The following is a 55,972-nucleotide window of genomic DNA, read 5'->3' as shown; positions in this document are numbered from 1 at the left end:
GGCCCCGGCGAATTGCTCGGCACGCGCCAGACCGGCCTCGCCGCGTTCCGCATCGCCGATCTCGCCCGCGATGCCCGCCTGCTGCCGCAGGTGGCCGCGCTCGCCGATGCGCTGCTGGCCGAGTCGCCGGCCATCGCCGAGGCCGTCATCGCCCGCTGGGTGGGCAGCGCCGCGCGCTACGCCTCGGCCTGATGCGCCTTGCCGCCGGTCGCGGCACACTGCCGGCCCGTTGTCCGCCCCGAGCGCTTTGCCGATGTCCGTCACCGACCGCATTCCGCTGCTGATCGACACCGACCCGGGCGTGGACGATGCCTGGGCGCTGTTGATGGCTTTCGCCAGCCCCGCCCACGAGGTGCTCGGCTTGACGATCACCGCCGGCAACGTGGGCCTCGAACACACCGTTCGCAACGCGCTGAAGCTGTGCGAAGTGGCCGGCGTCGAGGTGCCGGTGTATCCGGGCTGCGCGGTGCCGCTGGTGTTCCCCGCCGAGGACGCCGCCTACGTGCACGGCCGCGACGGCTTCGGCGACACCAGTTACCTCGCTCCGACGCGCGCGGCCGAAACCGAGCACGCCGCGCTGGCGATGATCCGCTTAAGCCACTCGCACCCGGGCCTGCTGCTCGTCTGCCTCGGGCCGCTGACCAATCTTGCGCTGGGACTGCGCCTCGACCCGACCTTGCCTTCGCGCATCGGCCGTCTCGTGGTGATGGGTGGCGCCGTGACGGGGCAGGGCAACACGTCGGTGAGCGCCGAGTTCAACATCGCTTTCGATCCGGAAGCGGCGCACGTCGTCTTCGAGGCCTTCCCGGCCTTCGATCTGGTCGATTGGGAGGCGGTGCTGCGCCATGGCCTGCCGCACGTCGACGTCGAGCAGTGGCTGGATGCCCCGGCGCCGAAGGCCGCCTTCTACAAGGCCATCTCCCAGCGCACGCGGGAATGGTCGGAAGGACGGCGCGGCACGCACTGGCATTCGGCCGACGGGCTCGCCATGGCCGCTGCCCTCGAACCCGAGGCCGCGACCGGCTGGCATCGCCACGCCATCGAAGTCGAGACCGGCGGGCGCCTGGCGCGCGGCGCGACCATCGTCGATTGGGCCGGCCGCTCCGGGCGTCCGGCGAAGGCGCGCATCCTCGCCGGCCTGCAGCCCGAGCGGTTCCGCCATTGGCTGCGCCTCGCTCTGGCCTGATCCCTCCGCCTGAACGGGTCTGGGCCTAGGGCTTGCTCCGGGCTGGTGGGCGCCGCTACAATCCCCCTCTTTCCTCGTTTCGACGCTTCTGGGACCCGCTATGAAAGATGGCATTCACCCGAACTACCAGCCGGTCGTGTTCCAGGACGTGACCTCGAACTTCTCGTTCCTCACCCGCTCGACGCTCGCCTCCAAGGAGACGGTCAAGTGGGAAGACGGCGAGACCTACCCGCTGATCAAGATCGAAATCTCCTCGGCTTCGCATCCGTTCTACACGGGCAAGAGCAAGCAGATCCTCGATACGGCAGGCCGCGTCGACCGCTTCCGCAAGCGTTACGGCAAGTAAGCCGCCGTCCGCGCCCTGCGCGCGGTCGCGTCACCCCGAAGGCCGGCTCTGCCGGCCTTCGTCGTTTCCGGGCTACGACTTTGGTCGCAGGCCTTCGCGTGCCCCGCACACCGTCTCCGGGCCCTATGCGATACTTGTGAAGACCGGGACGCGCCGCGTCCAACCCGTCTTCATGCGGCGCGCCGCCGTCCCGGCACGCGCCCTGTCCCAAGGAGTGCGAACGTGACCGAACCCACCAGCGTGACCCTGACCGCCGGCGACAAGACCGTGTCCCTGCCGGTGCACCGCGGCAGCCTCGGCGCCCCCTGCGTCGACATCGGCAAGCTGGCCAAGGACACCGGCCACTTCACCTACGACCCCGGCTTCATGGCCACGGCCAGCTGCCGCAGTTCGGTGACCTACATCGATGGCGACGAGGGCGTGCTGCTTTATCGCGGCTACCCGATCGAGCAGCTCGCCAAGCATTCGAGCTTCCTCGAAGTTGCCTACCTGCTGATGCACGGCAACTTGCCGACCCGCCAGCAGTTCGATGGCTTCGAGCACGAAGTCACGCACCACACGATGATGCACGAGGCGATGAAGACCTTCCTCGGGGGCTTCCGCCACGACGCGCACCCGATGGCCATGCTCTGCGCCATGGTCGGTTCGCTCTCGGCCTTCTACCACGACACGCTCGACCTCGAAGACCCGGAGCAGCGTCGTCTTGCCGCCGTGCGCCTGATCGCCAAGGTGCCGACGATCGCCGCCGCCTGCTACCGCCAGTCGATCGGCTGGCCGATCCGCTACCCGCGCAACAACCTCGAATACACCACGCGCTTCCTGCACATGATGTTCGAGGTGCCGAGCGAGCCGCTGCAGCTCAAGCCGGTGGCCGCCAAGGCGCTCGACCTGCTGTTCATCCTGCACGCCGACCACGAGCAGAACGCCTCGACCTCGACCGTCCGTCTGGTCGGTTCGACCGGTGCCAATCCCTACGCCTGCGTCGCCGCCGGCATCGCCGCCCTGTGGGGTCCGGCGCACGGTGGTGCGAACGAGGCCGTCCTCAAGATGCTCGAGGAAATCGGCCGTCCGGAAGACGTCGCCAAGGCCGTCGAGAAGGCGAAGGACAAGAACTCGGGCTTCCGCCTGATGGGCTTCGGCCATCGCGTTTACAAGAACTTTGACCCGCGCGCCACGATCATCCGCGAAATGTGCCACAAGGTGCTCGCCGAGCTCGGTGTCGACGACCCGATGCTCGAGGTCGCGATGCGCCTCGAAGAGGCCGCGCTGAAGGACGAGTACTTCGTGCAGCGCAAGCTCTACCCGAACGTCGATTTCTACTCGGGCCTGATCTACAAGGCCTTGGGCATCCCGACCGAGATGTTCACGGTGATGTTCGCCTTGGCTCGCACCTCGGGCTGGGTGAGCCACTGGCTGGAGCAGCAGGTCGATCCGGAAGCGAAGATCGGTCGTCCGCGCCAGATCTACACCGGCGCCACGCCGCGCGACTACGTCGCCTTCGACAAGCGCTGAATCCCGTCGCGCGGCCCCGCGCCGCGCACTGGCGGAAACGACGAAGCCCCGCGATCGCGGGGCTTCGTCGTTCCAGCCTTCGGCGCACCTTGCTCAGAACACGTCGAACGCTTCCTCCTGCACCTCGCCGGTTTCGACGCCGAAGCCGCTGGCCATCATCCGGTCGTAGTCTTCGGTCTTGACGTAGTCGGTGCGCCCGCCGGGCGTGCCATCCGGCAGCAGGCCGCCGGTCGCGGGATTGATCGTCACCGTCAGCAGGCCGGCCGGCGGCGCCGGGTCGGACAGCGGGACGTCCTTGAGCGCCGCGCCCATGTAGCCGATCCAGATCGGCAGCGCGGCGCGGCCGCCGTACTCGCCGCGGCCCAGTGGGGTGAAATCGTCCTTGCCCACCCACACGGTCGTCGCCAGATCACCACCGAGGCCGGAGAACCAGGCGTCGCGGTGGTCGTTGGTGGAGCCGGTCTTGCCGCCGATGTCCGCGCGGCCGAGCACCTTCGCGGCGGTGCCGGTGCCCCGGTTCACCACGTCAAGCAGCAGCGAGCGCACCAGGAAGGCCGTGCGCGGGTCGATGGCCCGTGCGGCCGTGGCCTGCTCCGGCGGACCGGGCACGTCGTGGCGGGCATCGGCACCGGGCGTCGCGGCCGTGGCGTCCGCGGCGGGCGTCGCCGGCGCAGCGGGCGCGGCCACGGCGCCGAAGTTGAAGCCGTCGACCACGGCGGGCTGCGCGGCGGTGCCGCCCGCCGGCCCGGCACAGGTCGGGCAGGCGCGTGCCGGGTGGTGCTCCATCACGACCACGCCGTTGCGGTCCTCGACACGGGCGATGAACCAGGGGTCGATGCGGTAGCCGCCGTTGCCGAACGTCGCGTAGCCGCGCGCCACCGACAGAACCGTCAGCGACGACGTGCCCAATGACATCGACAGGTTCGGCGGCAGGCTTTCCGGCGCGAAGCCGAACTGCGTGATGTAGCGCTGGGCGAACTGCACGCCGATGGCGTCGAGCAGCCGCACCGACACGAGGTTGCGCGATTGCACCATGGCTTCGCGCAGGCGCATCGGGCCGGCGAAGTCCTCCTTGTCGTTCTGCGGGCGCCACACGTTGCCGGCGCGGTCGCGGAACACCACGGGCGCGTCCATCACGATCGTCGCCGGCGTGTACCCCCGCTCGAACGCCGCCGAGTAAACGAAGGGCTTGAAGCTCGATCCGGGCTGGCGCTGGGCCTGCGTGGCGCGGTTGAACTTGTTCTGCGAGAAGCTGAAGCCACCCACCAGGGCGCGCAGCGCACCGGTCTCGGCTTCCAGCGACACCAGGGCCGCCTGCGCCTGCGGCAGTTGCACCAGCTGCGGCTGGCCGTCCTTGTCGAGGCGGAAGCGCACGACATCGCCGGGCTTCAGCACCTGGGCCGGCGTGCGGCCGGTCCAGCGCAGGCCGGTGGCCGGGAGCTCCAGTGCGGCTTCATCGGCGGTGCGCAGCACCGCGCGGGCGGCGTCGACCTCCTGCACCACCGCGCGCTGCAGGTCAGGGATCGTCGGGAAGCGCGCCAGGGCGCCGCGCAGTCCTGCCGCGTCGAGGGTGGCGAAGTCCTCGATGCGGCCTTCGGCACCCCGCCAGCCATGGCGCTGGTCGTACTCGATCAGGCCGTTGCGCACCGAGGCGACAGCGGCGTTCTGGTCGGCCGACTTCAGGGTGGTCACCACCTTGTAGCCACCCGTCAGCGCATCGGCGCCGAAGCGCTCCTCCATGGCCTGCCGGACCATCTCGGCCACGTAGGGCGCGTCGACCTCCACCGGCGGCTCATGCGGCTTGGCGTTGTTGGGCTCCGCCAGCGCGGCCTCGTACTCGGCGCGGTCGATGATCCCCAGCTCGAGCATCCGCGGCAGCACGTAGTAGTTCCGGCGCTCCATCGCCCGGGCCGGGTTGCTGATCGGGTTGGCGCTGGACGGGAACTTCGGAATGCCGGCGAGGGTGGCGGCCTCGGCGATGGTCAGTTCGTCCAGGGATTTGCCGTAGTAGTACTCGGCCGCGGCGGCCACGCCGTAGGCACGGTTGCCGAAGAAAATCTTGTTCAGGTAGAGCTCGAGGATCTCGTCCTTGCTCAGCTCCTGCTCCATCTTGATGGCCAGCAGCATCTCCCTGAACTTGCGGACGTAGCTGTACTCGTTGCTCAGGTAGAAGTCGCGCGCCACCTGCTGGGTGATCGTGCTGCCGCCCGGTACGCGCGTCCGGTCGGTCGAGAGGATCAGCCAGACGGCGCGGAAAATGCCATTGAAATCAAGGCCTTGGTGTTCATAAAAGCGGGCGTCCTCGGCAGCGAGGAAGGCGCGCTTGACCCGCTCCGGGATGGTGTCGATGGGCGCCGGGTAGCGACGCGTCTCGCCATACAGTGCGATGAGCTTGCCGTCGGCGGAATGGATCGACAGCGGCAGCTGCAGCTCGATCTGGCGCAGCTCACGTACGTCCGGAAGCTGCGGCCAGGCGGTCCAGATGACCGCGCCGACGGCGAGGAGGCCGAGGAGGCCGAAGGCCAGACCGGCCAGCAGGAGGCGTCGCAACCAGCGCAACCAAGGGCGCATCAGGGGGTGTCTCAAGGCGGGGAGGGCGGAGTATACCGGGGGGGCGGGACCACGCTGGGGCGGGGTCCGGCCGGCCCCGGGCAGGGTGGGGCGTTAAGGAGGCGTTGCGGTTGACACAGTTTTCTGCTTTTAATGTTCCGGCGCATTAATCTCACGTAAGCGCCCGTGGGAAGGGGAGAAACCGATGGGTTTGTTCAGTCCATCCAGGGTTCCGCTGGTCGGGATCGACATCAGTTCGACAGCCGTGAAGCTGCTCCAGCTCAGTCAGGTCGGCAACCGTTACCGGGTCGACCACTACGGCGTGGAGGCGCTGCCGCCCAATGCCGTTGTCGAAAAGAACATCGTCGAAGTCGAGGCGGTGGGTGAAGCCATCAAGCGCGCGCTCAACCGTTCCGGCAGCAAGGTCAAGCACGCTTCCGTCGCCGTGTCGGGCGCCGCGGTGATCACCAAGGTGATCAGCATGTCGGCGGACCTCGACGACGATGCGATGGAAGACCAGGTGCAGCTCGAGGCGGCCAACTACATTCCCTTCCCGATCGACGAAGTCAGCCTCGATTTCGAAGTTCTGGGTCCGGTGCCATCCAGCCCGGAGAACGTGCACGTCATCCTCGCCGCCTCGCGCACCGAGAACGTCGAGCTGCGCCAGCAGGCGCTGGAGCTCGGTGGCCTGACGGCGAAAGTCGTCGACGTCGAGGTCTTCGCGCTGGAGAACGCCTTCAAGCTCGTCGCCGACCAGCTCGGCGTCGGCAAGGACGCGATCGTCGCGCTCGTCGACATCGGCTCGACGATGACCACGCTGAACGTCATCCGCAACGGCCGCAGCATCTACGCCCGCGAGCAGGTCTTCGGCGGCAAGCAGCTCACCGACGAGATCATGCGCCGCTACGGCATGAGCTACGAAGAAGCCGGTGCCGCCAAGCGCCAGGGCGGCTTGCCGGAGAGCTACGAGCCGGAAGTGCTCGAGCCCTTCAAGGAAGCGATGGTCCAGCAGGTCAGCCGCCTGCTGCAGTTCTTCTATGCCGGCTCCGAGTTCAACCGCGTCGACCAGGTCGTGCTGGCCGGCGGCTGCGCCTCGATCGCCGGCGTCGACCGCATGGTGGAGGAGCACCTCGGCATCCCGACGGTCGTCGCCAACCCGCTGGCCAACATGGGCCTCGGCCCGCGCGTGCAGGCGCACGCGCTGCAGCAGGACGCGCCCTCCTTGATGATCGCCTGCGGCCTGGCCCTGAGGAGCTTCGACTGATGGCACGCATCAATCTTTTGCCGTGGCGCGCCGAGCGCCGCAAGCAGCGCCAGAAGGACTTTGCGACGATGCTCGGCGGCGCGCTGATCGCCGGCGTCGCGCTGGTGTTCGCCGGGTCCTCCTACTACGACGGGCAGATCGAAGGGCAAACGGCGCGCAACGACCTGCTCAAGCAGCGCATTGCGGAAGCCGTGGCGCAGAACGTAGAGATCGAGACCGTCGAGGCGCGCAAGGCCAGCCTGCTGCAGCGCAAGGACGTCATCGAGGAGTTGCAGGCCGATCGCTCGCAGAACGTCCGGCTCTTCGAAGAGCTGGTCCGCACCATCCCCGACGGCGTGCGCCTGGTCACCATCAAGCAGGTGGGCCAGGAGCTGACCTTGGCCGGCCGTTCGCAATCCGAGTCGCGCGTGAGTGCCTACATGCGCAACCTCGAGGCCAGTGGCCTGATCAACAACCCCCGGCTGAGCATCATCAAGGCCGGCGATGCCACGCAGGCGGCGAGCGCCGCTCGGCCGACGACTCCGACGGATCGCTCCCTGCCCTTCGGTTTCGAGATGACCGTGACCCTCCGCTCGACAAGCGAAGAGGCTGAAGCGGAAGAGGGTGCAACGCCGAGTGGCAGCGTGCCGTCCAACGCGCCCGCGGCCGCTCCCGGCAGCGCGCCCACGGCCGCGCCCGAGGCCTCCTGAGGACCCGACCATGGCCAAAAGCAAGTTCAAACTCAGCGACATCAACAACCTCGACTTCAATAACTCAGGGGCTTGGCCGCAAGAAGCGAAGGTCGGTGCCGGCGTCCTTGCCGCGCTGCTCGTCGCCTTCCTCGGCTGGTACCTCGTGATCCGTGACAAGCAGACCACCTTGGAAGGTCTGGAGGCTGAAGAAGTGACGCTGCGCGGGGATTACGAGAAAGAGGCGGCGAAAGCGGCCAATCTCGAGCCCCTCAAGGCGCAGCTCGAGCAGATGGAGCAGATGCTCAAGCAGATGCTGCGCCAGTTGCCCTCGAGGACGGAGATGCCCGACCTGATCGTCGATATCTCGCAGACGGCGCGCGCCACCGGCATCAACAACGAGCTGTTCCAGCCCGGCGCTGAGGTCTTGAAGGATTTCTATGCCGAACAGCCCATCACGCTCGAGATGAACGGCACGTACCATCAGTTCGGCCAGTTCGTCAGCGGTGTCGCGTCGCTTCCCCGCGTGGTCATCATGACCTTCCACGACATCTCCCTCGCGCCGAAGGAGCCCGCTGCCGGGGAGCCCGCTTTGCCGCCAGGTACGCTTGGTCTCAAGGGCACCATCAAGACCTACCGCTACCTCGACGAATCCGAGATCGCCGCGAAAGCCGCATCCGCGGCGGCGACCCCGCAGGGGGGCTCCGTGCCGCAGGGTGGTGCCGTGCCGCAGGGAGGTCAGCAATGAACAAGATGCTCGTCCGCATGAGCCTCGTTACCTTCGTGGCCTTCGCGTTGGCCGGCTGCGGCCGCAGTACGGCCGATCTCGAGGCCTGGGTGGCCGAAGTGAAGGCCCGCCCGGCGCCGCCGCTTGACCCGCTGCCGCCGCTTCGCACGTTCCCGCCGGTGGAGTACACCGCGGATACGCTTCGCGATCCGTTCTCCGCGCCGGTCGGCAATCGGGATGCTGCGGGTCCGCGGCCGGACCCGAACCGTCGCAAGGAGGCTCTGGAAGCCTTCCCGCTCGACGCGCTGCAGATGGTCGGCACGATCGGCACCGGTGCGGACACGATCGCGCTGGTCCTCGCGCCCGACAAGGTCACGTACCGCGTGCGGGTGAACAACTACCTGGGGCAGAGCGATGGCCGCGTGGCCTCGGTTGCTCCCGAGCGCATCGAGATCGTCGAGCTGGTGTCCGACGGTGCCGGTGGATGGCTCGAACGACAGGCCAGTCTGGCCTTGGATGACAAGTGATGGGGACGCGCATGACTACCTCGACGACTGAAGGCGCACAGATGAGCACGAAGAAAATCGCGGCCCGTGCCGCTCTGGCGGCCTGCCTGCTTTGGACGGCGGCGTTCCCGGCCCTAGCGGCCAACACCTTGAAGGATGTCCGCTATGCGGCCGGCAGCGGCGGCAAGGTGGACATCACGTTCGAATTCGAGCAGCCGGTCGGCGCGGTGAACGCGTTCACCACCGACGTGCCGCCACGCATCGCCATTGACTTCCCGGAGACCGGCAACGGTTTCGACGCGCGTCGACTCGCCGTCGGGTCCGGCGCCGCTTCCGCCGTCTCGATCGTCGAGGCCGGTGGCCGCACGCGCGCTGTCGTCGACCTGTTCCGCAACGCGGGCTACACGACCCGCAGCAATGGCAACCTGCTGGTCCTGTCCCTCGAACCGGGTAACGCTGCCTCGTCAGCCACGGTGGTGGCGGCCTCGCCGGATCCGGCCAAGCGCCTCGATTCTGGCATCCGCGTCTCGGCGGTCGATTTCCGCCGCGGCGAGGACGGCTCGGGCCGCGTGATCCTCCGCTTCAACCAGGAAGGCGCTCAGGCCAGCTTGCGTCGCGACGGCGATCGTCTCTACGTCGATGTCGAGAACGCCCAGCTGCCGGTCGACCAGGCGCGTCGTCTCGACGTCACCGACTTCGCCACGCCCGTCACCCGCCTCGACCCCGCGTCGAAGGACGGTGGCACCCAGATCGTGATCGCGACGGAAGGCCTGTTCGAGACCAGCGCTTACCAGACCGGCAACGAATACGTGCTGGAAGTGATGCCGAAGGGCGCGGCCACCGCGGCGGTGGGCCAGGCCGGCGCGGCAGCAGAGCCACAGCGCTACGCCGGCAAGCCGGTGACCTTCAATTTCCAGGACGTGCCGGTGCGCACCATCCTGCAGCTGGTCGCCGAAGAATCGGGCCTCAACATCGTGGCGGCCGACACCGTGCAGGGGAACCTGACGCTGCGCCTGATCAACGTGCCGTGGGACCAGGCCCTCGACGTGGTGCTGCGCGCCAAGTCGCTGGACAAGCGTCGCGACGGCAACGTGGTGTGGGTGGCGCCGCAGGCCGAGATCGCAGCGTTCGAGCAGGCGCGCGAGGCTGCCCGAATGTCGTTGGAAAGCAAGGCGGAGCTGGTAAACGAGATTATTGTCATCAACTATGCCAATGCCGAGGAAATCGCCACGCTCTTGACTGAGGGTAGTAAGACCGCACAGGGAGGCGGTCAGTCCAGTCAAGGAGGACAGGGTGGTGGTGAGGCCGATCGCGGCTTCCTGTCGCCGCGCGGCAGCGTCAGCTTCGACACCCGTTCGAACACCTTGCTGGTGGCGGACACCGCCAAGAAGGTGCAGGGCATCAAGGATCTGGTGGCCGTTCTGGATCGGCCGGTCGACCAGGTGCTGATCGAGGCCCGAATCGTCATTGCGCAGGAGAGCTTCGCCCGCGAAATCGGTGCGCGCTTTGGCGTCAGCGGAACGGAGGGCGACGTCATCGCTTCCGGGAATACCGCGAGCAATCGCAATTACCTCAACCAGGTTGCGGAGAACAATGCGGCATTGGCGCTGTATCAGGCTGAGCTCGCGGATTTCAACAACGGACTCACCAGTGAGCGCCCCACGCGGCCCGAGCTGACCGTTCCTGCCTTTACGCAGATCCTAAACACGCGTTTCGCGAACAACACCGCTTCTACGATGGCCTTTACCATTCTGGGCAACAGCCTGGATCTCGATATCGAGTTGCAGGCCATTCAAGAGGAGGGGCGAGGTGAAGTTGTCGCCAATCCGCGCGTCATCACCGCCAACCAGCGCGAAGCCATCATCAAGCAGGGCGATGAGATTGGCTACGTTACCGTCCAAGGCGCCGGTGGGCAGCAAACCGCGACGGTGCAGTTCAAGGAGGCGCTGCTGGAGCTCAAGGTCACGCCGACCATTACGCAGGACAATCGCGTGTTCCTCGCACTTGGCGTGAAGAAGGACGAAGTGGCGGGCTTCATCGAGGTGCCGGGCGGTGGCAGCGTCCCGCAGATCACCAAGCGAGAGGTCAACACGGCGGTCCTGATCAACAACGGCCAGACGGTCGTGGTGGGTGGCATCTACGAGTTCGAGAGGCGCGAGGATCTGTCGAAGGTGCCCTTCCTCGGTGACATCCCGGGCCTCGGCAACCTCTTCCGCAACAACGATCGGAGGAGCGAGAAGGCGGAGCTGCTGATCTTCGTCACCCCGCGCATCCTGCAGGTGGCGGGCTCGACCCGCTGATCGAGCGGTCCAGCCCCCCGCACGGGGCGGGAAGGAAAACGGGGCTTCGGCCCCGTTTTTCGTTGTAGGGTGCGGTCGTGGCGCCAAGCGATGACGGAGGCAAGGGATGAGCGCGGAAATCCGACTGCAGCCCGGAGAGGTGCTCTTCCGCGAGGGGGATCCGCCCACCACGGCCTTCATCCTCGACGAGGGCCAGGTGGAGATCCGTGCGACGCAGCGCGGCCACGAGGTGGTGCTGGCCTTGCTGGGGCCGGGGGCGATCATCGGGGAGATGGCGGTGATCGATGCCGCTCCGCGCACGGCGACGGCCGTCGCCTTGTCGGCCTGTCGCCTGATCGCGCTGGACCGCGCCCAGATCGCCGAGCGCATCGAGGGCGCCGATCCGGTGATCCGTGCCCTGCTGCAGGGCACCTTGCAACGTTACCGCAGTGCTTTGGCCGCCTTGCAGGGCGGAACAGCGAAGGCGTCTTCCGTGGAAGTGCCGGACGAGGCAGCGGGCGTCGGCAAGATGCGCCTCGAGTCGCAATTGCGCGCGGCACTGAACGTCGGCGGCCTAGATGTCCGATACCAGCCCCTGCTGCACGTGGCCGAGGGACGGATCGCCGGTTTCGAAGCCTTGGTGCGCTGGACGAATCCGGAGCGCGGCCCGATCTCCCCCGCCGAGTTCGTCGCGCTTGCCGAGGAGACCTCGCTGATCGTCCCGGTCGGCGAATACGTGTTCGACACCGCCTGCGCCGCCGCGCGTGAGTTCATCGATGCGGCCGGACGCCCGCTGTTCGTCGCCGTGAACGTGAGCGCGCGGCAGTTGCGCGAGTCGGGCTTGCTGGAGCGCGTCATCGCGCGCGTCGATGCAGCCGGCCTGCCGCGGGGCAGCATCAAGATCGAGATCACCGAGAGCCAGGCGATGAATCCGGTGCTGATGCAGGGGTTCATCGCGCTCTGCCATGGCCACGGGGTGAAGGTGGCGCTGGACGACTTCGGCACCGGCTACTCGCACCTCACCCAGATGCACCTGCTGCCCTTCGACACCCTCAAGATCGACCAGGGCTTCGTCCAGAACATGCTGACCGACGCGCGGTCGATGGCGATCGTCGAGACCATCGTGGCGATGGCCAAATCCTTGGACGCTTCGATCGTGGTCGAAGGCATCGAGAGCGAGGCCCAGTTGGCCGTGCTCAAGCGCTTGGGCTGTGACTACGCGCAGGGTTGGCTCGTGGGCAAGCCGCAGACCCGTGACGAATTGCTCACACGTGCTGAGGATTTGTTCACATAGCCGGCTGTTAGCCTCGGCCTTTCGTGTTGGAAGCGGACCGAGGACGGGATGACGACGATGGACGCGGCCTTCGGGCCGGTGGTGGGGCAGGATGCGACGGCGCTGGGCGGGATCGCCGCCGCAGGCCTCGATGAAACGATCAATCGCGCGGTGGAACCGATCGCGAACGCGGTGGGGGGTGCGATCTTCTCGCGGGCCTGCGTTGGCGACGGCCTCTCCTACTCGATGAGCGGGGCTTGCGGTGCCGGCGAAACGGCCATCCCGCTGATCGTCGCCTGGCTGCTGCTGGGCGGCGTGGTGTGCACCCTGTACTTCCGGTTCATCAACTTCCGCGGCTTCATGCAGGGCTTCCGCCTGATGCGTGGCCACTACGCGGAGCCCGGGAGCCCCGGCGAGGTCTCGCACTTCCAGGCGCTGACGTCGGCGGTCTCGGGCACGGTCGGCCTCGGCAACATCGCCGGCGTTGCGTTGGCGATCACGATCGGCGGTCCGGGTGCCGCCTTCTGGATGATCGTGGCCGGCCTGCTCGGCATGAGCACGAAGTTCGCCGAGTGCACCCTCGGCGTGAAGTACCGCCAGCAGAACCCGGACGGCACGGTCTCCGGCGGTCCGATGTACTACCTGTCGCGGGGAATCGCCGAGCGCTACCGGTCGCTGGGGGGCTTCGGCAAGGCGCTGGCCGCGCTGTTCGCGGTCTGCGCGATGCTCGGCGGTATCGGCGCGGGCTCCATGTTCCAGGCCAACCAGGCCTTCGCACAGTTCCACAAAGTCACCGGCGGCGCGGACGGCCCGCTGGAAGGCATGGGCTGGGCCTTCGGCATCGGCATCGCCTCGCTAGCGGGCCTCGTCGTGCTGGGCGGCATCACCCGCATCGGCCGGGTTACCGAGAAGCTGATCCCCGCCATGATCCTCGTGTACCTCGTCGGCTGCGGCGCGGTGCTTGTCGTCCACATCGATGCGCTGCCGGGTGCGATCGGGTTGATCGTTTCCTCCGCCTTCAGCGGTGAAGCCGCGGCGGGCGGCGTGATTGGTGCCTTGCTCGCCGGTTTCCAGCGTGCGGCGTTCTCGAACGAGGCCGGTTTGGGTTCCGCGCCCATCGCCCATTCCGCGGTGAAGACCAAGCACCCCGCCACCGAGGGCCTCGTCGCGCTGTGGGAGCCCTTCATCGACACGGTGATCGTCTGCACCGCGACGGCGCTGATGGTCGTGGTGACCGGTGCGTGGAAGATCGAGGGCATGGAAGGCGTGGCCATCACCTCGACCGCCTTCGCGACGGTGTTCGACTGGTTCCCCTACGTGCTCACCGTGGCGGTGTTCCTGTTCGCGTTCTCGACGATGCTGACCTGGGCCTACTACGGCGCCAAGGCCGCGACTTACCTCACCGGTGAGCGTCGCTGGGTGACGAACAGCTACATCCTCCTGTACCTCGCCGCGGCCGTCGTCGCCTGCACGATGGACCTCGCGCAGCTGATCAATCTTTCCGATGGCCTGATCTTCCTGATGGCCATTCCGAACCTGATCGGCGTGTACCTCCTGCTGCCGGTGGTGCGCGAGGAAGTGGATGGCTACTTCGCGAAGCTGAAGTCGGGCGAGATCCGCCCGACGTCGGGCTGAGGCGATCACGATGGGTGTCGGTAGCGCAACGGAGGGGCCGGGCTTGGCCCTGCACACGAAGATGCTGCTCGGCTTCGCAGCGGGCGCGGTCGCTGGAGGGCTGGCGTTCTCGTTCGGGCAGGTCGTCGATGCCGAGGGCGTGCAGCAGACCTTGCCCTGGCTCGCCGCGACGCTGAAGTGGGTGACGCAGCCGGTCGGCTCGATCTTCCTCAACCTGCTGTTCATGCTGGTGCTGCCGCTGGTGTTCTCGGCGCTGGTGCTGGGCGTCGTCGAGATCGGTGATCCGAAGTCGCTCGGGCGCATCGGGCTGAAGACGCTGGCATTCATCCTGCTCGTGACCGGCATTGCCGTGACGATCGGTCTCGTCGCCGTGAACGTGTTCCAGCCGGGCGTGGGCATTGATCCGGCGGTCGGGCAGAAACTGATCGCCGAGTCTTCGACGCAGGCGGCGGGCATCGTCGAACGTGGCGAGGCGGCCTCGGCGATGCAGGTGCTGCTGTCGATCGTGCCGCGCAATCCGCTGCAGGCGGGCGTCGAGGGCAATCTGATCGGCGTGATGTTCTTCGCGCTGCTGTTCGGCATCGGCGCCGCCACGGTGAAGACCGAGGGCGTGCGCACCTTCGTGGGCACGCTGCAGGGCGTCTACGACATCACGCTGAAGCTGATCAACGCGGTGATCCGGCTGGCGCCGTATGCGGTGGCCGCGCTGATATTCAACCTCATCGCGTTGAAGGGTTTCGCGGCCCTGCTGCCGCTGGCCAAGTTCGTGGCGGTGGCCGTCGGCGCGCTCGCCGTTCACATGTTCGTGGTGTTCCCGCTGCTGCTGTGGTTCATCGGCCGGATGAATCCGATCGAGTTCTTCAAGAAGGCGGAGCCGGTGATCCTGACGGCGTTCTCCACCTCGTCGAGTTCGGCCACGCTGCCAACGACACTGCGCGTGGCGGAGGAGGTGCTGGGCACGCCCAAGCGCATCGGCCGCTTTGTCTGCACGCTGGGGGCCACCGCCAACATGAACGGCACGGCGCTGTTCGAGGGCGTGGTGGTGCTGTTCCTCGCGCAGTTCTTCGGCATCGAGCTGGGCTTGGGCCAGCAGGTGTTGGTGCTGCTGATGTGCATCCTTGGCGGCATCGGCGCGGCCGGCGTGCCGGGCGGCTCGCTGCCTGTGATCGCGTCGATCCTCGTGATGTTTGGCATCCCGCCGGAGGGCATCGCCCTGATCCTCGGCGTGGACCGCTTCATCGACATGTGCCGCACGGCGGTGAACGTGACCGGCGACCTCGTGGGCACGGTCGTGGTCTCACGCGGCGAATCGGAGGACCCTGCGGAGGACGTGGCCGCCAAGGCGGCCTGAGGCCGCTACCAGCCCCGTCCCGAGCCTTCAAGGGCGACGTGCGCGCCCTCGGGGTGGGACAATAGGGGGCCGCGCCTCGCCACCCGGGGTCGTCGGCCTCCCTTTCCGCCTCCTGCCCAGGCCTGCCGATGACCCGTCCCGCCCGCCGCGACCTCGCGAACGCTGTCCGTTTCCTTGCCATCGACGCGGTCGAGGCCGCCAAGTCGGGCCACCCCGGCATGCCCATGGGCATGGCCGATATCGCGGAAGTGCTGTGGAACGACCATCACACGCACAATCCGGCGAATCCGAAGTGGCCGGACCGCGACCGCTTCGTCCTGTCGAACGGCCATGGCTCGATGCTGCACTACGCGCTGCTGCACCTCGCCGGCTACGACCTGCCGCTCGATGAGCTGAAGCGCTTCCGCCAGCTGCATTCGAAGACCGCTGGCCATCCGGAGCGCCACATCACCCCGGGCATCGAGACCACCACGGGCCCGCTGGGGCAGGGCATCGCCAACGCCGTGGGCATGGCGCTGGCCGAGCGCCTGCTGGCGCAGCGCTTCAACCGCGGCGATCACGCCGTCGTCGACCACTTCACCTGGTGCTTCCTCGGCGACGGCTGCCTGATGGAAGGCATCTCGCACGAGGTTTGTTCGCTGGCCGGCACCTGGGGCCTGGGCAAGCTGATCGCCTTCTGGGACGACAACGGCATCTCCATCGACGGCGAGGTGCAGGGCTGGTTCACCGACGACACCGCCAAGCGCTTCGAAGCCTATGGCTGGCAGGTGATCAAGAACGTCGATGGCCATGATCCGGAGGAGATCCAGCAGGCCATCGCCACGGCCAAGGCTGAAACCGACCGCCCGACCCTGATCTGCTGCCGCACACACATCGGCTTCGGCTCGCCGAACAAGCAGGGCAAGGAAAGCAGCCACGGCGCGCCGCTGGGCAAGGACGAGGTCGCCCTGACCCGCGAGGCCCTGAAGTGGCCGCACGCGTCGTTCGAGATCCCCGCCGAGATCCGCAGCGCCTGGGACGCCCGCGAGCGCGGCGCCAAGGCTGAGGCGGCGTGGAACGCCCGCTTCGCCGCGTACAAGTCTGCGCATCCGGAACTGGCCGCCGAGTTCGAGCGCCGCATGGCCGGCGAACTGCCCGCCGATTTCGCGCAGGCCGCCAAGGACTACATCGCCAAGCTGCAGGCCGAGGGCCCGGTCGTGGCCTCGCGCAAGGCTTCGCAGATGGCCATCGAGGCTTTCGCCCCGCGCCTGCCGGAGCTCGTGGGTGGCTCGGCCGACCTCGCGCATTCCAACCTCACCACGTGGAAGGGCCAGAAGGCCGTCACCACCACGGACGCCGACGCCCGTTACGTCCACTACGGCGTGCGCGAGTTCGGCATGACCGCGATCGGTTCGGGCCTCGCGCTGCACGGCGGCTTCATTCCGTTCGACGCCACCTTCCTCGTGTTCTCCGACTACGCCCGCAACGCGGTGCGCATGAGCGCCCTGCTGCCGGTGCGCTCGATCCACGTCTACACGCACGATTCGATCGGTCTCGGCGAAGACGGCCCGACGCACCAGCCGATCGAGCACCTCGCCTCGCTCCGGCTGATCCCGAACCACGACGTCTGGCGTCCGGGTGACGCGGTGGAGTCGGCGATGTCGTGGGCCTGCGCGCTGCAGCGTGTGGACGGTCCGTCGAGCCTCGTGTTCTCGCGCCAGAACCTCGCCCACCAGCAGCGCACGGCCGAGCAGGTGGCCGACATCGCGCGCGGCGGCTATGTGCTCAGCGATCCGGCGTCCGCCAAATTCGATGTGATTCTCGTCGGCACCGGTTCGGAGCTGGAGCTGGCCCGCCTCGCCGCGGTGAAGCTGGCCGAGGAGGGCATCGCCGCGCGCGTGGTCTCGATGCCTTGCTTCGAAGCCTTCAAGCGCCAGCCGCTGGAGTACCGCGAGGGCGTGCTGCCGGCGTGGTGCCGCAAGCGCGTGGTCGTCGAAGCCGGCAGCACCGAGCACTGGCGCGCGATCGCCGGCCTCGATGGCGCCGTGATCGGTATCGACCGCTTCGGCGAGTCGGCCCCGGGCGACGTGCTGATGAAGCACTTCGGCTTCACCGTCGAGCACGTGGTGGCGGCGGCGAAAGCCTTGCGCTAATCAGTCCGGGCGCGTCGCCCTCAGGGCGGCGCGCAGCAGTTTCCGCTCCAGCGCTTCGCGCCACGCCTCGCGGCCGTCGTAGCCCATGCGGGCGACGGCGGCGTCTTCGCGGGGCTCTGCCCGGGACTCGTCAAGCCAAACTGCGCCCCACAGTGCGCGGGCCTTTCCGCGTCGCGTCGCGGTGTCGCGCTTCAGCCGGCCTAGGGCGCGGACGAGATCCTGCTCCACCGGCGTGAAGTCGCTGCCGATCGGGTACTCGGGCAGCAGGCCTTCGCGGCGAAACGGTGCCAGCGCGGCATCGATCGCCTCGGGGGTGTTGCGGGCCCACGTGCTCGGATCGGCGCGATCGAGCTTGCCGGCGGCGACGGCTTTCGCCGCGAGCGACGGCATGAAGCGGGCATCGCCGATGGCGAGCATCGCGCGGATGCAATCGGCGTCGCCCAGGTCGCGGAGGTCGGCGATGCCGTATTCGCTGATGACGACGTCGCGCAGGTGGCGCGGAATGGTGGTGTGCCCGTAATGCCAGAGCAGGGAGCTGGAGACGTCGGCGCCGCTTTCGCGCACGGCGCGGAACAGCAGGATCGAGCGCGCGTCCGGAAGCGCGTGGCCCATCGCCACGAAGTTGTACTGCCCGCCCACGCCGGAGACCACGCGGCCGTCGGCGAGACCATCCGACACGGCGGCGCCAAGTACCGTCTGCATCATCGTGGTGTTGATGAAGCGGGCGTGTCGGCGCTGGGCGGCCCGCAGCGGGGCGTCGTCGGTACCGAGCTGGTTGATCTCGCTGATGCGCGTCATGCGCAGGCGGAACGCGCTGTCGGCGCTGCCGATGCGTTGCAGCCAGCGGTAGAGCTCGCGGCTGCCGAGGAAGAAACCGCCGTGCAGCACCTCGCCCTCGGCCTCGCGCAGCGCGATGTCCGCTGCCGTCGCGGTGCCGGCATCGAGCCGCCCTTGCGCAGCGGCATCCGGCACGACGGCGCGCTTCAGCACGCCGGCCTCGGCCAGCACGCGGAAGCCGTCCATCACCATTTCGCTGCAGCCGAACAGGCCGTGCTCGAAGGGATCGAGACCGCCGGTCGCGCGCACCAGGAGCGAAGTCGCTGCGCCAGGCCACAGCGCGTCGAGTATCCGCCGGTAGTCGGCGTTGCGCGTGTGCCGCAGCACCAGCGCATGCGTCAGCGCATCCGACAGCGCGCCGATGCCGATCTGCAGCGTGCCGCCGTCCTTCACCAGGGTGCTGGCGTAGAGGCCGATGGCGAACTCCGCGAGCGACACTGGCTGGCGCGGTACGGCGAATAGCGGTGGCAGGGGGGCCGGTTCTAGGACGATGTCGAAGAAGCCGGCATCGACCGAAGCGCCGCGTTCGATGTAGGGCAGGTCCGGATGCACCTCGGCCACCATCAGCGGGCGTGCCAAGCCGCGCGCCGCCAGCGCATCGATCAGGTCGAAGGTGAGGTCGGGATTGCAGGACAGCGAGAGCCGGCCGTCCGGGCCGCGCGCCACGGCCTGCACGATGACGTTGCAATCGCGCGCCGCGATGCCGCGCGCCGCGTGCGTGTAGTTGAGGCTGGCGTAGTGCTGCTGGGCCTGCTTCGAGCCCAGCAATGCGCCGGAGGGCAGGTAGAACTCCTGCACCTCGATGTTGGGCGGCAGGGCGTCGCGCTGCTGCGCGAGGAACCATGTCGGGTCCTCGAAATCGCCGCCGAAGTGGCGCTCGACGAAGGGCGCGAGGAAGCGCCGCTCCAGCCCGGCTTTCGCTCGTGGCCGAGACAGCGACAGGGCGCTGAGGATCGTGAGGCGTCGGCTGGCGTCGGCGGCGATGCGGGAACACAGCGCGTTGAGAACGCGGTGCGGCTTGCCCAGCCCTAAGGGCGCGCCGACCACCAGATGGTGGTCGGCATGCTTGAGCATGCGCTCGATGGCGCCATCGAGCGCCGCATCAGGGGTAGGCGCTCCCGCGGGAGAAGCGCGGGAGGCCCGGTGCAACAAAGGGTCGCTCATGGCTCGCGGTGGCGTCGTCCCGGGAAGGACACAGCGTATCCCGTGCCGGCGTGCCGCGAGCCGTCGATCAGAACGAGGTGCCGAGCATCAGGCTGACGACCAGCGGGTCGACGTTCGCCGTGCCGATGCTGGCGCCGTTGAGGCGCGCGTCGGAATCGATGTCGATCCAGCGCACGTCGGCGGTGGCGTGCCAGTTGTCGCTGAAGTTCCACAGCAGGCCGGCCTGGGCGGCGAGGCCCCAGCTGTTGTCGAGGTCGACGCGCGTACCAGCGACCGGGCCGCGCTCCTGCTCGTCGAATACCAGCGTGTAGTTCAGGCCAGCGCCGAAGAACGGACGCACCGTCGATTCCGGCTGGCCGAAGTAGTACTGCAGGCTCAGCGTCGGCGGCAGGTGCTTGAAGTCCACCGAGCGCGCGCCGTTGAGGGTTGCCGTGTGGCCAAACGGTGCCGCGGCCAGCAGCTCAACCGCCCAGTTGTCGTTCAAGTAGCGGCCGACGGTGAAGCCCAGCGTCGTCTCGCTATCGATATCGAGCGCGAGCGTGCCGGCGAGCGTGCCGTTGCCCGAGGTCGGGCTCACGTTGGTGGCGCCGGCGCGGACGAACCAGTCGTCGGCGGCATGGGCGGAGCCTGCGGCGAGGGCGAGGGCGGCGATCAGTGGAAGGCGGAAGCGGTTCATCTCAGGACTCCTTGGGTCAAGGCCGTTGTTGCGGTCGCGACCATCCTCCGATGCCTTCGGCGCCCCCTCGTTGATGTCGATCAACGGCGCGTTTGATCCATATCAATTGGCGCCACAAGCGCGCTTTCCAGCAGTGCCGCGAGCCTCGCGCCCGCTTGCCGCAGACGCGTTTCCGCCAGCGGTCGATGCTGGTCGAGGTAGCCGCGGCCCACAGCGCGGCGGGCCGGATAGAGGCCGTCGTCGTGGATGGCCTGGCAGCTCTCCAGCGCCCAGTGTTCCTCGGGGCGAGCCAGCGCCAAGGTGGCATCGGCGGGAAGCCTCGGGCCACCGCGTAGCTGCCGCGCGTATGCGTCGGGCTCGAGGCCGGCGTGCTTCACCATCGCGCTGTCCCAGAGGCTGTGGAGGTTCCAACCTTGGCGGTCGAAACGCAGCTGCGTCTGGTTGCCGCCGCGGTCGAAGCCGAAGCCGGCGTGGAAAGGCTGGTGCACGTCGCCGACGAAATGCACGAGGAACTTCAGCGCGTCGCGGCGCTGGGCGTCGCTGCGGGAGCGGTCGGCGAGGATCGCGCGCTGGGCGGCGATGGCGCCAACCACGCAGTCACCGCCGGGGCAGTCGCGCGCGGCGTCGTAGGTGCAGGGGTCGGTGCGCGGCAGGTTCACCCAATGCCAGCGACCGGTGTGGCGCCACGCCGGGTCGTCGCGCAGCGTGTCGGCCCACGTGGAAACCCCGGCGAGGGTCGGCTCCGGCTCCCCGGCGAGCAGGCGCTTTACCTCGGCCCGTGCGGTCGGGCTGAGTTCCGATTCGGCGAGCATCCCGACGACGCGGTGCCCGTCGAAGCCCCAGGCCGCGGCCGTGCGGGGCAGCAGCGACAGCAGGGCCAGGCCCGCCGCCAGCAGGGCGGTGGATCGGCGGGCGAAGGGGTGTGCAGGGGCGGGCATGGGGCGGCGACGATGGGGCAGGGCATGGGAAGGGCGGGTAAACTAGCGCGCTTTCCCCCTCAACGCCCACAGGAGCGCTCCATGGCCATCAAGATCGGCATCAACGGTTACGGCCGCATCGGTCGCAACGTCCTCCGCGCGCTGTACGAGTCGCAGCGGAACGGTGAGATCCAGATCGTCGCGATCAACGACCTCGGCGACGCCGAGACCAATGCCCACCTGACGCAGTACGACACGGCCCACGGCAAGTTCCCGGGTACCGTCGCTGTGGACGGCGGCGACCTCGTCATCAATGGCGACCGCATCAAGGTGTTCGCAGAGCGCGATCCGGCCAAGCTGCCGTGGGGCGCGAACGGCGTCGACGTGGTGCTGGAGTGCACCGGCATCTTCACCTCGAAGGCCAAGGCCGGTGCGCACCTTGCTGGTGGCGCCAAGAAGGTCGTGATCTCAGCCCCGGGCGCCGCCGATGTCGACGCCACCGTCGTCTTCGGCGTGAACCACGGCGTGCTGAAGGCCTCGGACACCGTCATCTCCAACGCCAGCTGCACCACCAACTGCCTCGCGCCGCTCGCCAAGGTGCTGCACGAGAAGGTGGGCATCGTCCACGGCCTGATGACGACCATTCACGCCTACACCAACGACCAGGTGCTGACGGACGTCTACCACTCCGACCTGCGCCGCGCCCGTTCGGCCACGATGAGCCAGATCCCGACCAAGACCGGCGCCGCCGCCGCGGTGGGCCTGGTGCTGCCGGAGCTCAACGGCAAGCTCGACGGCTTCGCCATGCGCGTGCCGACGATCAACGTTTCGGTGGTCGACCTGTCGTTCGTCGCCGCCCGCGCCACCACGAAGGAAGAGATCGACGCCGCCGTGCTCGAGGCCTCGAACGGCGCGCTGAAGGGCATCCTCGGCATCAACACGAAGCCGCTGGTGTCGGTCGACTTCAACCACGACCCGCGCAGCTCGATCTACGACAGCACGCAGACCCGCGTCATGGGCGGCACGCTGGTGAAGGTGCTGAGCTGGTACGACAACGAGTGGGGCTTCAGCAACCGCATGCTGGACACCACGCTGGCGCTGATGGCGGCGAAGTAAGCCTCCCCAGCAGGGGGCCATGGCCGACATCGAGATCCGCCTCGAACGCCTCGAGCAGCTCTACGACCTGCTCGACCCGGCGCCGTTCCGCGACAAGGCGCTGGATCGCGCCGCCGAGGCCTACCTGCTGGAATGCGCGGAGGACGCACCGGGCGACGAGCCGCTGCGCCTCCGCGTGCGCGTTCCGCCGGCGTTGGTGGCGCGCGAAGCCGAAGTGGCGGAGGCCGTGCACGCGCATTTCGGTTGGCTGTGGGCGCGCGCCGACAAGCGCCGCGCCGCGCGTGCGCGCATGCACCGCTTCGCCATGCTGCTGGGAGTCGTCGTGCTGCTTGCGGCGCTTGGCCTCCGAGGCCTTTTCGCCGAAGGCGGCGGCATCGCCGAGGTGCTGCGCGAGGGCCTGCTGATCCTCGGCTGGGTGGCGCTGTGGCGGCCGGTCGAGTGGGTGCTGTTCGACACCTGGGAGCACCGGCAGCGGCGATCCGCGCTCAAGCGGCTGGCGACGGCCGAGGTGCGGCTGGTCGAGGGCTGAACGGCGTCAGGGCGCCTCGTCGCGGGGTGAAAACACCCGCGCATGGCGCTGCATCGTCCAGTACTGCGAAGCCCAGTCCATCAGTACGACCAGCCGGTTGCGGTAGCCGATCAGGAAAACGATGTGCGCGAACAGCCACAGCCACCAGGCGAGCAGGCCGGTGAAGCGCATCCCGCCGATCACGCCGATGGCACGGTGCCGGCCAATGGTCGCCATCGAACCGTAGTCGCGGTAGCGGAAGGGCGTCGTCGCCTGTCCGCGAAGGCGGGCGATGACGTTCCGGGCCGCGTGCTGGCCCATCTGCTTGGCTGCCGGCGCGATGCCGGGGACCGCTTGCCCGTCGATGCTCAGCGCGGCGAGGTCGCCGATGACCTGCACTTCGGGATGCCCGGGCAGCGAGAGGTCGGACGTTACCGGCACGCGTCCGGCACGGTCGGGATCGATCCCAGCCGCCCTCGCCAGCAGCGCACCCAGCGGCGACGCCTTGACGCCGGCACCCCACACCACGTTTCGCGTTGGCAGGCGCTCGCGCACGCCCTCGCGTTCGACGTCGACGCCGTCGGCATCGATGCCGACGACCTTCGCGCCCAGCCGGACGCACACGCCGAGGCTTTCGAGCTGGCGCTTCGCGCTGGCGGAGAGCGCTTCGGGATAGGCGGCGAGAATCCGCGCGCCGCCTTCCAGCAGCAGGATTTCCGCGCTCGCGGGATCGATGCCGCGGAACTCGCCTTGGAGCGTATGGCGCGCGATTTCGGCCAGCGTGCCGGCCATTTCGACGCCGGTCGGGCCGCCGCCGATCACCACGAAGCGAAGCAGCGCCGCGCGCTCGGCGGCGTCGGTGCTGCCCTCGGCGCGCTCGAAAGCCTCGAGCAGGCGCGCGCGGATGCCCTGCGCGTCCGCCAGCGTCTTCAAGCCCGGCGCATGCGTGGCCCAGTCGTCGCGGCCGAAGTAGGAATGCGTGGCGCCAGTGGCGACGACCAGATGGTCGAAACCGAGGACGCCACCTTCCGCGAGCGTCACCGAGCGCGCCGCGAGGTCGATGTCGACCACCTCGCCCATCAGCACCGTGACGTTGCGCTGGCCGCGCAGGATGTGGCGGATGGGTGCGGCGATCGACGGGGCCGCCAGCCCGGCCGTGGCGACCTGGTAGAGCAGGGGCTGGAACAGGTGGTGGTTGGTGCGGTCGACGAGCGTGACGTCGACCGCGGCGCCCTTCAGGGCCTTGGCGGCCGCGAGGCCGCCGAAGCCGCCACCAAGGATGAGAACGCGCGGGTGCTCAGGTGCCATCGGCATCGCGCGGCGCCGCGGCGCGCTTCAGCCGGTCGTTGACGGCCGCCCAGGCCGCGGTGTGCGGCGGCAGCTCGGCCAGCAGCACGTCGAAGCCGCGCGCGTCGAGCCGTCTCAGCGCCGCGTAGAGCGCATGGCCGTAGCCGGCGAGGTCGCTGGGCAGCACTTCGCCGTCGATGTCCTTGAAGGGCTGGCCGCGCAGCAGGGCGGCCACCTTCTGCCCGCGCTTGGCGAGCTCGTGGAATCGGGCGACCAGCGGCGCGCGCGCGAGCACCTCGACGCTGGCGCGCGGCGCGTAGTGCGAGGCCAGCGTGCCCGAGGCGCGCGGGCTGTCGCCGTCCTTGCCTTCCGCCACGGGGCCGATCACTTCCTCGATCTCCGGGCGGCTGATCTTGCCCGGGCGCAGGATGCGCGGCGTGTCCGTTGAAAGATCGACGATCGTGCTTTCGAGGCCGATCTCGCATTCGCCGCCATCGAGCACGATCGGCACGGCGTCGCCGAACTCCTCGCGCACATGCGCTGCGGTCGTTGGCGACAGCCGGCCGAACCGGTTCGCCGAAGGCGCGGCCACGCCGCCCTCGAAGGCGCGCAGCAGGGCCTGGGCCACCGGGTGCGCCGGCACGCGCAGGCCGACAGTGTCCTGCCCGCCGGTGACCTCGTCGGGCACGTTGGCGGCGCGCGGCAGGATCAGGGTGAGCGGCCCCGGCCAGAAGGCCTCTGCAAGCGCTTCGGCGGCGTCCGGCCAATCGCCGGCCCAGCGCGAGGCGGTGACCGCGTCGGCCACGTGGACGATCAGCGGGTGGTCCGAAGGACGGCCCTTCAGTTCGTAGATGCGTCGGATGGCCGCCGGGTCGTGGGCGTCGGCCGCAAGGCCGTACACCGTCTCGGTGGGGAGGCCGATCGGCTCGCCGCGGCGCAGGGCCGCGAGGGCGTCATCGAGGGTCGCAGCGCGCGTGGTTTTCCCGTCCATGCGGCCATGCTAGCCGTGCCGCGGACGATGCGACAATGCGCGCCTTTCCCATCGCACCGGAGCCCCCATGGCCATCCTCCGCATGACCGACCTCGACCTTGCCGGCAAGCGCGTCCTGATCCGCCAGGACCTCAACGTGCCGATCGACGACGGCAAGGTGACGTCGGAGCAGCGCATCACGGCCTCGCTCCCCACCATCCGCCTGGCCCTCGAGAAGGGCGCGGCGGTGATGGTCACCTCGCACCTCGGCCGCCCGAAGGAAGGCCAGTGGACCGCCGAGGACTCGCTGGCGCCGGTGGCTGAGCGCCTCTCCGCCCACCTCGGCCGCCCGGTGCCGCTGGTGCGCGACTGGGTGGACGGCGTGGCCGTGCAGCGCGGTGAGGTCGTGCTGCTGGAGAACTGCCGCATGAACGTCGGCGAGGGCAAGGACGATGCCGCGCTGTCGGCCAAGTACGCCGCGCTCTGCGATGTCTTCGTCATGGACGCCTTCGGCACCGCGCACCGCGCGCAGGCCTCGACCCACGGCGTCATCCGCGCGGCCAAGGTCGCCGCCGGCGGCCCGCTGCTGATGGCCGAGCTCGACGCGCTGGCCAAGGCCCTCGCGCACCCGGCGCGCCCGCTGCTGGCCATCGTGGCTGGCTCCAAGGTCAGCACCAAACTTGAACTGCTCGGCAGCCTCGTCGACAAGGTCGACCAGTTGATCGTCGGCGGCGGCATTGCCAACACCTTCATCGCCGCGGCGGGCTACCCGGTCGGCAAGTCGCTGGTCGAGATGGATCTGCTCGACACCGCCCGCGCCATCGTCGAGAAGGCCAAGGCGCGCGGCGCCTCCATCCCGCTGCCGGACGACGTGGTCGTGGCCCCGGCCTTCGCCGCCGACGCGCCGGCCACGGTGCGCGCGGTGGATGCGGTGCAGGACGGCGAGATGATCCTGGACATCGGCCCGAAGACCGCCGCCCGCTACGCCGAGCTGATCGCCAAGGCCGGCACCGTGGTGTGGAACGGGCCGGTGGGCGTGTTCGAGTTCGACGCCTTCGGCAAGGGCACCGAAGCGTTGGCGCGCGCGATCTCGGCCTCGAAGGCCTTCTCGATCGCCGGCGGCGGCGACACGCTGGCCGCCATCGACAAGTACGGCGTCGAGGCGGAAGTCAGCTACATCTCCACCGGCGGCGGCGCCTTCCTCGAGTTCCTCGAAGGCAAGACTCTGCCGGCGGTGGCGGCGTTGGAAGCGCGGGGCGGCTGAGTCAGCCCACGACGGCGTCGGCGATCGCCCGTCGCGCCGCGTCCGGTTCGGCCGGTGTCCACAGAAGGACCCCGGCCTCGCCGGCATCGATGCGCAGCGCGGGCCCAATGCGGGTCACGGCGCAGAACACCGGGCTGCCGTTGCCGTCGGACTGCCAGCCCATCGCATCGCCGGTGGACCAGCGCGACGTTCCCTGCAGCGGTTTGGGCAGGGCCTCGCGGGGCAGGGCGGCGAGGTCGAGTTCGACGATCCGTGCAGCCCGCAGCGCGTCGCGATCCAGAACGAACGTCCGGTGCGCGGCCTCGACTCGCAACGTGCCATCGATGAGCGTGGCTCGCGGCGGTCGCGACAGCACCCAGGCCAGCAGGCAGGACACACCGGCGCCCGCACCGGCGAGCGCCACGGCGAGGCCGATTTGTTCGCCACGGGTGATCCAGGCGATGGCCACGCCCATCAATAGCGCATCGAAGGCGAGGAACAGCGCGCCGGCCAAGGCGAGGCGTCGTCGGCGTCGCGCCGGAGGGAATGCAAACGTAAGCATGATTGGGCGTCCGGGAATGCTGATAGGTTAGTCGGCACTCCCTTCCATGCCGCGTGACCATGAGCCAGCCGCTGCGCCGCACCAAAATCCTCGCCACCCTGGGTCCGGCCACCGATGCGCCGGGCGTCATCGACGCGCTGCTGGCCGCTGGCTTGAACGCCGTGCGCCTGAACTTCTCCCACGGCACCGCAGAGCACCATGCCCAGCGCATCGCCGCGGTCCGCGCCGTCGCGTCCCGCACCGGTCGCGAGATCGGCGTGCTGGCCGACTTGCCGGGCCCGAAGATCCGCATCGAGAAGTTCGCCGAGGGCAAGGTGCTGCTCAAGGCTGGCCAGGCTTTCGCCCTCGTGTGCCGCGCCGACGCGCCGCCCGGGGATGCCACGCAGGTGGGCTGCAGCTACCTCGGCCTGCCGCGCGACGTCGGGCCCGGTGACACCCTGCTGCTCGACGACGGCCTCATCAGCCTGCGCGTCGAGAAGGTCGCCGGCGACGTCGTCCACACCGAGGTGATGACCGACGGCGCGCTCTCGAACCGCAAGGGCCTGAACCGGCTCGGCGGTGGCCTCAGCCTCGGCGCGCTCACCGACGAGGACCGCGGCCACATCGCCACCGCCGCCAAGCTGGGCGTCGACTTCATCGCCGTCTCGTTCTGCCGTTCGGCCGCCGACATCGAGCTGGCCCGCGAGTTGGCGCGTGCCGCCGGTTCCGATGCGCAGATCGTCGCCAAGATCGAACGCGCGGAAGCCATCGAGAATCTCGTCGAGATCGTCGAAGCCGCGGAAGTGATCATGGTCGCGCGCGGCGACCTCGGCGTGGAGATCGGCTATGCCGAGCTGCCCGGCCTGCAGAAGAAGATCATCCGCGAGTCGGTGGCGCGCAACCGCATCGTCATCACCGCCACGCAGATGCTGCAGTCGATGGTCGACAACCCGATCCCGACGCGTGCGGAAGTGCTCGACGTCGCGAACTCCGTCATCGACGGCACCGACACGGTGATGCTCTCGGCCGAGACGGCCAGCGGCCTGTATCCGGTGAAGTCGGTCGAGGCCATGGCCAGCATCTGCCTCGGCGCCGAGCGCCAGTTCCGCCATGACACCGATTTCGAAGCCGCCCGCCGCGGCCTGACGCGCGCCGACGAAGCCATCGCCATGGCGACGATGTTCCTCACCGAGCACATCGAGCTGAAGGGCATCGTCGCGCTGACGGAATCCGGCGGCACGGCGCGCCACCTGTCGCGCTTCCGCTCGCAGGTGCCGGTGTTCGCGCTGAGCCGCTTCGACGAGGCCCGGCGGAAGATGTCGCTGATGCGCGACGTCTTCCCGATCCACTTCGACACCCGCGGCCTGTCGCCGGGCGTGGCGGCCCGTTCCGCGGCCAAGCAGCTGCACGATCTCGGCCTGCTCGACGCCGGCGACCGCATCATCGTCACCAACGGCGACTCGATGGAGCGTCGTGGCGCCACCAACACCCTGCGCCTGCTCGAGATCGGCGTGGGCGGGCATGTCGAGGGGCTCGGCGAGCTCTAGCCCCCACCGTCCCTGGGGGGGGGGCTGAAATCGATTGGAACGGCCCTTCGGGGCGCTCGGCTATAATCCCGGGTCTTTCCCACCCGCCGAGCCCCCGCTAATGAGCATCGAAGAACTCGCTGACATCGCCCAGGCCATGGTCGCCCCCGGCAAGGGCATCATCGCCATCGACGAATCCACCGCCACGATCGGCAAGCGATTCGACTCGGTCGGCATCGCCAACACGGAAGAGAACCGTCGCGCCTACCGCGAGATGCTGCTCACCACGCCGAACCTGTCCGACTACATCTCGGGTGCCATCCTGTTCGACGAGACCCTGCGCCAGAGCACCAAGGACGGCGTGCCGTTCGCCAAGGTGATGATGGACGCCGGCATCCTCCCCGGCATCAAGGTCGACACCGGCGCGAAAGCGCTGGCCGGCTGCCCGGGCGAGACCGTGACCGAAGGCCTCGACGGCCTGCGCGAACGCCTTCAGGAGTACGCGAAGCTCGGCGCCAAGTTCGCCAAGTGGCGCGCCGTCATCTCGATCGGCGAGGACATCCCGACCGGCACCTGCATCGAGTCGAACGCCCACGCACTGGCCCGCTACGCCGCCCTGTGCCAGGAAGCCGGCATCGTGCCGATGGTCGAGCCGGAAGTGCTGATCGACGGCGACCACGACATCGACACCTGCTACGACGTCACCGAAGCCGTGCTCCGCAGCCTGTTCTCGGCGCTCTACGAGCACAACGTGATGCTCGAGGGCACGATCCTGAAGGCCAGCATGGTCATCTCGGGCAAGGCTTGCGAAGAGCAGGCAGACGCCGAGGAAGTGGCTGCGCAGACCGTCCACTGCCTCAAGGCCACCGTGCCGGCCAACCTGCCGGGGATCGTGTTCCTCTCGGGCGGCCAGAGCGACGAGCAGGCCACCCGTCACCTCAACGAGATGAACCAGCTCGAGGGCAACCCCTGGCCGCTGAGCTTCAGCTACGGCCGCGCCATGCAGGCCGCCGCGCTGAAGATCTGGGGCAAGGACCCGGCGAACAACGTCGCTGAAGCCCAGAAGATCGTCTACGCCCGCGCCAAGGAAAACGGCCTGGCCGCGCTCGGCGAGTGGGAAGGCTAAGCCTCCGTCGTCCGGCGAGCAGTGCTCGCTGACGAGTGCGAACGCCCGCCGCGCTGCGGCGGGCGGGGGAGGGGCAGTCGAGGCCTCCCGCCGATGAAACGCCGGCCCTCGGGCCGGCGTTTTCATTGCTGCGCCACGGCATGCCCCTGGCGCGGGCTCGGCTATCCTGATTCCCGTTGAGGTTCCAACGGCCGCCTCCCCCCGACGGCCCGATCGCAGGATTCGGGACATGCAGGACAGCAGCAAGGCGTCATCCGACGAGCAGAGGGAGCGGTTGTTCCAGGCGCGCGGCACCGCACGCGGCATGCAGGCCATCGCCGCGCTGCTGCTGCTGAACGCCGTCATCGGTCCGCTGTCGTTCTATGTCACCACGGGGGCCATGCGGCTCAGTCCGGCCCTCGTGGGCGGCGTGGTGGGCGTGGTGGTGCTGGCCCTCGTGCACCGCGGATCGATCGGCGCTGCGATGCGGGTGTTCATCTGGGGCGGCACGCTGATCCCGATCTGGGGCCTCTACCGCGGCTACGGCCTGCTCGACGGCAACCTGTTGTTCCTGCCGGTCGCCGCCATGGGTGCCGGCTTCATGCTGGGCACCCGGCACGCGGTGGCGGTGGGCCTCGTGGCGACGGTTGCCGTGCTCGGCCTGCTCTGGCTCGAGCTTTCCGGGCAGGGTTTCGTGCCGCCGCCCATGGATACGCGCATCCCGCACGCCATCAGCGCGATCTTCGCGGTCGTGCTGGGGGCGATCGTCGGCGCCCGGAGCACGCGCGCGTACCGTGACCAGTACGAGCAGACGCTGGCCCTATCGCGCGGCCTCGAGGCCAACGTCCAGGCCCGCACGGCCGAGCTCAACGAGGCGCTGCGCAACCTGACCCGCGCGCAGGACGAACTGGTGGAATCGGGCACGCTGGCCTCGCTCGGCGCGATGGTGGCGGGCGTCTCGCACGAACTGAACACGCCGATCGGCAACGCGCTGATGGCGTCGACCACGGTGCACGCGGACCTCGAGGCCCTCGAGCAGCGCATGGCGACGGGCCAGCTCACGCGCAGCGAGTTCGCCGCATCGCTCGCCCATGCGGTCGAAGCCAGCCGCCTCTGCACGGCCTCGATCGAGCGCGCCGCCGAGCTCGTCGCAAGCTTCAAGCAGGTGGCCGTCGACCGGGCGTCCGAACGGCGGCGCGAGTTCGATCTGGGCGAACTCGTCGAGGACATCCTCGCTACCCTGCGCCCCGGCCTGAAGACCCAGCCTTGGGTGCTACGTGCCGAGGTGCCCCGGGAGGTCCGCATGGACAGTTTCCCGGGCCCGCTCGGGCAGGTGCTCACCAACCTCGTGCAGAACGCGCTGGTCCATGGCTTCGAAGGTCGCGAGGAGGGCATCGTGCAGGTCTCGGCGAGCGAAGACGGCGACGCGGTGCGCATCGTGGTGGCCGATGACGGCATCGGCATGGCGCCGGGCACGCTCGCGCAGATCTTCCATCCGTTCTTCACCACCCGCCTCGGCCGCGGCGGGTCGGGGCTGGGGCTCTCGATCTGCCACCGGATCGTCGCGCGCGTGCTCGGCGGCGAACTCAGCGCGCAATCGCGGCCCGGCGAAGGCAGTCGCTTCGAGATCCGGTTGCCCCGGGTGGCTCCCACCGATCATGCTGGCGCGTCCGAGGGCGGAAAGCGCTGAGTCCAGCGTCTTCGCGCAATGCAGCGTTGCAAGTTTGCTACGCCTGTCGATGCGACGCTAACGGCCCTTGCGGCATCCTAGCGGGCTATCGCCGGCCGTCCAGGTCGGCGTCGATGGAAGGAACGTGCATGAACCTGCGAAGTGGACTGCTGCTGGCCGCGGCCATCGGTCTCGTGGCTTGCGGTGGCAATGCGGGGGGCGGCCCGGGCGGCGCCGGTGGGCCGCCGGCCGTGGTGACGACGCAGCTCGCGGCGATGGCGACCTGGACCGACCGCCTCGACGCGATCGGCACGGCGCGCGCCAGCGAGTCGATCGCCATCACCTCGAAGTTGTCCGAACGCGTCGAGCGCGTCCGCTTCGAGAGCGGGCAGCGCGTCGAAGCGGGGCAGGTGCTGGTGGACCTCGATGTGGGCGGCGACGTCGCCGACCTCGATGCGGCGCGCACCGCCGCGCGGGAGGCGCAGCGCCAGTTCGACCGCCAGCGCCAGCTGGCCGAGCAGAAGCTCATCCCCACCAGCCAGCTCGACGCCCAGCGCGCCGCGCGCGATGCCGCGCAGGCCCAAGTGCAGCAGGCGATGGCGCGCGTCTCCGACCGCGCGATCGTGGCGCCGTTCGCCGGCGTGCTCGGCCTGCGGGAAGTCAGCACCGGCCAACTCCTCGGCCCGGGCACGACCATCACCACGCTCGACGCCATCGACACGATGCAGGTCGATTTCTCGGTGCCGGAAGTGCACCTCGCGAAGCTGAAGGACGGCCTCGTCGTCGAGGCGCGCAGCGACGCGTGGCGCGGCGAGGTGTTCTTCGGGCGCATCCTCAGCGTTGATTCGCGCATCGACATCGCGACGCGCTCGGTCATCGTCCGCGCCGCCGTCGACAACACCGACGGCAAGCTGCTGCCTGGCATGCTGCTCACCCTGTCGGTGCTTCAGACCGAGCGCGAGGCGCTGGTGGTGCCGGAAATCTCGGTGCAGCAGAACGGCAGCCTCAGTTTCGTCTATCGCGTCGATGCTGAGGGCGTTGCGCAGATGGCGCCGGTCAAGCTCGGCGCCCGCGAAGCCGGCCGCGTCGAGGTGCTGGAAGGCCTTGAAGCCGGTGACCGCGTGGTGGTCGACGGCACCGTGAAGCTGCGACCGGGCCAAAAGATCGTCGAGGCCGCCGTGGGCGGGACGGGCGACGGCCCGGCCGACACCGCCGGCGCGCCGCCGGCGCGCGGCTGAGGAGTCCGACCATGGTGCTCTCCGATCTTTCGATCCGCCGCCCGGTGTTGGCGACGGTGATGAGCCTGCTGCTGATCGTTATCGGCCTCATCGCCTTTTCCCAGCTCACGCTCCGCGAGTTGCCCGATATCGACCCGCCGGTGGTCTCGGTGCAGGTCGATTACCCCGGGGCGTCCGCGGCGGTGGTCGAAAGCCGCATCACCCAGGTGCTCGAGGATGCGGTCGCCGGCATCGAAGGCGTCGACCTGATCGAGAGCTCCTCGCGCAACGGCCGATCCGACGTCAGCCTCGAGTTCACGCTGAGCCGTGACATCGAATCCGCCGCGAACGACGTGCGTGACGCCGTCAGCCGCGTCATCGACCGCCTCCCGGAAGAAGCCGATCCGCCGCAGGTCGCGAAGGTTTCGGCCGACGCCGAGCCGATCATGTTCCTCTTCGTCGCCTCGGCCGAGCGCGACATCCTTGGCCTGACCGACTACGCCGAGCGCTACCTGCTCGATCGCTTTTCGAGCATTTCGGGCGTGGCCAGCGCGCGTCTCGGCGGCGGCCAGCGCTATGCGATGCGGGTCTGGCTGGATCGCACGGCCCTTGCGGCGCGTGGCCTGACGGTCAACGACGTCGAGAGCGCGCTCCGTCGCGAAAACGTCGAACTGCCGGCCGGCCAGCTGGAATCCTCGACGCGCGACTTCGTCCTGCGGATGTCGCGCGCCTACCAGACCCCCGAGGACTTCTCGGCCCTGGTGCTCGCCAATGGCCGCGAAGGCACCCCCGTGCGCCTCGGCGATGTCGCGCGGGTCGACCGCGAGGCCGCCGAACGCCGGGCGTGGTTCCGCGGCAACGGCGAGCCGCAGGTCGGCTTCCAGATCATCAAGACGTCGACCGCCAACTCGATCGACGTGGCCCGTGCGGTGCGTGCCGAGCTCGATGCGATCAACGCGACGCTGCCGCCCGACATCTCGATGGGCGTCGCCTTCGACTCGACGCAGTTCATCGAGGTGTCGGTCTTCCAGGTTTGGAAGACGCTCGCCGAAGCCCTGGTGCTGGTGCTGATCGTGATCTGGCTGTTCCTCGGCAGCGTGCGCGCGGCGCTGGTGCCGGCCGTAACCCTGCCGGTGTGCCTGACCGCGGCCTTCATCGCGCTGTGGGCCTTCGGCTTCTCCATCAACCTGCTCACGCTGCTGGCGATCGTGCTGTCGATCGGCCTGGTCGTCGACGATGCCATCGTGGTGCTGGAGAACTGCCAGCGCCGCGTAGACCTTGGCGAACCGCGCCTCGTCGCCGCGCGCCGTGGCACCCGCCAGGTGGCCTTCGCGGTGATCGCCACGACGGCCGTGCTGATCGCGGTGTTCGTGCCGGTCGCCTTCCTCGAAGGCAACAACGGGCGCCTGTTCCGCGAATTGGCGGTGGCGCTGGCCGGTGCCATCGCGATTTCGGCCTTCGTCGCCCTGACCCTGACGCCGATGATGTGCTCGCTGCTACTCGAGCCGCACCGCCCCGAGTCGGGCAGCTTCGCGGCGAAGGTCGATGGCGTGCTCGGCCGGATCACCGCCGCCTACCGGCGTTCGCTGGAGCGCCACGTCGGCCGCACCGGGGTCTTCGCGGCCATCGTCATCGCGGCGATGGGGCTCAGCGTGTTGCTGTTCCGCCTCGTGCCGACGGAACTGGCGCCGCCGGAGGACCGCGGTTCGTTCTTCGTCTCGGTAGCCGGCCCAGAGGGTGCAGGCTTCGACTACACGGTGACGCAGATGCAGCAGGTCGAATCGATCCTGCTCGACAATGCCAAGGAGGAAGGCGCGATCCACCGCGTCATCGCCCGCGTGCCGGGCGGCTTCGGCGGCGGCCAGCAGGACATGCACACCGGCAACGCGATCGTGCTGATGAAGCTCTGGGACGAGCGCGACGTGACCACGAACGACGTGGTCAACGACCTCCGGGGCCAGTTGGCCGCGGTGCCGGGCGTCGTCGCGCGGCCGATCGCCCGTTCCGGCCTGACGCGTTCGCGCGGCGGCCAGCAGTTCCAGATCGTGCTTGGCGGCCCCGATTACGCCGAGCTGGCGCAGTGGCGCGACGCGATGCTCAAGGAGATGGAGTCGAACACGCAGATGTTCGGCGCCGATTCGGACTACAAGGAAACCCGCCCGCAGCTGCGCATCGACATCAACCGCGAGCGCGCCGCGGCGCTCGGCGTTTCGGTGCAGGACATCGGCCGCACGCTGGAGACGATGATGGGTTCGCGCCGCGTCGGCACCTACGTCGATGGCGGCGAAGAGTACGACGTGATCCTGCAGGCGCAGTCGGACGACCGCGCCACGCCGCAGGACCTCGACGGCCTGTACGTGCGTTCGTCGGCCGGCCCGCTGATCCCGATGGCGTCGCTGGTGACCTTCCGCGAATTGGCAGAACCCGGCAGCCTCAACCGCTTCAACCGCCTGCGCGCCATCACCATCTCCGCCTCGCTCGCCCCCGGCTACACGCTGGGCGAAGCGACCGCCTGGGTGGAGGACGCCGCGGCCCGCGTGCTGCCGCCGAACGCCCAGCTCGGCTGGAAGGGCGAAGCGCGCGAAGCCCAGCAGAGCAGCGCGGCCATCCTGTTCGCCTTCGCGATGGCCCTGCTCATCGTGTATCTGGTGCTGGCGGCGCAGTTCGAGAGCTTCGCCCACCCCTTCGTGATCATGCTCACCGTGCCGCTGGCGGTGCTCGGCGCGCTGTTCGGGCTCTGGAGCATGCACCTGCTGTCCTTGGCCGGGCTCTGGGGCCCCGGGGCGAGCATCAACCTGTTCAGCCAGATCGGCCTGATCATGCTGGTGGGCCTCGCGGCGAAGAACGGCATCCTGATCGTCGAGTTCGCGAACCAGCTGCGCGACGAAGGGCGCAGCGTGCGCGAGGCCGTGATCGAGGCTTCGTCGATCCGCCTGCGCCCGATCCTGATGACCTCGATCGCGACCGTCGCCGGCGCTTTGCCGCTGATGTTCGGTGGCGGCGCGGGCTCCGCGTCGCGCAACGCCATCGGCATCGTCATCGTGTTCGGCGTCGCGCTGTCGACCTTCCTCACGCTGTACGTGATCCCGGCGCTCTACCAGCGCGTGGCGCCCTACACCACGGCGCCGGAAGCCCGTGGCCGTGAACTCGACCGCCTCGAAACCCTGCATGTCGACGTCGATGGCGAGGCCAAGGCATGAGCGGCCCGCCGCGCACGCCGTGGCCGGGTCGCCGTTCGCCCCCGGGGCGGACGGAGCGTGCCGATCGTCCGGAGGAGGCCGCGCGCCCGCGTCCGCCGCGCAACGACGATGAGGTCCGGCTGTTCGGCTTGAACGCCGTGCGGGCCGCGTTTGCCGCGCGCCCCGGTGACCTTCGCAAGCTCTGGCTGCTCGCCGAGCGCATGGGCGAGATGCGCGATGTGATGGCGTGGTGCGTGGCGAACCGCCGCGGCTACACGGTGGTCGATGCCGACGAACTGGCCAAGGTCGCCGGCACGCAGCACCACGAGGGCGTGGTGATGGCGATGCGCCGCCCCGACGAACTCGGGCTCTCGGCCTTCTTGCGCGACCTGCCTGCCGGCCCCTGCCAGCTGCTGTGGCTCGACGGCGTGGGCAATCCGCACAACTTCGGCGCGATCCTGCGCTCGGCCGCGCATTTCGGCGTGACCGCCGTACTGCTGCCCAAGGACTCCCCACTGGCGCTGTCGGGTGCGGCGGTGCGGGTCGCCGAAGGCGGCGCCGAAGCCGTGCCTCTGGTGCGACTCGGGCGTAGCGACAACTCCGCCACCCAGCTTCAGGGCTTGGGCTTCCAGCTGCTGGCGACCGTCGTCCGCGGTGGCGACGACCTTTACGCCTTGCCGCTGCCGCCGCGCTGCGTGTGGGTGCTGGGCGCGGAAGGCGAAGGCCTTGACCTCGCCGTGGCGGCCGCTTGTTCACGCAAGGTGGGCATTCCCGGCAGCGGCCGCGTGGAAAGCCTGAACGTGGCCTCGGCGACGGCCGTGCTGCTAGCCGAATGGTGCCGCCAGCGGCGTTGAGGCTTGGGCATACTGCGGGCCGTTCGCCTCCACGGCCTTGGCCCCGCACCCATGACCGCCCTGATCCGCCTCGTCCTGCTGTGCCTGCTGCTCGCGTCGTCCCTCCACGCCGCCGAGCGCACGCGTTACGACATCGACTACCGGGTGGCCTTCGTGCCGGCGCAGGGCGTGGCCGATGTCGCGATGACGCACACGCCGGGCAGCGGCCGCGCCACCCACCTCGAAGTGCGCTTCGACCCGTCGCGCTACTCGCAGGTGCGCGCGCAGGGCGGCACCCTGAGGAACACCGGCGACCGCTGGACCTGGGTGCCCGATCCGCGCCGTGCCTCGACGCTGCGCTGGCGCTACAAGGTGGACCACCAGCGCCGCGGCGGGGGCCATGACGCCCGCATGACGCGCGACTGGGTCATCGTCCGCGGCGACGACCTCGTCCCCTCGATTTCGGTGCGAACCACGGCCGGTTCCGATTCCTCGGCGCGTCTGTTCTTCGACCTGCCTCCGGGCTGGACCAATGTCGACACGCCCTTCGTGCACACGCGCGACCGCAAGGGCTTCGTGGTCGTGAATGCGGAGCGCCGCTTCGACCGTCCGGTGGGCTGGATGATCGCCGGCTCCGTTGGCACGCGACGCGAGTTCATCGACGGCATGGAGGTGAGCATCGCCGGCCCGGTGGGCGACCCGGTGCGCCGCAACGACGCGCTGGCCTTCCTCAACCTCGTCGCGCCGGAGATGCGCGCTGCCTTCGGCGACCTGCCGTCGAAGATCCTGATCGTCAGCGCCGGCGATCCGATGTGGCGTGGCGGTCTTTCCGGCCCGCGTTCGCTCTACCTGCATGCCGACCGGCCGCTGATCAGCGAGAACGGGACGTCCACCCTCGTGCACGAACTGGTGCACCTCGTCACCCGCATCCGCGGCGTCGAGGGGGACGACTGGATCGCCGAAGGCAGCGCCGAGTTCTACTCGATCACCCTGCTCAATCGCGCGGGCCTCCTAAGCGACCAGCGCCGCGACCGCGCCTTCGAGTGGATGCAGAACCACGGCCGCAACGTCCGCACGCTGACCGGTGCGCGCAGCTGGGGCCCGCAGACCGCACGCGCCGTCGGCCTGTTCCGCGAGCTCGACCGCGAGATCCGCCGCGCTACGAACGACGACAAGTCACTCGACGATGTCATGCACCAGCTCGTCGACGTCCGCGAGGTGTCGCGCGAAGACCTCGCCGCCGCCGTCGAGGACGTGATGGGCCGTCCCTCGCGCGTGCTCGACACGCCGCTGCTGCGCTGATGCGCCTGCCGCGTTTCCTCTCCCGCCGCGCTGCGCGATCCCCGCTGCCGCGTCGGGTCGACGCCGGCGATGTCCGCGTGCCGGGGGAATGCTGGTCGCGCCGTGCCGACTTCCTCGCGCTGCGCGACGGCGTTGGCCATGAGCGCTTGAAAGCGCAGTGGCAGATGGGCGTGCAATTGCCGAACGCGCTGGGCGAGGAGGGCCTCTCGGGCCTGTGCCCGCTGTGCGCGGAACGGGTCGTCTTTGGTCGGCCCGGCGATGCCGCGAGCTTCGACGTGCGCGAAGGCCTGGCCTGTAGCCGCTGCTGCAACAACGCCCGCATGCGGCAGGCCCTGTCCTTGCTGCTGGATGGCCTGCCGCTCGCGACGGCGCGCGTCTATCTGACCGAGCAGGCGTCGCCGGGCTTCGTCTGGTTGCAGCAGCAGGTGCCGAACGCGCAGGGCAGCGAGTACGGCCTCGACGCGGCGCGACGGGCGAGGCTGCAGCGCTGGTTCAACGATCTTGGTGGGCAGGGCACGCTCAACGAGGCCGACATCACCGCCTTGCGCGATCCCGATGCCTCATTCGACGCCATCGGTTGTTTCGACGTGTTGGAGCACGTGCCCGACTACCGGGCCGCGTTGCGCGAGTTCGCGCGCGTGCTGGCCCCCGGCGGGCGACTGGTCCTCACCGTGCCTTTCCTCGAGACGGTGCAGCAGACCCTCGTGCGCGCAAGGCTGCGCGAGGACGGGAGCATCGAACACCTCGAGCCGGAGGAGATCCACGGCGATCCCGTCTCCGGCGGCGTGCTGTGCTTCTACCACTTCGGTTGGGACCTGCTCGACGCGCTTCGCGAGGCGGGCTTCCGGCGGGCGGAATGGATCCGCAGCTTCGCGCCGGAGTACGGCCTGTTCGGGCTCTGGGCCCTGAGGGCCGAGCGCTAGGCCATCACGCCGCGCCCGGCCCTGCCGGCGCGTTCAGCGCGCGGCGCCATCCCGTCGCGGGTCCGCCGCCGGCGGCGTCGCCGGCTTCTGCGCTTCGCCGAGATCCACCGAGGTTTCGGCCGCGAGGTAGGCGAAGGCCGCATAGGCCGCGACCTGCTGGTCCAGCGCCTTCGGGTCGATCTTGTCGAGGGTGTCGTCCGGCGTGTGGTGGTAGTCGAAGTAATCCGTGCCGTCCTGTGCCAGCTGCCCCCACGGCACGCCGAGCATCACCAGCGGCCCGACGTCGGGGCCCGGGCCGCCCACGCCGTATTCGGTGGCGATGCCGAGCGGTGCCAGCACGCGGCCGATCGCGTCGATCACTGGCTTCGCTTCCGGCGAGGTGCTCGAACGCAGCGCATAGATGCGTCCGGCGCCGAAGTCGCTTTCCGCCGCAATCTGGTAACGGGGCCAGTTGGCACCGACCTGCTTCGCGTGTTCGCGCGCGCCGAGCAGGCCATTCTCTTCCGCAGCCCAAGCGATGACGCGCACGCTGCGACGCGGCGCTTCCGGCAGCGCGGCGATCGCGGCGCCCGCCGCCATGGTGATCGCTACGCCAGCGCCGTCGTCGAGCGCGCCCGTGCCCTGGTCCCAGGAATCGAGGTGCCCGCCGATGACGACGAACTCCTCGGGCGTCTCGCGGCCGGTGATGTCACCGATGACGTTCCAGCTCTGGCCGATGCCCGCCGTGACAGCGGCGAGGTCGAGGCGCACGCGCACGGTTTCGCCGCGCGCGATCAGGCGGCTGATCTGGTCGGCGTCCGGGCTCGACAGCGCGGCGGCCGGAATCTTCGGCGCGTCCTCCGCGTAGCGCATCTGCCCGGTGTGGGCGAAGCGCTGCGAGCTGGTGCCGATGGAGCGGATCAGCAGCGCGGAGGCGCCCTTGCGCGCGGCGATCGACGCGCCCCCGCTGCGTGCGCCCACCGCCGGCCCGTAGCCGGAGCCGTCGCGAGCGCGGCCCATGCGGTAGGCGACGAAGGCGATCTTGCCCTCGAGGCTGCCGTCCGGCGCGGACTGCAGCGCGGCCAGGTCCGGGAAGGCCACGACCTCGGCTTCGAGCGGCGCACCGTTCGTGCCCACCGAGCCGCCGAGCGTGGTCACTTCGAGCGGCTGCGCATGCGCGCCGACGATCGCGCCGGATTCGTGCCCGCGCAGCCAGTAGGGGAAGCTCACCGGCTGGCGCCACACCTTGTCGAAGCCCAGCGCCTTCATCTTCGCTTCCGCCCAGGCGACGCCGCGGTGGTCGGCCTCGGTGCCGGCGAGGCGCGGGCCGATCGTGGTGGTGAGCTCATCGACGATGTCGAAGGCCGGGCTGCCGCCCAGCGCCGCATCGCGCAGCGTCTCCGCGGTGCGCAGGTCGTCGGCGTCGAGGCCGGTCGCGCCGTCGGCCTGCTGCGCGGCCACGGTGCCGGCGAGCGCCAGCGACAGCGCGAAGGCCAAAGGCAGCAGTGCGGCGCGCGGCGGGGGCGACGGGGACAGCGTGCGGCGGGCAAGCAGGGACTGGCGCATGGGCACTCCGGAAAAGGCGACGCCGGCACGGGGCCGGCGTCGAGGGTCGATCGGGCGAATCGATTCTGCCGTCAACGCGACTTCAGCGCATCGCGGATTTCGGTCAGCAGCTTCACTTCGTCGCTCGGCCCGGCGGGTTCCGGGGCCGGCGCCGGGGCGCGCAGGCGGTTGATTGCCTTGACCACCATGAAGATCGCAAAGGCGACGATGGTGAACTGCACGACCGAATTGATGAAAAGGCCGTAGTTGATGGCCACTTCCTTGATTTCCGGCGCCGTGGCGGTCGCCGCGATCGGCTCCACGAGCACCCACTTGAGTGCGGAGAAATCGACGCCGCCGATCAGCCAGCCGATGGGCGGCATGATCACGTCGCTGACGAGGCTGGAGACGATCTTGCCGAACGCGCCGCCGATCACGACGCCGACCGCGAGGTCGACGACGTTGCCGCGCATCGCGAATTCCTTGAACTCGGACACCATGCCCATGACGAATGCTCCGCAGGAGTGAAGGTGGGGCTGCCGGGGCAGCGGCTTGATGCTACGTCGGGGGGCGGCGGGTCAAACGATTTCGCCGCCCAGGTCCGCGATGCCTTCGAGCACCGCGCGATAGCGGTCGCCGGGCTGCAGCGCGGCCACGCCGGCCGGCGTGCCCATGAAGACGAGGTCGCCCGCGCGCAGGCGGAACAGCGTCGAGAGGTGCACCAGCACATCGTCCACGCCAAAGATCATCTCGCCCAGCGTCGAGGCCTGCCGGCGTTCGCCGTTGATCTCGAGCCACAGGGCGGTGTCCGGCGCGGGATGGCCGATGTCGTCGACGTGGCGTAGCGCCGAGACAGGCGCCGAGGCGTCGAAACCCTTCGAGACATCCCAGGGCAGGCGCTTGTCCTTGGCGATGGCCTGCAGGTCGCGGCGCGTGAGGTCGAGCCCCACGCCGTAGCCGCAGACGAGGCCGAGGCCTTCGCCGGGTGCCAACGGGCCATGGGCGTCGCGGCCCAGGGCCACCACCATTTCGACCTCGTGGTGCAGGTCGCGGGTGCCGGACGGGAAGGGCAGGCGCGGGTGCAGGTGCACCGCGTCGGCGGGCTTCATGAAGATCACCGGGGTGCCGCGCTCGACCGGGGCGCCCATTTCCTTGGCGTGGTCGGCGAAGTTGCGACCGACGCAGTAGATCCGGTGGACGGGGAAGTCCTGGTCGCGCCCGGCGAAGGGGACGCGCGGCACCGGCGGCGCCGGGAACAGGTCGGCCCTCATCGGGCCTGCGGCACGGCGCGCGGGGCGACCACGCGGTACTCGGCTTCGAGCACGTCGCCCGGCACCTTGGCCTTGCGGGCGCGCATCAGGCGCTGGGCGCCACGGAAGGCCAGCATGCCGAGGCCGACGAAGACGCCGCCCACCAGCAGGACCAGAAGGAAGGCCACGCCCAACAGGGCGAAGCCGATGCGCAGCAGCGGGTTGCGCGGGCGCGTGGGACGGAGGCGGTGCAGACGAGCGAAAATTCCGGGCATGTCCGAAATGCGACACTGGGCGGGGCGCCGAGTATGGAGGCAGGGATGGGGCAGGACGTAAGCGAAGCGTTAATCGAGGCGGCCGCGGTGCCGGAGGACGTGCTGGTCTCACTCGATCTCGAGATCGGCGACGAGCGCTTCGCTGTGTTGGCCCTTCGCCGTGGCGAGGCGCTGCAGGTCTGGCACAACGTCTGCCCGCATGCCGGCCGGCGGCTCGACTACGCGCCAGGGAAATTCCTGATGCACGGCGGACGGCTGGTCTGTGCCGCCCACGGGGCCCAGTTCTCGCTGGATGACGGAGCCTGCGTCGATGGCCCGGGACGCGGCGGGCGACTGGCCCCGCTTGAGGTCAGTCGTTCCGCGAATGGCTGGGCGGTGCGTCAGGCGGCGTCATGAAGGCCTCCAGCCGGCTGTGCTGGGCCAGCCAGATCAATCCGCCGTAGAGCAGGGCGCAGACACTGAGGAACACCAGGGCCGGCACCACGTTGCCGAGCAGGGTGTCCATCGCTTCTTCCAGTTCCACCGGGATCAGCCCGGACACCAGCATGGCCACGACGCCGACGCTGGCGGCCAGGGAGATGCCCATGCCAGCCCAGCGATAGCGATGGCGCGTGGTTTCGCGCAGCAGCGAGCGGCTGAGCAGGGCGAGGACGATGAACGGCGCCAGCAGGGCGGCCTCCATCAGCATCAGCTTCAGCCCATAGATCGCGGCATGAGGGCCCAATGTCGGGCCGGCGATGAGGTGGCGCAGGTCGTCCCCGGCGTTCGCCAGAAGCAGCACGCTGGCTGCGGCGGCGCCACCGCCTAGGAGCAGCACTTCGGCACGTCGCAATCGATCGCTGAGCTTGCGCACCACGGCCGCCCTCCGGCCTGACGACTTCACGTCGGTTTCACAACCCTACCATGGAGTTCGCCCGCGTCGTTATCTTCAGGAGAGCACGGGGATGAGCAGGTTCACCGCCCCGACCGTGATCAGCAGGTAGGCCAGCATCAGGGGCAGGCCGGTGCGCAGGTAGTCGCGGGCCGTGTAGCCGGCGGGGCCGGCCACCATCGCCAGCACCGGGTTGGACGCGGAAAGGAAGTTGTTCGAGGCCGACAAGGCGGCGATGAGGGCGAAGGCGGCCGGGTTGCCGTTGGCGGCGAGCGCCAGGTTGATGGCCATCGGCACCATGATCACGGTGGCGCCGACATTGCCCACGACCAAGCCGAACAGCGCCGTCAGCAGGCCCAGCGCGAGCTCCAGCGCCCAAACCGGCGTGTCGTCACCCAGCCGCGCCAGCGTGTGCTGCGCGATCCAGTTCGCCGCGCCGGTCGAATCCATCGCCCAGCCCAGTGGGATCAGGCAGGCCATCAGGAAGACGGTCTTCCAGCTGATGGCCTGGTAGGCCTCGTCCATGTCGAGCACGCCGGTCACCAGCAGCGCGGCTGCGCCCGCCATCAGCGCGAGAGGCACCGGCACCAGGGTGCTGAAGGCGAAGAGCATCGTGGTGACGAAGATGCCCACGGCCCACCACAGCTTGTGCGGCCGCTGCTCGGCCTTGGGGTAGTCGGTGACGACGATGAAGTCCCGCGACTCCGCGGCCTGGGCCAGGTCGGTCCAGACGCTGTGGAACACCAGCAGGTCGCCGGCCCGCAGCGGGATGCGGCGGATGTCCTCCCGCCACACCTGGTTTTCGCGGTTGATGGCCAACAGGCTGATGCCTGCGCGCTTGCGCAGCCGAAGTTCCTCGGGGCGGCGGCCCACGAAGGTCGAGGTCGGCGGGATCACCGCCTCGGAGATGCCCGCGCGCGACGGATTGAACAGGTCAGCGAAATGCCGGAGGCGGGGCGACACGCGCAGCAGGTTCTTCTGCGCGTAGTCGTGGATGGCCTGCTTGTCGCCCATCACCCCGATGACGCTGCCCACCCAAAGGCGTTCGTCGGCGGGCGGGGCGAGGCGGGTCTCGTTGCCGGTGACCAGGGCGAGGAACAGCGGCGCGTCGCGCTGCTGTTCGGCATCGCCCACCGACATGCCCACCAGCGGGCTGTCGGCGGTGAGCGTCAGCTCGTACAACTCGCCGGCGATGCCGTAGGTCTGCGCGAAATAGCTGTCGGTACGTGCAGGCGCCACGCCCTTCAGTGCGTCATCCGGCAGCCAGCGCTTCGCGCCGAAGTGCCAGTACGCGAGGGCCGTTGCCACCAGCAGCAGGCCGATCGGCAAGGGCGCGAACATCGGCAGCGGGTCGAGTGCGGCGACGCCCGGCGGCAAGTTGCGGTTGGCGGACGCCAGAAGGTCGTTGAGCAGGATCAGCGGCGAGCTGCCGACCATCGTCAGCGTGCCGCCCATGATCACCGCCGCCGCGATCGGCAGCAGCATCCGCGACAGCGCGATGCCGGTGCGCCCGGAGAGCCGCGACGCCACCGGCAGCATCAGCGCGGTCACGGCGGGGTTCTGCATGAAAGCCGAGAGCAGGGCCGCGAAGCCCGAACCCAGCAGCAACAGGCGGGATTCCATCCCTTTCGACCAGCGCAAGAGGTTGACCGCCACGCGATTCAGCACGCCCGTCCGGTCGAGGCCCGCGCCGAGCACCATCGTGGCCATCAGGCTGATCACCGCATTGCCCGAGAACCCGTCGAACAGGCGGCTCGCCGGCACGATGCCGAAGAGACCGAGGGCCACCAGCACCACGAGGGCCGTCGCGTCGGCGCGGATGCGCTCGAGCATGAACATGGCCATGGTGAATCCGACCAAGCCCAGCACGACGACCATGTCGGTGCTCAGGGCGAGGGCGGTGTTCTCCATGCGTCGTCGCTCTCAGCCGATGCGCTCGAAGAGCAGGTCCCAGACGCCATGGCCGAGCTTCAGGCCGCGGGTCTCGAAGTGCGTCTGCCGCCGCCATTGCGGCCGCTCGATCGTGCCGCCGACGCCCGCGCGGTTGCGCAGCGCCGGTTCCGCCCCGCACACCTCGAGCATCTGGCGGGCGTAGTCCTCCCAGTCGGTCGCCAGGTGCAGCAGGCCGCCGGGCTTCAACTTGCGGGCCAGCAGCGCCACGAACTCCGGCTGCACGAGGCGGCGCTTGTGATGGCGCTTCTTGTGCCAAGGGTCGGGGAAGTAGATGCGCAACTCGTCGACGCTGGCGTCGGCGACCTCGTGATGCAGCACTTCCACGGCGTCGTGGCAGTAGGCCTTGAGGTTGGTGACGCCGAGCTCCGCCGCGCCCTGCAGCAGCCGGCCGACACCCGGCGCGTGCACTTCGAGGCCGACGAGGTTCTTCTCCGGCTCGTTCTGCGCGGCGAACAGCAGCTGCTCGCCGTTGCCGAAACCGATCTCCAGCACCAGCGGCGCCGAGCGGCCGAAGGCGGCGTCGAAATCGCGCACCGCGCTGGCGTAGTCGAGGCCGAAGCGCGGCCACTGGTCCTCCAGCGCGCGCTCCTGGCCCTGCGTGAGCCGGCCTTGGCGCAGCACGAAGCTGCGCACCTGGCGCTGCCCCGGCACTTCGGTGAACGGCTTCTTGAGCGTCTTCGGCTCCACGATCAGAAGAACAGGCCGTCGGTGGGCGAGGAGGCCGAGGCGTAGCGCTTGCGCGGGATGCGGCCGGCGAGGAAAGCCTCGCGGCCCGCTTCGACGGCCTTGCGCATCGCCGAGGCCATCAGCACCGGATCCTTCGCGCCGGCGATGGCGGTATTCATCAGCACGCCGTCGCAACCCAGCTCCATCGCCACGGCTGCATCCGAAGCTGTGCCCACGCCGGCATCGACGAGGATCGGTACCTTCGCGTTGTCGACGATCTCGAGCAGGCTCCACTTGTTCTGGATGCCGAGGCCCGAGCCGATCGGCGCGGCGAGCGGCATCACGGCGACGCAGCCGATCTCTTCGAGGCACTTCGCCTGGATCGGATCGTCCGTGCAATAGACCATCACGTCGAAGCCGTCGGCGACGAGGATTTCGGCGGCCTTCAGCGTCTCCGGCATGTGCGGGTAGAGCGTCTTCGGGTCGCCCAGCACCTCGAGCTTGACGAGCTTGTGGCCGTCGAGCAGCTCGCGCGCGAGGCGGCAGGTGCGCACCGCGTCGTCGGCGCTGTAGCAACCGGCGGTGTTCGGCAGGATGGTGTAGCGGTCCGGCGGCAGCGCGTCGAGCAAGTTCGGCTCGTTGGCGTTCTGGCCGATGTTCGTGCGGCGGATGGCCACGGTGACGATCTCCGCGCCGGCGGCCTCGGTGGCGCGGCGGGTTTCGTCGAGGTCGGCGAACTTGCCCGTGCCGGTGAGCAGGCGCGAGCGGTAGGTCTTGCCGGCGATGACCAACGGGTCGTCGCGGCGGGCGGCGTGCGGGGCGGGGGTCGTCATCACGCCATTATGGCGCGTCAACCGCCGCCGAGGGCGTGCACGATCTCGATGCGGTCGCCGTCGTTGAGCCGGTGTTCGGCGTGGCGACCGCGAGGGACGATGGCGCTGTTCACTTCCACCGCGATGCGGCGGCCGGCCAGACCGGCCTGCTCAAGCAGTGCGGCCAGCGTGAGGGCCGCTTCGACGGTGCGGGATTCGCCGTTGAGATGGATCTGCATCGATGGGCCTGCGTTGCAGTACGAGCACGGCGGTGCCCATAATCGGCACCGTCGCGGGTGTCGTCTAATGGTAAGACAACAGCTTCCCAAGCTGTGAACGTGGGTTCGATTCCCATCACCCGCTCCACCTCGCCCCCGAACCTGACCATGCCCGATCCTGCGACCTCCGTGGTGCTCGGCTGGCGCGAATGGCTCGCCCTTCCCGATCTCGGTATCCGTGCGATCCGCGCGAAGGTGGACACCGGGGCGCGAAGCTCGGCCCTGCATGTCGATGCCCTCGAGACGGCCTTCCGCGGCGATGTCGAATGGGTGCGCTTCCACCTCGGCAGCGATGGCGTGTTCGATTCGGCCCTCGACGGCGAATGGGCTGAAGCGCCCGTGCTCGATCGCCGGATGGTCACCGACTCCGGTGGCCACCGCACCGAACGCATCTTCATCCGCACCACGCTGCACCTCGCGGGCGAGGCGTGGCCGATCGAAATCAACCTGTCGCAGCGGCGGAACATGCTGTTCCCAATGCTGCTCGGCCGTACCGCGATGGCGGGACGCTTCCTCGTCGACCCGCAGCGCTCCTTCGTCCTGGGTGAACCCGATGCCAACCAAGATCGCCCTCCTGTCGCGTAATCCCGCGCTGTACTCCACGCAGCGGCTGGTGGAAGCCGCCCGCGAGCGCGGCTGCACGGTGCGCGTGCTCGACCCCCTGCGCTGCGCCCTGCGCGTGGCGCCCGGCGCCTTCGAGGTGCGCTACAAGGGCGCCGTGCTTCCGAAGTTCGACGCGGTCATTCCGCGCATCGGCCATTCGGTCACGTTCCATGGCACGGCCGTGCTGCGCCAGTTCGAACTGATGGGCGTCGCCACGCCGAGCAGCGCCGACGCCATCCTCCGGGCCCGCGACAAGCTCCGCTGCCACCAGACCCTCGCTGCCGTGGGCATCGACCTGCCGGTGACGGCCTTCGGCGACAGTCCCGACGACACGTCGGCGCTGCTCGACATGGTCGGCCCGGCGCCGCACGTGGTGAAGCTCAATGAAGGCACGCAGGGCAGCGGCGTGGTGCTGGCGCAGAACGAGTCGGCGTCGCGCAGCGTCATCGAAGCCTTCCGCGGCCTCTACGCGAGCTTCCTTGTGCAGGAGTTCATCGGCGAGGCGAAGGGCGCCGACCTGCGCTGCTTCGTGGTGGGCAATCGGGTGGTGGCCGCCATGCAGCGCCACGCCGCCCCGGGGGACTTCCGGGCCAACCTGCACCGCGGCGGCAAGGCGGACCTAGTGCGCCTCACTGAGGCGGAGGAAACCGTCGCCGTGAAGGCCGCCCAGCACCTTGGACTGGGCGTAGCGGGCGTCGATCTGCTGCGATCACGCCGCGGACCGTTGCTATTGGAGGTTAACTCGTCTCCAGGGCTGGAAGGGATCGAGGCGGCCTCCGGGGTCGATATCGGCGGGGCCATACTCGACCATGTGCTGTCGCTGGTGCCGATGAGAACGAACCGGCGGCGAGCAGTTCGAAAAACTTAACCCTTCGTGGTCGTTGGATTAACGGACACTTAACCTTGCCGGGCCTAGGCTTGTCGGTGACCGTCACTCCCGTCAGCGCTCAGGCGCCTGAGGCGGATTACGGTAATCGGGGCAGTAGCTTGTTTGGCCCGTGCCGGCACATGACCTGTGTCGGCCGGGCCTTTCTTTTTGCCTGCAACTTGGTCCCTACTGTCGCCAAACTCAGCCGTTCTTCAGTCAACTGCTGATATTCCTCCGTAGTCATCCGTCGTAGGACATTCCCGTGCGCATCCTTGTCATCGAAGACAACCGCGACATCGCCTCGAACCTTGGCGATTACCTTGAGGATCGCGGCCACACCGTCGACTTCGCCGCTGACGGCGTCACCGGTCTGCATCTCGCCGTGGTCAACGACTTCGACGCGCTGGTGCTCGATCTGAATCTGCCGGGCATGGACGGCCTCGAGCTCTGCCGCCGTCTCCGCCAGGACGCGCGCAAGCAGACGCCGGTGCTGATGCTCACCGCGCGCGACTCGCTCGACCACAAGCTCACCGGTTTCGACGCCGGCGCCGACGACTACCTCGTCAAGCCCTTCGCGTTGCAGGAAGTCGAAGCCCGCCTGCAGGTGCTCGCGCGCCGCGGCAAGGCCGCGCAGCCCCGTGTGCTGCACGTGGCCGACCTCGAATTCAACCTCGACACGCTCGAAGTGCGTCGTCAAGGCAAGCTTCTGCAGCTCAACCCGACGGCGCTAAAGATCCTGCAGTCGCTGATGGAGGCCTCGCCGGCCGTCGTGCCGCGCCAGGACCTCGAGACCCGCGTTTGGGGCGAGGAACTGCCGGACTCGGACTCGCTGCGCGTGCATATCCACGGCCTGCGCGCGGCCATCGACAAGCCGTTCGACAAGCCGCTGATCCAGACGCGCCACGGCATCGGCTATCGCATCGCCGACCCGGAAGCGGCGGCGGGCTGAGCCCTTGGCAATGCGCTACCGGCGCCGGCTCCGGAGCCGGCTGATCGTTTCCTTCGGCCTGCTCGGCTTCGCGCTGACGGCCACCTTCGCGCTCGCCACGCTCTACCTGCGCGAGCGCCTCGAGAACCAGCTGATCGGCGATTTCCTCACGCAGGAGGTCGCCGCCTTCGTGCAGTTCAAGCGCGACTACCCGCAGCCCGACGCGCAGTACCAGCTCTCGGACAACAAGATCGAGATCTACTACCGGCGCCCCGATGGCCCGAATACGCCGCCGGCCTGGCGCAACCTGCCGGACGGTGTGCACAGCCTCGTCGAGCCGACGCCACGAGGCGGCGAGCGCCACTACAAGCTGGCCGTGCAGCGCGACGGCGAGTTCGTCGCCTTCATGCGCTACAGCTACCAGCAGGAGGCCTTGAGCCAGCGCCAGCTCGCCTATGCCCTCATCGGCGCGGTGCTGGTGTTCTCCTTCCTCTCGCTGGTGCTCGGCCTGTGGTCGTCGCGCCGGGTGATGAAGCCGGTCTCGGAACTGGCGCGGCGCATCGGCGACCTGCGCGACAGCCGTGATCGCAAGCGCCTCGCCGAGCGCTTCGCCGATGACGAAGTGGGCCAGCTCGCCGCGGCCTTCGATGACTACGCCGACCGCCTGAGCCAATCGAACCGCCGCGATCGCGAATTCAACGCCGACGTCAGCCACGAGCTGCGCACGCCGCTGGCGGTGATCCGCGGCGCGGCGGAACTGCTCCTCGCCAAGCCCGAGCTCGACGAGAAGACGCGCACGCGCTTGCAGCGCATCGATCGCGCGGCGCAGCAGTGCACCGACCTCACGGTCGCCCTGCTGATGCTGTCGCGCAACGAGCGCGGCCGTGGCCACACCGACGTGCGCAAGCTCGCGGGCCAGCTCGCAGAAGCCAATCGGGCGCAGCTCACCGGCAAGCCGGTCGAGATCCGCGTGGAGGGATTGGAAGACGTTTACGTCGATGCGCCGGAAGCCGTGCTGGCGGTGGCCCTCGGCAACCTGGTCGGCAACGCCTGCAAGTACACGCAGCAGGGCGAAGTGCGGATCGAGGTGTCGGCGGAGCAGGTGCGGGTGTTCGACACCGGCCCGGGACTCTCCGCGGAAGATGCCGCCCGCCTGTTCGAACGCGGCTACCGCGGTAGCAGTGCGGGGGGCACCAGCGGCGGCGGCATCGGCCTGTCCATCGTCAGCCGCCTGTGCGACCTGTACGGCTGGGACGTGGGCGTCGCGCCGCGGCCCGAAGGCGGTGCGGTGGCGACTCTCGTCTACGGCCAGAGCGAAGGCTGAGTCCAGCGCGCCCGCGAGGGGCGCGCCGTGCCGCAGGGATCAGACGTACTCGAGCCAGCCGCGGGTGTCCTTGGTGCGGCCGTCGAACAGGCCGAAGAACAGGTCCTGGATGCGGCGCGTCACCGGGCCGGGCTTGCCGGTGCCGACCTGGCGGCCATCGACGCTGCGGATCGGCGTCACTTCGGCGGCCGTGCCGCACATGAAGAGCTCGTCGCAGAGGTACAGGTACTCGCGCGGGATGTCGCGCTCGACGACCTTCATGCCGGCGTCCTGCGCCAGCGTGATCAGCGTATTGCGGGTGATGCCGTTGAGCAGCGCCGCCGACACCGGCGTGGTGTGCAGTTCGCCGTTCATCACGAGGAAGAGGTTCTCGCCAGCGCCCTCGCTGAGCAGGCCCGTCGAAGCCAGGGCGATGCCTTCGCCGAAGCCGAGGCGGCGGGCTTCGCGTGCGATCAGCTGGCCCGACAGGTAGTTGCCGCCGGCCTTGGCGCCCGCGGGGATGGTGTTCGGCGCGAAGCGCTGCCACGAGGAAACGCAGGCGTCGATGCCCGCTTCGAGCACGTCGGCACCGAGATACGGGCCCATGTGCCATGCAGCGATCGCCATGTCGGTGGGCGTGTCGGCCGACAGGCCGAAGCCGCCGAGGCCGCGGTAGGCGATCGGGCGCAGATAGGCCTTCTCGAGGCCGTTCGCCTTGATGACGTCGCGGCAGGCTTGGGCCAGCGTCGGCACGTCGTAGGGCATCGGCATGTCGTAGATCTTCGCCGAGGCGTACAGGCGCTGCAGGTGCTCGGTGAGGCGGAAGATCGCCTGGCCGTTCGGCGTGGCGTAGCTGCGGATGCCTTCGAACACCGACGAGCCGTAGTGCAGGCCGTGCGCCATCACGTGGACGGTGGCTTCGGCCCAGGGCTTGATGGCGCCGTTCTGCCAGATGAAGGGCGGGTACTGCTGGCTCATCGCGGAGACCTCGGGAAACGGGAAAGTGGAGAGGGAACGAGTCGCATCGGGGCGAATCGGACCCACATTGTAGCGGGGGTGGCTCCGAGGCCCGGCTCAGTCGGCGAACCACCAGCAGCCCGCGGCGCGCACCAGCCGGAATTCCGCGGTTTCGCCGGTGCCAAGGCCGTCGGGCGAATGCACGATGCGCAGCCGGTCGGGCGGTGCTTCCGCCGCTTCCGCCGCGAGTTCGGCGTCGTCGCTGCCTTCGGCGCTGTGGGCGGTGCTGGCCTCGATGAAGCGCGAGGCCGCAATGGCTTCGAGGCGCGGCATCACCACGTTCGCGGCGGCGTCGGAGCGGCCTCGCCAGTCGTAGAGCGCGGCGAGCCGGTTGCCGTCGGCCGCGGCGAGCGCCTCTTCGACGGCGATGACCAGGGCCGCCGGGGTGCGCGCGCAGTCACGTGCCACCGGCGCATCGGCGGGCAGGGTGTCGGGGTTGGGCGGAGCCGTGCGCGCCGGGCGGGCGTCGAGCGCCTCGCAGGCGCGATCGGTGTAGACGGCGTTGCCCTCGGCGTCGACGCAGCGGTTCAACGCGCCGGGATCGGCCTGCGCCCGCGTGGGGTCGGGCCCGAGGGCGAGCAGCAGGAGGCTGGCGAGGAGCGGGGCGCGCGCGGCGGGCATGGCCCGTGAACGCTAGCGCAGGCGCTCCAGCACGGCCAGCGTCGGCTTTGCGAGGTTCAGCGTGTAGAAGTGCAGCTCGGGTGCGCCGCCGGCCAGCAGGCGACGGCAGAGCTCGGCCACCACGTCCGCGGCGTAGCTGCGCAGGCCTTCGACGTCGTCGCCGAAGGCGGCGAGGCGCTTGCCGAACCAGCGCGGGATCTCTGCGCCGCAGCCTTCGGAGAAGCGCTTGAGCTGCGTGTAGTTCGAGATCGGCATGATCCCCGGCAGGATCGGCTGGGTGACCCCGGCTGAGCGCGCAGCGTCGACGAAGCGGAAATAGGCGTCGGCGTTGTAGAAGTACTGGGTGATCGCGCTGTCGGCGCCGGCGGCCATCTTGCTGGCGAAGTGCTTGAGGTCGGCGAGCGCGTCGTCGGCCTGCGGGTGCACTTCCGGGTAGGCGCCCACTTCGATGTGGAAGGCCTCGCCGAATTCGGCGCGGATCAGGCGCACGAGATCTTCGGCATAGCGCAACTCGCCGAGCGACCCCATGCCCGAGGGCAGGTCGCCGCGCAGCGCGACGAGACGCGTGCAGCCCATGGCCTGGTAGCGCCGCAGCAGCTCGATGATCTCAGCGCGCGTGCCGCCGACGCAGGACAGGTGCGGGGCGGCGTCGAGGCCGTGGTGCTCGCGCAGGTGGCGGATCGTCTCGGGCGTGTAGCTCAGCGTCGAGCCGCCCGCGCCGAAGGTCACGGACACGAAACGCGGCGAGAACGCCTTGAGCTTCTCGACCGTTCGGTCGAGCTGAAGGCGCTGTTCGTCGGTCTTGGGCGGGAAGAATTCGAAGGAAACGGCCATCGGGCGGGCGGTCCTGGGCGGTGTTCGGGGTCGGCAAGAAGTGTATCTCTTTGTCGCGATGAAAGGATGTCTGGAAATTCCTGTGTCGGCGCGCCCTTGGTGCACGTCGTCTGGGGACGGGTGGCCGCAAAGGCCGGATAATTCCCCGATGAATCCCCCCCGCATGACCACGATCACCGCACTTCGGCGGGCGGCGACGCTCGCCTCGGCGCGCCAGCGCGTGGCCGACCTGCGCGAGCGCTCCCTCCTCGGGGGCGTGTTCTACGTGTTCTCGTGGACGCTGATCGTCCTGTACAGCGAAGCGCTCACCCTGCGGCTGCCCTGGGTGCTGGCGGGCGGGCTCGCCCTTGGCCTGCTGGGCGCGCTGCGCTTCCTGCCGAGTCCGACGCTGCCCGATACCGAGGCCGCCGACCGCGTGCAGCATCGCCTTTGGGCGCTGCTATTGAGCATGGCCGGCCTCTGGGGCGCCCTGTGCTGCTGGGCGTGGATCGACCCGGCCTTCGCCGCCTCAAGGATGATCACGGCGATCGGCGTGGTCTCGCTCGCGACCGCCTATTCGCAGCTGTACGCGGTGCGTCGCGCCCAGGCCTTCACGGGCGTCGCGCTGATGATGCTGCCCACCATGACGGCGATCGCCCTCGAGGGCGGGTACAACGGCCTGCTGCTGATGATGGCGGTGAACCTGCTCTTCCTCGTCGCCGTGATCGTCCGATCGAATCGCGAGTACGAAGCCAAACTCGACCTCGAGATCGAGCTGCGCACCGAGCGCGACCGCTACGTCCGCCTCAGTCGCGTCGATGCACTGAGCGGCCTCGCCAATCGCGGCCATTTTCAGACTGTCTTCGATGCCGCCACCGCCAGCCGCGAAGCCGGCGTGGTGCTGCTGGTGCTCGACGTCGACCGCTTCAAGCAGGTGAACGACCGTTTCGGCCACGTGGCCGGCGACCGCGTGATCATCGGCGTCGCCGAGGCACTGCGAGGCGCCGTGGAGGCCGTCCGCGGCATACCGGCGCGCTTGGGCGGCGAAGAATTCGGTGCGGTGCTGCGCGACATTGACGCCACGCAGGCGCTCGCCGTGGCGGAAGACCTGCGCCGCCGCATCAACGCCCTGCGCTTCTCGCTGCCCGACGGCAGCGATTTCAACGTGACCGCCAGCATCGGCATCGGCGCCCTCGACCCGAAGAAGCATCGCGACGGTGACGCGCTGTACCGCGAAGTGGATGCCGCGCTCTACAAGGCGAAGGCGGGCGGCCGGAACCGCGTCGTCGCGATCCAGTAAGCGCGGAGGCCGGAAAAAACGACGGCGCCCGAAGGCACCGTTGGGTGCTGCGAGTGCGCGCGGGCTCGCGGCCCGCGAGCCATCAGTAGCGGTCGTTCCAACGCCTCGAGCGCGTATTCGGCATCGACGTGAACACCTGCATTCACTACCACGGAGCGCCCAAGCCGGCGCTTGTGCGCCTGAAGCCTCCCCGGCAGACTGCCCGGAAAGCGCGTTTGAGCTTCCCATACCCCCACGCAGGTGACCAAGCAGGTGACGAAGCGGGCCACTGGTCGAGCAACCAAGCGAACGGCTGCAGCGGCCGTCGCCGAACCATCTCTGGCGGCCGCGCCCGAGCCTGCATCGACACCCGTGACCACGAACGGGCGCTCGGCCGGCACCTCGACACCCACGGTGCTGACCTCGTTCCACGACCACCTGCCGACGCCGGAGGAACGTCGCCTCAAGGGCAGGTCGATGCGCAAGGCGGTGTCGCGTTCGGCACACGGTGACTGGGCACCCCGCACCGATCGGGCCGACCCCGTCGACCTGCTCGTGCAGCAGTGCGCGAGCCGCGTGCCTGAACTGGTACCGCTGCGGTTCGGTCGGATGGCTGCCTCACCGTTTGCCTTCCTGCGCGGCTCAGCGCTGGTGATGGCGCACGATCTCGCCGCCGTGCCGCACACCTCGCTCGAGGTCCGCCTGTGTGGTGACGCCCACCTTCTGAACTTCGGCATCTTCGCCAGTCCCGAACGGCGTCTGATGTTCGACCTCAACGACTTCGACGAAACCTGGCCGGGCCCGTTCGAGTGGGACGTGAAGCGACTCGCGGCGAGCATCGTGGTGGCCGGACGGTTCAACGGTTTCGACCGGATCGCAAACCGTCGATCGGTGCTCAGGGCCGTCTCCGCCTATCGCGACGCGATGGAGCGCTATGCCGAGATGACGCACCTCGAGGTCTGGTACTCGCGCATCGACGTGCGGGAGCTGCTGGCCACCGGCCGAGCAGCAGCCATGCGGCGCAGCACCGAGCAGCACCTCGCGAAGGCCGAGATGAAGAACCACGTGAAGGCGCTCGCCAAGCTGACGAACGAAGTCGACGGTCGTTGGCGGATCGTCGACGACCCGCCCGTCGTGCAGCATGTTGGTGACTTGGTCGAGGTGCAGCGCCGACTCGAACTTTTGCTGCACGAGTACCGCGACACGCTCGCTGCCGATCGGCGTGCGCTGTTCGACCGCTACCGTTTCGTCGACTTCGCCCGCAAGGTCGTCGGTGTCGGCAGCGTGGGCACGCGCAGCTGGATGACCCTGTTCCAGGGGCCGAACGGCGGGCCGCTGTTCCTGCAGATCAAGGAGGCGAACCGCTCGGTGATCGAGCAGGCGCTTACTGGATCGGGAGCGCCCCCCGTCGTGCACCAGGGGCGCCGCGTGGTGGAGGGCCAGCGGATGCTGCAGGCCGCCAGCGACGTGATGCTCGGATGGGGCACCGACCAGACGTCGGGTCACCACTATTACCTGCGCCAGCTGTGGGATGCCAAGGGCTCGATCGACGTCACCGCCCTACGCCCCTCGGCGTTCGGCACCTACACGTCGTTCTGCGGTTGGGCGCTCGCACGAGCCCACGCACGCACTGGCGACTCGGTGACCATCCACGGCTACATCGGCGACTCCGAACGGTTCGCCGAGTCGATCGCCGACTTCGCCGAGGCCTACGCCGACCAGACCGAACGTGACCATTCGGCACTCGTTGCCGCGATCAAACGCGGTGCCGTCCCCGCAGCGGCGATCTGACCTGCTGGCCAGTACAGACCGGGTCAGTGCAACAGCACGCCCAGCGGCCTCACCGCGCGACGCAAGTTCAGTAGCCGGAAACGACGACGGCGCCCGAAGGCGCCGTCGCGTTGCGTCCGATGCAGGCCGGAGAAACCGGCGCGCGATCAGTAGCGGTAGTGCTCGGGCTTGTACGGGCCGTCCACATCGACGCCGAGGTACGCGGCCTGCTCGGGCGTCAGCGTGGTCAGCTTCACGCCGATCTTCTCGAGGTGCAGGCGGGCCACTTCCTCGTCCAGCTTCTTCGGAAGGATGTACACCTTCTTCTCGTAGCTGGCCTTGTTGGCCCACAGGTCGATCTGCGCGAGCGTCTGGTTCGAGAACGAGTTCGACATGACGAAGCTCGGGTGGCCGGTGGCGCAGCCGAGGTTCACCAGGCGGCCTTCAGCCAGCATGTAGATGGCGTTGCCCTTCTTGAACGTGTACTTGTCCACCTGCGGCTTGATGTTCAGGCGCACGGCGTCCGACGCGTTCAGCTTGTCGATCTGGATCTCGTTGTCGAAGTGGCCGATGTTGCAAACGATGGCCTGGTCCTTCATCTGCTGCATGTGCTCCAGCGTGATCACGTCCTTGTTGCCGGTCGTGGTCACGTAGATGTCGGCGCGGCCCAAGGTGGATTCGAGCGTGTTCACTTCGAAG

At 69.2% G+C, this 55,972-nt stretch carries 51 protein-coding genes and 1 tRNA gene (1 of these 52 cut by a window edge); 32 read left to right on the top strand and 20 right to left on the bottom strand.

The window, feature by feature from the left end; all coding sequences use genetic code 11:
- From recG to ACIQ6S_RS08920, 4 genes are all read left to right on the top strand, one after another.
- Window positions 1–192 carry the final stretch of an ATP-dependent DNA helicase RecG gene (recG, locus tag ACIQ6S_RS08935; RefSeq protein WP_397608052.1) on the top strand. Its footprint begins 1,917 nt before the window's first position, so only the last 192 of its 2,109 coding nucleotides appear in the window; its start codon lies off the left edge, out of view; its stop codon occupies window positions 190–192.
- A 61-nt stretch (window positions 193–253) separates the two neighbouring features.
- Window positions 254–1,186 (top strand): nucleoside hydrolase, encoded by a 933-nt coding sequence (locus ACIQ6S_RS08930; RefSeq protein WP_397608051.1) that lies wholly within the window; start codon window positions 254–256, stop codon window positions 1,184–1,186.
- Between the two features lie 100 nt (window positions 1,187–1,286).
- Complete coding sequence (locus ACIQ6S_RS08925) at window positions 1,287–1,532, top strand: type B 50S ribosomal protein L31 (RefSeq protein ID WP_297867477.1); 246 nt, start codon at window positions 1,287–1,289, stop codon at window positions 1,530–1,532.
- A gap of 222 nt (window positions 1,533–1,754) precedes the next feature.
- Window positions 1,755–3,044 (top strand): citrate synthase, encoded by a 1,290-nt coding sequence (locus ACIQ6S_RS08920; protein ID WP_297867478.1) that lies wholly within the window; start codon window positions 1,755–1,757, stop codon window positions 3,042–3,044.
- Between the two features lie 93 nt (window positions 3,045–3,137).
- Here ACIQ6S_RS08920 and ACIQ6S_RS08915 read toward each other — a convergent pair whose 3' ends face one another.
- Window positions 3,138–5,615 carry a penicillin-binding protein 1A gene (locus ACIQ6S_RS08915; RefSeq protein WP_397608050.1) on the bottom strand — a complete coding sequence of 826 codons (2,478 nt, stop codon included), beginning with the start codon at window positions 5,613–5,615 and terminating at the stop codon, window positions 3,138–3,140.
- A 184-nt stretch (window positions 5,616–5,799) separates the two neighbouring features.
- Here ACIQ6S_RS08915 and ACIQ6S_RS08910 point away from each other — a divergent pair, with 184 nt between their 5' ends.
- The 9 genes from ACIQ6S_RS08910 to tkt all read left to right on the top strand — a co-directional run bounded on the left by ACIQ6S_RS08910 (window position 5,800) and on the right by tkt (window position 17,429).
- Window positions 5,800–6,858 carry a pilus assembly protein PilM gene (locus tag ACIQ6S_RS08910; protein WP_397608049.1) on the top strand — a complete coding sequence of 353 codons (1,059 nt, stop codon included), beginning with the start codon at window positions 5,800–5,802 and terminating at the stop codon, window positions 6,856–6,858.
- The gene (locus ACIQ6S_RS08905; protein ID WP_397608048.1) at window positions 6,858–7,547 is read left to right on the top strand and encodes a PilN domain-containing protein; all 690 of its coding nucleotides are present in this window, start codon (window positions 6,858–6,860) and stop codon (window positions 7,545–7,547) included. The genes ACIQ6S_RS08910 and ACIQ6S_RS08905 overlap by 1 nt, the downstream gene beginning before the upstream one ends.
- Window positions 7,548–7,557: 10 nt before the next feature.
- Window positions 7,558–8,274: a type 4a pilus biogenesis protein PilO gene (locus ACIQ6S_RS08900; protein WP_397608047.1), complete on the top strand. Its 717-nt coding sequence runs from the start codon at window positions 7,558–7,560 to the stop codon at window positions 8,272–8,274.
- A 17-nt stretch (window positions 8,275–8,291) separates the two neighbouring features.
- Window positions 8,292–8,780, top strand: a complete 489-nt coding sequence (locus tag ACIQ6S_RS08895) for a pilus assembly protein PilP (protein ID WP_397608093.1) — start codon at window positions 8,292–8,294, stop codon at window positions 8,778–8,780.
- Window positions 8,781–8,821: 41 nt separating this feature from the next.
- The gene (gene pilQ / locus ACIQ6S_RS08890; protein ID WP_397608046.1) at window positions 8,822–11,059 is read left to right on the top strand and encodes a type IV pilus secretin PilQ; all 2,238 of its coding nucleotides are present in this window, start codon (window positions 8,822–8,824) and stop codon (window positions 11,057–11,059) included.
- A 106-nt stretch (window positions 11,060–11,165) separates the two neighbouring features.
- Entirely contained in the window at window positions 11,166–12,332 is a 1,167-nt protein-coding gene (locus ACIQ6S_RS08885; protein WP_397608045.1) for an EAL domain-containing protein, read from the top strand.
- Between the two features lie 48 nt (window positions 12,333–12,380).
- Entirely contained in the window at window positions 12,381–13,946 is a 1,566-nt protein-coding gene (locus tag ACIQ6S_RS08880; protein WP_397608044.1) for an alanine/glycine:cation symporter family protein, read from the top strand.
- Between the two features lie 10 nt (window positions 13,947–13,956).
- Entirely contained in the window at window positions 13,957–15,297 is a 1,341-nt protein-coding gene (locus ACIQ6S_RS08875; RefSeq protein WP_397608043.1) for a dicarboxylate/amino acid:cation symporter, read from the top strand.
- A gap of 128 nt (window positions 15,298–15,425) precedes the next feature.
- A complete protein-coding gene (gene tkt / locus ACIQ6S_RS08870) occupies window positions 15,426–17,429 on the top strand; it encodes a transketolase (protein WP_397608042.1) in 2,004 nt (667 codons plus the stop codon).
- Here tkt and ACIQ6S_RS08865 read toward each other — a convergent pair whose 3' ends face one another.
- The 3 genes from ACIQ6S_RS08865 to ACIQ6S_RS08855 form a co-directional block, all read right to left on the bottom strand.
- Entirely contained in the window at window positions 17,430–19,340 is a 1,911-nt protein-coding gene (locus ACIQ6S_RS08865) for an acetyl-CoA hydrolase/transferase C-terminal domain-containing protein (RefSeq protein ID WP_397608092.1), read from the bottom strand. It abuts the gene before it with no gap.
- A gap of 157 nt (window positions 19,341–19,497) precedes the next feature.
- Entirely contained in the window at window positions 19,498–20,106 is a 609-nt protein-coding gene (locus ACIQ6S_RS08860) for an OmpW family protein (protein WP_397608041.1), read from the bottom strand.
- A gap of 80 nt (window positions 20,107–20,186) precedes the next feature.
- Complete coding sequence (locus tag ACIQ6S_RS08855) at window positions 20,187–21,044, bottom strand: S1/P1 nuclease (RefSeq protein ID WP_397608040.1); 858 nt, start codon at window positions 21,042–21,044, stop codon at window positions 20,187–20,189.
- An 81-nt stretch (window positions 21,045–21,125) separates the two neighbouring features.
- On the opposite strand from ACIQ6S_RS08855, the gene gap reads away from it, so the two are divergent.
- A complete protein-coding gene (gene gap / locus ACIQ6S_RS08850) occupies window positions 21,126–22,139 on the top strand; it encodes a type I glyceraldehyde-3-phosphate dehydrogenase (protein ID WP_397608039.1) in 1,014 nt (337 codons plus the stop codon).
- A 19-nt stretch (window positions 22,140–22,158) separates the two neighbouring features.
- Window positions 22,159–22,668: a hypothetical protein gene (locus ACIQ6S_RS08845; RefSeq protein ID WP_397608038.1), complete on the top strand. Its 510-nt coding sequence runs from the start codon at window positions 22,159–22,161 to the stop codon at window positions 22,666–22,668.
- Between the two features lie 6 nt (window positions 22,669–22,674).
- On the opposite strand, the gene ACIQ6S_RS08840 is transcribed toward ACIQ6S_RS08845, so the two are convergent.
- On the bottom strand, window positions 22,675–23,961 hold the full coding sequence (locus tag ACIQ6S_RS08840; RefSeq protein WP_397608037.1) for an NAD(P)/FAD-dependent oxidoreductase: 1,287 nt from the start codon (window positions 23,959–23,961) through the stop codon (window positions 22,675–22,677).
- The gene (locus ACIQ6S_RS08835) at window positions 23,945–24,925 is read right to left on the bottom strand and encodes an L-threonylcarbamoyladenylate synthase (protein WP_397608036.1); all 981 of its coding nucleotides are present in this window, start codon (window positions 24,923–24,925) and stop codon (window positions 23,945–23,947) included. The genes ACIQ6S_RS08840 and ACIQ6S_RS08835 overlap by 17 nt, the downstream gene beginning before the upstream one ends.
- 67 nt (window positions 24,926–24,992) lie before the next feature.
- Here ACIQ6S_RS08835 and ACIQ6S_RS08830 point away from each other — a divergent pair, with 67 nt between their 5' ends.
- Complete coding sequence (locus tag ACIQ6S_RS08830; RefSeq protein WP_397608035.1) at window positions 24,993–26,168, top strand: phosphoglycerate kinase; 1,176 nt, start codon at window positions 24,993–24,995, stop codon at window positions 26,166–26,168.
- Between the two features lies 1 nt (window position 26,169).
- Here ACIQ6S_RS08830 and ACIQ6S_RS08825 read toward each other — a convergent pair whose 3' ends face one another.
- Entirely contained in the window at window positions 26,170–26,709 is a 540-nt protein-coding gene (locus ACIQ6S_RS08825; protein ID WP_397608034.1) for a hypothetical protein, read from the bottom strand.
- Between the two features lie 59 nt (window positions 26,710–26,768).
- Here ACIQ6S_RS08825 and pyk point away from each other — a divergent pair, with 59 nt between their 5' ends.
- From pyk to ACIQ6S_RS08785, 8 genes are all read left to right on the top strand, one after another.
- Window positions 26,769–28,235, top strand: coding sequence for a pyruvate kinase (gene pyk, locus ACIQ6S_RS08820; RefSeq protein WP_397573972.1), 1,467 nt, complete (start codon window positions 26,769–26,771; stop codon window positions 28,233–28,235).
- 100 nt (window positions 28,236–28,335) lie between these two features.
- Window positions 28,336–29,340, top strand: a complete 1,005-nt coding sequence (locus ACIQ6S_RS08815; protein WP_397595807.1) for a class I fructose-bisphosphate aldolase — start codon at window positions 28,336–28,338, stop codon at window positions 29,338–29,340.
- A 229-nt stretch (window positions 29,341–29,569) separates the two neighbouring features.
- A complete protein-coding gene (locus tag ACIQ6S_RS08810; RefSeq protein ID WP_397608033.1) occupies window positions 29,570–31,009 on the top strand; it encodes a sensor histidine kinase in 1,440 nt (479 codons plus the stop codon).
- Window positions 31,010–31,137: 128 nt separating this feature from the next.
- Entirely contained in the window at window positions 31,138–32,226 is a 1,089-nt protein-coding gene (locus ACIQ6S_RS08805) for an efflux RND transporter periplasmic adaptor subunit (protein ID WP_397608032.1), read from the top strand.
- Window positions 32,227–32,237: 11 nt separating this feature from the next.
- Window positions 32,238–35,405 carry an efflux RND transporter permease subunit gene (locus tag ACIQ6S_RS08800; RefSeq protein WP_397608031.1) on the top strand — a complete coding sequence of 1,056 codons (3,168 nt, stop codon included), beginning with the start codon at window positions 32,238–32,240 and terminating at the stop codon, window positions 35,403–35,405.
- Complete coding sequence (locus tag ACIQ6S_RS08795) at window positions 35,402–36,238, top strand: TrmH family RNA methyltransferase (RefSeq protein ID WP_397574170.1); 837 nt, start codon at window positions 35,402–35,404, stop codon at window positions 36,236–36,238. Before ACIQ6S_RS08800 ends, ACIQ6S_RS08795 begins: the two co-directional genes overlap by 4 nt.
- Before the next feature lie 51 nt (window positions 36,239–36,289).
- Window positions 36,290–37,519, top strand: coding sequence for a hypothetical protein (locus ACIQ6S_RS08790; RefSeq protein WP_397608030.1), 1,230 nt, complete (start codon window positions 36,290–36,292; stop codon window positions 37,517–37,519).
- A complete protein-coding gene (locus tag ACIQ6S_RS08785) occupies window positions 37,519–38,442 on the top strand; it encodes a class I SAM-dependent methyltransferase (RefSeq protein ID WP_397608029.1) in 924 nt (307 codons plus the stop codon). Before ACIQ6S_RS08790 ends, ACIQ6S_RS08785 begins: the two co-directional genes overlap by 1 nt.
- Before the next feature lie 33 nt (window positions 38,443–38,475).
- Here the strand turns inward: ACIQ6S_RS08785 and ACIQ6S_RS08780 are convergent, their stop codons facing one another.
- From ACIQ6S_RS08780 to ACIQ6S_RS08765, 4 genes are all read right to left on the bottom strand, one after another.
- Window positions 38,476–39,987 (bottom strand): M20/M25/M40 family metallo-hydrolase, encoded by a 1,512-nt coding sequence (locus tag ACIQ6S_RS08780; protein ID WP_397608028.1) that lies wholly within the window; start codon window positions 39,985–39,987, stop codon window positions 38,476–38,478.
- A 71-nt stretch (window positions 39,988–40,058) separates the two neighbouring features.
- The gene (mscL, locus tag ACIQ6S_RS08775; protein ID WP_297867506.1) at window positions 40,059–40,472 is read right to left on the bottom strand and encodes a large-conductance mechanosensitive channel protein MscL; all 414 of its coding nucleotides are present in this window, start codon (window positions 40,470–40,472) and stop codon (window positions 40,059–40,061) included.
- 72 nt (window positions 40,473–40,544) lie between these two features.
- Entirely contained in the window at window positions 40,545–41,237 is a 693-nt protein-coding gene (locus ACIQ6S_RS08770; RefSeq protein ID WP_397608027.1) for a fumarylacetoacetate hydrolase family protein, read from the bottom strand.
- The gene (locus tag ACIQ6S_RS08765; RefSeq protein WP_397572322.1) at window positions 41,234–41,491 is read right to left on the bottom strand and encodes a hypothetical protein; all 258 of its coding nucleotides are present in this window, start codon (window positions 41,489–41,491) and stop codon (window positions 41,234–41,236) included. Before ACIQ6S_RS08765 ends, ACIQ6S_RS08770 begins: the two co-directional genes overlap by 4 nt.
- Before the next feature lie 45 nt (window positions 41,492–41,536).
- Here ACIQ6S_RS08765 and ACIQ6S_RS08760 point away from each other — a divergent pair, with 45 nt between their 5' ends.
- Complete coding sequence (locus ACIQ6S_RS08760) at window positions 41,537–41,887, top strand: Rieske (2Fe-2S) protein (RefSeq protein ID WP_397608026.1); 351 nt, start codon at window positions 41,537–41,539, stop codon at window positions 41,885–41,887.
- Here the strand turns inward: ACIQ6S_RS08760 and ACIQ6S_RS08755 are convergent.
- The 5 genes from ACIQ6S_RS08755 to thiS form a co-directional block, all read right to left on the bottom strand.
- Complete coding sequence (locus tag ACIQ6S_RS08755; RefSeq protein ID WP_397608025.1) at window positions 41,841–42,347, bottom strand: hypothetical protein; 507 nt, start codon at window positions 42,345–42,347, stop codon at window positions 41,841–41,843. The two genes, ACIQ6S_RS08760 and ACIQ6S_RS08755, sit on opposite strands and share 47 nt — an antisense overlap.
- 72 nt (window positions 42,348–42,419) lie before the next feature.
- The gene (locus ACIQ6S_RS08750) at window positions 42,420–44,273 is read right to left on the bottom strand and encodes an SLC13 family permease (RefSeq protein ID WP_397608024.1); all 1,854 of its coding nucleotides are present in this window, start codon (window positions 44,271–44,273) and stop codon (window positions 42,420–42,422) included.
- A gap of 12 nt (window positions 44,274–44,285) precedes the next feature.
- A complete protein-coding gene (gene trmB / locus ACIQ6S_RS08745; RefSeq protein WP_397608023.1) occupies window positions 44,286–45,002 on the bottom strand; it encodes a tRNA (guanosine(46)-N7)-methyltransferase TrmB in 717 nt (238 codons plus the stop codon).
- 2 nt (window positions 45,003–45,004) lie between these two features.
- Window positions 45,005–45,814 carry a thiazole synthase gene (locus tag ACIQ6S_RS08740; RefSeq protein ID WP_397608022.1) on the bottom strand — a complete coding sequence of 270 codons (810 nt, stop codon included), beginning with the start codon at window positions 45,812–45,814 and terminating at the stop codon, window positions 45,005–45,007.
- A gap of 17 nt (window positions 45,815–45,831) precedes the next feature.
- Window positions 45,832–46,032 carry a sulfur carrier protein ThiS gene (gene thiS / locus ACIQ6S_RS08735; RefSeq protein ID WP_397608021.1) on the bottom strand — a complete coding sequence of 67 codons (201 nt, stop codon included), beginning with the start codon at window positions 46,030–46,032 and terminating at the stop codon, window positions 45,832–45,834.
- Between the two features lie 53 nt (window positions 46,033–46,085).
- On the opposite strand from thiS, the gene ACIQ6S_RS08730 reads away from it, so the two are divergent.
- The 5 genes from ACIQ6S_RS08730 to ACIQ6S_RS08710 all read left to right on the top strand — a co-directional run bounded on the left by ACIQ6S_RS08730 (window position 46,086) and on the right by ACIQ6S_RS08710 (window position 49,794).
- Window positions 46,086–46,159 (top strand) — tRNA-Gly (locus tag ACIQ6S_RS08730).
- 20 nt (window positions 46,160–46,179) lie between these two features.
- The gene (locus ACIQ6S_RS08725; protein WP_397608020.1) at window positions 46,180–46,656 is read left to right on the top strand and encodes an ATP-dependent zinc protease; all 477 of its coding nucleotides are present in this window, start codon (window positions 46,180–46,182) and stop codon (window positions 46,654–46,656) included.
- Entirely contained in the window at window positions 46,625–47,542 is a 918-nt protein-coding gene (gene rimK / locus ACIQ6S_RS08720; RefSeq protein WP_397608019.1) for a 30S ribosomal protein S6--L-glutamate ligase, read from the top strand. The genes ACIQ6S_RS08725 and rimK overlap by 32 nt, the downstream gene beginning before the upstream one ends.
- 262 nt (window positions 47,543–47,804) lie before the next feature.
- A complete protein-coding gene (locus tag ACIQ6S_RS08715; protein ID WP_397608018.1) occupies window positions 47,805–48,491 on the top strand; it encodes a response regulator transcription factor in 687 nt (228 codons plus the stop codon).
- Window positions 48,492–48,501: 10 nt separating this feature from the next.
- Window positions 48,502–49,794 carry a sensor histidine kinase gene (locus ACIQ6S_RS08710; RefSeq protein ID WP_397608017.1) on the top strand — a complete coding sequence of 431 codons (1,293 nt, stop codon included), beginning with the start codon at window positions 48,502–48,504 and terminating at the stop codon, window positions 49,792–49,794.
- A gap of 39 nt (window positions 49,795–49,833) precedes the next feature.
- Here the strand turns inward: ACIQ6S_RS08710 and ACIQ6S_RS08705 are convergent, their stop codons facing one another.
- From ACIQ6S_RS08705 to metF, 3 genes are all read right to left on the bottom strand, one after another.
- Window positions 49,834–50,751 carry a branched-chain amino acid transaminase gene (locus ACIQ6S_RS08705; protein WP_397608016.1) on the bottom strand — a complete coding sequence of 306 codons (918 nt, stop codon included), beginning with the start codon at window positions 50,749–50,751 and terminating at the stop codon, window positions 49,834–49,836.
- Between the two features lie 96 nt (window positions 50,752–50,847).
- A complete protein-coding gene (locus ACIQ6S_RS08700) occupies window positions 50,848–51,411 on the bottom strand; it encodes a hypothetical protein (RefSeq protein ID WP_297875655.1) in 564 nt (187 codons plus the stop codon).
- A gap of 12 nt (window positions 51,412–51,423) precedes the next feature.
- Window positions 51,424–52,245: a methylenetetrahydrofolate reductase [NAD(P)H] gene (gene metF, locus ACIQ6S_RS08695; protein ID WP_297867521.1), complete on the bottom strand. Its 822-nt coding sequence runs from the start codon at window positions 52,243–52,245 to the stop codon at window positions 51,424–51,426.
- A 163-nt stretch (window positions 52,246–52,408) separates the two neighbouring features.
- Between metF and ACIQ6S_RS08690 the strand changes: the two genes are divergently transcribed.
- Together ACIQ6S_RS08690 and ACIQ6S_RS08685 are read left to right on the top strand one after the other, a co-directional pair.
- Window positions 52,409–53,524, top strand: coding sequence for a diguanylate cyclase domain-containing protein (locus tag ACIQ6S_RS08690; protein ID WP_397608015.1), 1,116 nt, complete (start codon window positions 52,409–52,411; stop codon window positions 53,522–53,524).
- A 351-nt stretch (window positions 53,525–53,875) separates the two neighbouring features.
- Window positions 53,876–55,294, top strand: coding sequence for a DUF2252 domain-containing protein (locus ACIQ6S_RS08685; protein ID WP_397608014.1), 1,419 nt, complete (start codon window positions 53,876–53,878; stop codon window positions 55,292–55,294).
- 146 nt (window positions 55,295–55,440) lie between these two features.
- Here the strand turns inward: ACIQ6S_RS08685 and ACIQ6S_RS08680 are convergent.
- Window positions 55,441–55,972, bottom strand: a 532-nt coding sequence (locus ACIQ6S_RS08680) for an adenosylhomocysteinase (RefSeq protein ID WP_397608013.1), incomplete at its 5' end; no start/stop codon positions are given.

Origin of the sequence: Silanimonas sp. (genome assembly GCF_044377035.1) — a bacterium.
GTDB lineage: Bacteria > Pseudomonadota > Gammaproteobacteria > Xanthomonadales > Xanthomonadaceae > Silanimonas.
Note: the sequence above shows the minus strand (reverse complement) of the source record. Positions and strands in the feature narration are given on the sequence as shown.

Coding starts and splice junctions, on each gene's coding strand:
- ACIQ6S_RS08930 (WP_397608051.1), top strand. CDS start 254: ATGTCCGTCACCGACCGCATTCCGCTGCTGATCGACACCGACCCGGGC.
- ACIQ6S_RS08925 (WP_297867477.1), top strand. CDS start 1,287: ATGAAAGATGGCATTCACCCGAACTACCAGCCGGTCGTGTTCCAGGAC.
- ACIQ6S_RS08915 (WP_397608050.1), bottom strand. CDS start 5,615: ATGCGCCCTTGGTTGCGCTGGTTGCGACGCCTCCTGCTGGCCGGTCTG.
- ACIQ6S_RS08910 (WP_397608049.1), top strand. CDS start 5,800: ATGGGTTTGTTCAGTCCATCCAGGGTTCCGCTGGTCGGGATCGACATC.
- ACIQ6S_RS08905 (WP_397608048.1), top strand. CDS start 6,858: ATGGCACGCATCAATCTTTTGCCGTGGCGCGCCGAGCGCCGCAAGCAG.
- ACIQ6S_RS08900 (WP_397608047.1), top strand. CDS start 7,558: ATGGCCAAAAGCAAGTTCAAACTCAGCGACATCAACAACCTCGACTTC.
- ACIQ6S_RS08895 (WP_397608093.1), top strand. CDS start 8,292: ATGAGCCTCGTTACCTTCGTGGCCTTCGCGTTGGCCGGCTGCGGCCGC.
- pilQ (WP_397608046.1), top strand. CDS start 8,822: ATGAGCACGAAGAAAATCGCGGCCCGTGCCGCTCTGGCGGCCTGCCTG.
- ACIQ6S_RS08885 (WP_397608045.1), top strand. CDS start 11,166: ATGAGCGCGGAAATCCGACTGCAGCCCGGAGAGGTGCTCTTCCGCGAG.
- ACIQ6S_RS08880 (WP_397608044.1), top strand. CDS start 12,381: ATGACGACGATGGACGCGGCCTTCGGGCCGGTGGTGGGGCAGGATGCG.
- ACIQ6S_RS08875 (WP_397608043.1), top strand. CDS start 13,957: ATGGGTGTCGGTAGCGCAACGGAGGGGCCGGGCTTGGCCCTGCACACG.
- tkt (WP_397608042.1), top strand. CDS start 15,426: ATGACCCGTCCCGCCCGCCGCGACCTCGCGAACGCTGTCCGTTTCCTT.
- ACIQ6S_RS08865 (WP_397608092.1), bottom strand. CDS start 19,340: ATGCTCAAGCATGCCGACCACCATCTGGTGGTCGGCGCGCCCTTAGGG.
- ACIQ6S_RS08860 (WP_397608041.1), bottom strand. CDS start 20,106: ATGAACCGCTTCCGCCTTCCACTGATCGCCGCCCTCGCCCTCGCCGCA.
- ACIQ6S_RS08855 (WP_397608040.1), bottom strand. CDS start 21,044: ATGCCCGCCCCTGCACACCCCTTCGCCCGCCGATCCACCGCCCTGCTG.
- gap (WP_397608039.1), top strand. CDS start 21,126: ATGGCCATCAAGATCGGCATCAACGGTTACGGCCGCATCGGTCGCAAC.
- ACIQ6S_RS08845 (WP_397608038.1), top strand. CDS start 22,159: ATGGCCGACATCGAGATCCGCCTCGAACGCCTCGAGCAGCTCTACGAC.
- ACIQ6S_RS08840 (WP_397608037.1), bottom strand. CDS start 23,961: ATGCCGATGGCACCTGAGCACCCGCGCGTTCTCATCCTTGGTGGCGGC.
- ACIQ6S_RS08835 (WP_397608036.1), bottom strand. CDS start 24,925: ATGGACGGGAAAACCACGCGCGCTGCGACCCTCGATGACGCCCTCGCG.
- ACIQ6S_RS08830 (WP_397608035.1), top strand. CDS start 24,993: ATGGCCATCCTCCGCATGACCGACCTCGACCTTGCCGGCAAGCGCGTC.
- ACIQ6S_RS08825 (WP_397608034.1), bottom strand. CDS start 26,709: ATGCTTACGTTTGCATTCCCTCCGGCGCGACGCCGACGACGCCTCGCC.
- pyk (WP_397573972.1), top strand. CDS start 26,769: ATGAGCCAGCCGCTGCGCCGCACCAAAATCCTCGCCACCCTGGGTCCG.
- ACIQ6S_RS08815 (WP_397595807.1), top strand. CDS start 28,336: ATGAGCATCGAAGAACTCGCTGACATCGCCCAGGCCATGGTCGCCCCC.
- ACIQ6S_RS08810 (WP_397608033.1), top strand. CDS start 29,570: ATGCAGGACAGCAGCAAGGCGTCATCCGACGAGCAGAGGGAGCGGTTG.
- ACIQ6S_RS08805 (WP_397608032.1), top strand. CDS start 31,138: ATGAACCTGCGAAGTGGACTGCTGCTGGCCGCGGCCATCGGTCTCGTG.
- ACIQ6S_RS08800 (WP_397608031.1), top strand. CDS start 32,238: ATGGTGCTCTCCGATCTTTCGATCCGCCGCCCGGTGTTGGCGACGGTG.
- ACIQ6S_RS08795 (WP_397574170.1), top strand. CDS start 35,402: ATGAGCGGCCCGCCGCGCACGCCGTGGCCGGGTCGCCGTTCGCCCCCG.
- ACIQ6S_RS08790 (WP_397608030.1), top strand. CDS start 36,290: ATGACCGCCCTGATCCGCCTCGTCCTGCTGTGCCTGCTGCTCGCGTCG.
- ACIQ6S_RS08785 (WP_397608029.1), top strand. CDS start 37,519: ATGCGCCTGCCGCGTTTCCTCTCCCGCCGCGCTGCGCGATCCCCGCTG.
- ACIQ6S_RS08780 (WP_397608028.1), bottom strand. CDS start 39,987: ATGCGCCAGTCCCTGCTTGCCCGCCGCACGCTGTCCCCGTCGCCCCCG.
- mscL (WP_297867506.1), bottom strand. CDS start 40,472: ATGGGCATGGTGTCCGAGTTCAAGGAATTCGCGATGCGCGGCAACGTC.
- ACIQ6S_RS08770 (WP_397608027.1), bottom strand. CDS start 41,237: ATGAGGGCCGACCTGTTCCCGGCGCCGCCGGTGCCGCGCGTCCCCTTC.
- ACIQ6S_RS08765 (WP_397572322.1), bottom strand. CDS start 41,491: ATGCCCGGAATTTTCGCTCGTCTGCACCGCCTCCGTCCCACGCGCCCG.
- ACIQ6S_RS08760 (WP_397608026.1), top strand. CDS start 41,537: ATGGGGCAGGACGTAAGCGAAGCGTTAATCGAGGCGGCCGCGGTGCCG.
- ACIQ6S_RS08750 (WP_397608024.1), bottom strand. CDS start 44,273: ATGGAGAACACCGCCCTCGCCCTGAGCACCGACATGGTCGTCGTGCTG.
- ACIQ6S_RS08740 (WP_397608022.1), bottom strand. CDS start 45,814: ATGACGACCCCCGCCCCGCACGCCGCCCGCCGCGACGACCCGTTGGTC.
- thiS (WP_397608021.1), bottom strand. CDS start 46,032: ATGCAGATCCATCTCAACGGCGAATCCCGCACCGTCGAAGCGGCCCTC.
- ACIQ6S_RS08725 (WP_397608020.1), top strand. CDS start 46,180: ATGCCCGATCCTGCGACCTCCGTGGTGCTCGGCTGGCGCGAATGGCTC.
- rimK (WP_397608019.1), top strand. CDS start 46,625: ATGCCAACCAAGATCGCCCTCCTGTCGCGTAATCCCGCGCTGTACTCC.
- ACIQ6S_RS08710 (WP_397608017.1), top strand. CDS start 48,502: ATGCGCTACCGGCGCCGGCTCCGGAGCCGGCTGATCGTTTCCTTCGGC.
- ACIQ6S_RS08705 (WP_397608016.1), bottom strand. CDS start 50,751: ATGAGCCAGCAGTACCCGCCCTTCATCTGGCAGAACGGCGCCATCAAG.
- ACIQ6S_RS08700 (WP_297875655.1), bottom strand. CDS start 51,411: ATGCCCGCCGCGCGCGCCCCGCTCCTCGCCAGCCTCCTGCTGCTCGCC.
- metF (WP_297867521.1), bottom strand. CDS start 52,245: ATGGCCGTTTCCTTCGAATTCTTCCCGCCCAAGACCGACGAACAGCGC.
- ACIQ6S_RS08690 (WP_397608015.1), top strand. CDS start 52,409: ATGACCACGATCACCGCACTTCGGCGGGCGGCGACGCTCGCCTCGGCG.